The following is a 57,671-nucleotide window of genomic DNA, read 5'->3' as shown; positions in this document are numbered from 1 at the left end:
GTTTCCCTAACGGGCAGTTGGACATGATTTGTAAAGATGCCCCCACTGATGCCCCCTCCATGTTGAAGCCCTGGTTTGAACTCCCTCGCCAAGTTGACCCCGATTACACCGTTATTTTCGGTCACTGGGCTTCACTGGAAGGTAACGGCACACCTGAAGGTATTATTGCTCTAGATACCGGTTGTTGCTGGGGCGGGGAACTGACCATGTTACGTTGGGAAGATAAACAGTTTTTTACCCAACCGGCCAGCCAACGCGCAACGCTCGATGGTCAGAATTTACTCACCGACATTTAATTAAGCAACCGCAGGCCAAACGATGGTCGCAAACAATAGTCACAAGCATTAGCCACAAACATTAGCCACAAACAATGGCCAATAATGGTGCTCTGCGGTTGTCACCCAAGTGAGTCTCTTTTACTCAAGCTTGGTAAGCTGGATACCCCCCTACAGATAGGCAAGACCCACATTGGGTAATCAGGAAGGGGTTATCAGAAAGACTTAGCGACGTTCTAAAATCTCAAAACAATAACAGTGAGAATTCAGTTCATCTGCATCATGAAATTCACTGAACGAGCTTTCCCACTCATCGGGCTCGTAATCCGGAAAGTGGGCATCCCCCTCCACTTCAGCATCAATATGCGTCAAATATAACCGGTTAGCCCGTGGCAAAAACTGCTCATAAACCCGGCCACCACCAATCACCATGACCTCTTCCACATCCCCCGCGGCAGTCAATGCCTGCTCCAACGAGGTTACCCAAGTCACACTCTGGTCACTGCCTGGCTGGCTGGTTAAAACAATATTCTGGCGGCCTGGCAACGGACGACCTATCGACTCAAACGTCTTACGACCCATAATAATAGGTTTATTCAACGTGTTACGTTTGAACCACGCTAAATCTGCGGGTAAGTGCCATGGCATGGTATTTTCCATACCAATAACGCGGTCTGCTGCCAAAGCGGCAATCAGGCTGATAATCATTATATAACCCTGTATGTCTTCGTCATTTGAGCTGCAGCGGTGTTAGCTGCAACCTGAACAAACTTGGCGATAGAGTAGATGGCAAAATCGCCCACACTATACGTAAAGCGCTATTCGCCGTCGATAGGGTTTTGTCTCATTTACGCGATAAGACCTGAGGGTGTTAAGCCTACAGTAACAACCTTAAACCCCTGGTCGTTTGCGATATAACCATAAACCAGGCACGGATAAACCGATAGATAGTGCACCGACAATAAAACAGGCTTTAAGAAAATTGGAAATCATAACCGACATCAATGCTTCGCTATAGCCAAGATGGGAGATTTCTACCACACTAATCATCGCGGTATAAGCAGAAATCCCCGGGAACATCGGGATTACTGCGGCCACAGTAAATACCTTGGGGTGAGCCAGCAACCAACGTGACCAACTGATACCAATAATACCAATCAGAATGGCGGCCAAAAACGAAGCCCACTCGATATTCATCCCAAAATGCATCATCAGCATACGGGAACCATGGCCTAATGCGCCCAGTAAAGCGCAATAGCGCAAGGCACGGGCAGGCACATTAAATACCATGGCAAAACCCAAGGCAGGTACCGCAGCCAACAACATATCCTGCAGTAACATCCATAATAGGTTCATGCCCACCCCCGCAATTGCCATAACGACATGGCCATCACCACGCCGATACAGGTTGCCAGGGTCAATAAAGTGGCCATCGCCCAACGCGCCAACCCGGTATTCACATGGCCTTTAAACATATCAGCCACGGCATTAATCAATGGGAACCCGGGTACCAGCAGCAGAACACTGGCGGCCATCGCCACACTGGAGGTTTGGCTAAAAACAGGTAAACGCAGCAGTAAACCAGAAACCGAGGTGGCAACAAACGCCGTCAAACAGAAATTGATCAACGGATTCAAATGGCGGGCAGTCAATAGTTGGCGCACAAACATGGCCAGACCACTGGCCAGAAAAGTGACCACAAAGGCATCAGGGCCGCCACCATTGAGCATGCTGAAGCAGCCACAGGACAACCCCACCATCAACACCACCAGCCAGCGTGGATAACGCAGTGGAACGATCTTGTTAAAGCGCCGGGCAACCGTCTGGGCATCCGCCAAACGGTGTTCAGCCAAGATCACAATATGCTGCACCTCAGTAACAATTTGCATATTAATGCCGCGATCAACATTCTTACGTGTTGTCGTCAGGCAGGCATCATTGCTGATCGTGGTCAGCACCACCGCATTGGCCGAAATGGAGCTTTCCACACTGTCCATCCCCAGTGCCAAACCCAGGCGAGTAGAGAGCTGCTCCACCACCATGCTTTCCGCACCATGTTGTAACAGTAGCAACGCGCACTGAATACACAGGCGCGTGATCTCACGTTGCTGCTGATTGACACTGGGTAGATCCACCGTCAATTCCCGTTTCATATTGCTCATTGTACTCCCTGAATGAACGTCCACCGCAGCTAAACACCTCACCCTGCAAGATGCAGGTAGATATCCCCTACCTGCAACTTAGAACGTTCAGTTATTTACTGATTCGGGCATGTAATTCCTGTACCGAAGTCACCTGTTCAGTAGGGTCGGCCTTTAATGCCATCACGGTAGCAAAACCACCATTAAGTGTGGTGTCATAGTGTACTTTATACTGCAACGCACTACGACGGATCAGTTTGGAGTCCTCAATAGCCTGACGGCCCGCGGTGGTGTTAACAATATAGGTGTACTCGCCATTTTTGATGCGGTCCTGAATATGAGGCCGCCCTTCATGCACCTTATTGACCAAACGGGGATTAATCCCTGCCTCACCCAGTACGATGGCGGTGCCATGAGTCGCATCCAGTTCAAACCCCTGTTTGAGCAGGCTGGCTGCCAGGTCCACCACGCGGGCTTTGTCAGCCCCACGTACTGATAACAACGCACGCCCCTGTTTTTTCATACCGGAGTTACTGCCCAGCATCGCCTTGGAGAAAGCTTCAGCAAAGGTTGCCCCAACCCCCATCACTTCCCCTGTCGAACGCATTTCTGGCCCCAGAATCGGGTCAACACCCGGGAACTTATTAAATGGCAGGACCACTTCTTTCACCGAGTAATACGGTGGGATAACCTCTTCGGTTACCTGCTGCTCAGCCAGCGATTTACCGATCATCACTCGTGCGGCAACCTTCGCCAAAGGGACCCCAGTGGCTTTGGAAACAAAGGGAACGGTACGGGCAGCACGCGGATTAACCTCAATCAGGTACACTTCGTTGTTTTTCACCGCAAACTGGACGTTCATCAAACCACGGACCTGCAGCTCAAACGCCAACTTTTCCACCTGCTGGCGCATCACATTCTGGATATCCTTGCTCAACGTATAGGCTGGCAGGGAACAAGCCGAGTCACCAGAGTGTACGCCAGCCTGTTCGATATGCTCCATGATGCCACCGATCAACACGCGCTCACCATCGCAGATGGCATCGACATCCACTTCTACGGCGTCGTCCAGGAAACGATCCAACAATACCGGAGCATCATGGGAAACACTCACCGCATTCTGGAAGTAACGACGGAGATCAACTTCATCGTAAACGATCTCCATGGCGCGGCCACCCAGCACGTAAGAGGGGCGCACCACCAGCGGATAACCAATCCCTGCGGCTTTTTCTACCGCCTGCTCAATAGTGGCCACGGTGGCATTGGCGGGTTGCTTCAGCCCCAAGCGGTGGACAGCCTGTTGGAAGCGCTCACGATCTTCCGCACGATCAATCGCGTCCGGGCTGGTACCAATAATCGGCACACCAGCGGCTTCCAGCTCACGCGCCAGTTTCAGCGGAGTTTGCCCACCATACTGCACGATAACACCTGTTGGCTGCTCGATACGTACAATTTCCAGCACATCTTCTAACGTCACTGGCTCAAAGTAGAGACGATCCGAAGTATCGTAGTCGGTGGAGACAGTTTCCGGGTTGCAGTTGACCATAATGGTCTCGTAACCATCTTCACGCAATGCCAGCGCGGCGTGCACACAGCAGTAATCGAATTCGATTCCCTGGCCAATACGGTTTGGGCCGCCCCCCAAGATCATCACTTTCGGACGGTCATGGGATGGATTGGCTTCACACTCCTCTTCATAAGTGGAGTACATATAGGCGGTATCGGTAGCAAACTCCGCAGCACAGGTATCGACCCGCTTATAAACCGGGTGCAGATTGAAACCATGGCGCAACTTGCGGATTTCATTTTCTGAAACCCCGACCAATTTGGCCAAACGCGCATCAGCAAAACCTTTACGCTTCAGCAAGCGCATAAAACCGGCGTTTAAACCGTTGATGCCCAACTCAGCCACCTGCTCTTCAAGGCGCACCAACTCTTCAATCTGCACCAGAAACCAGCGATCGATATTAGTCAGGTTGAACACACCATCCACCGACAAACCGGCACGAAAAGCATCAGCGATATACCAGATACGATCACAACCGGCATCTTTAAGTTCGCGACGTATTTTGGTCAGCGCCTCAGGGTCATCAAGGCTCACTTTAGGATCAAAACCGGTGGCACCCACTTCCAGACCACGCAGTGCTTTCTGCAATGATTCCTGCTGGGTACGGCCAATCGCCATCACTTCACCCACAGACTTCATCTGGGTGGTCAGGCGATCATTGGCACCGGCAAATTTTTCGAAATTAAAACGCGGGATTTTGGTGACTACATAGTCAATGGAAGGCTCAAAGGAAGCTGGCGTGCGGCCACCGGTGATATCGTTCATCAACTCATCGAGGGTATAACCTACTGCCAACTTGGCGGCGATCTTGGCGATCGGGAACCCCGTGGCTTTCGATGCCAACGCTGATGAGCGGGAGACGCGAGGGTTCATTTCGATCACGATCAAGCGGCCGGTTTTCGGGTTGACGGCAAACTGGACGTTAGAACCGCCGGTTTCAACGCCGATCTCGCGCAACACCGCCATCGAGGCGTTACGCATAATTTGATACTCTTTGTCGGTCAGGGTCTGCGCGGGTGCCACGGTGATAGAGTCACCGGTATGGATGCCCATCGCATCGATATTTTCGATAGAGCAGACGATGATGCAGTTATCATGCTTATCGCGCACCACCTCCATTTCATACTCTTTCCAGCCAATCAGCGATTCATCAATCAATAGCTCGTTGGTAGGAGAGAGATCCAGACCACGCTGACAGATCTCTTCAAATTCTTCACGGTTATAGGCGATACCCCCACCGGTTCCTCCCATAGTGAATGATGGGCGAATAATGCAAGGGAACCCCACATCAGCCGCAACCGCCAACGCCTCATCTATATTATGCGCGATGCCAGAACGAGCGGTATCCAGGCCGATCTTCTTCATGGCAATATCGAAACGGCGGCGATCTTCTGCTTTATCGATAGCATCGGCAGTAGCACCGATCATGGTGACACCGAATTCAGCCAGCACCCCTTGGCGCTCCAGCTCCAGAGCACAGTTGAGTGCTGTTTGCCCACCCATGGTTGGCAAGACCGCATCTGGGCGCTCTTTTTCGATGATTTTACGCACCACTTCCCAGTGAATTGGCTCAATATAGGTGGCATCCGCCATTTCTGGGTCAGTCATGATGGTCGCGGGGTTGGAGTTAACCAGAATAACGCGGTAACCCTCTTCACGTAGTGCTTTACAGGCTTGTGCACCGGAATAATCAAATTCACACGCCTGGCCAATCACAATCGGACCGGCACCGAGGATCAGGATGCTTTTTATATCTGTACGTTTTGGCATGTTGTATGGCTCCTGATTATTTGGCGTTGGAACGATAAGATTCAATCAGTTCAATAAAGTGGTCAAACAGCGGTGCCGCATCATGGGGGCCAGGGCTGGCTTCTGGATGCCCTTGGAAACCAAATGCTGCTTTATCGATGCGATGAATTCCCTGCACCGTATGGTCAAACAGCGATTTGTGAGTGACCCGCAGAGTCGATGGCAAATTATTTTCATCTACAGCAAAACCGTGGTTCTGCGCGGTGATCATCACCCGTTGATTATCCAGATCCTGCACCGGGTGGTTACCACCATGATGACCCAACTTCATCTTGGTGGTTTTCGCCCCGCTAGCTAACGCCAGTAGTTGATGTCCAAGACAGATACCGAAGAGTGGAATGTCGGTTTCCAACAACTGTTTGATAGCGTTAATGGCGTAATCACAAGGTTCTGGATCACCCGGGCCGTTGGACAGGAACACGCCGTCTGGCTTCATTTTTAACACATCTGCAGCCGGAGTCTGAGCAGGAACCACCGTAAGACGACAGCCACGATCCACCAACATACGTAGAATATTGCGTTTTACACCGTAATCGTAAGCCACCACATGGTAAGGCAGTTCATCTACTGATTTGGCAGCTGGCAGATCCCCAGCCAGGGTCCAACTGCCTTGCAACCAAGGGTATGCATCCTTGGTGGTGACCTCTTTCGCCAGATCCATCCCCTTCAAACCGGGGAAAGCCTTGGCTTTTTGCAGTGCCAGCTCAGCATCAGCAGCATCGCCAGTCATGATGCAGCCATTTTGTGCCCCTTTTTCCCTCAGCAGACGCGTCAGTTTGCGCGTATCAATATCGGCAATGGCGACAATATTGTGCTGCTTAAGGTAGGCCGACAGTCCTTCTTCGTTACGGTAATTGCTGGCAATGAGAGGAAGGTCGCGGATAACCAGGCCTTGAGCATGAACAGAGGAGGATTCTTGGTCAGCATGATTGGTGCCAACATTGCCGATATGGGGATAAGTAAGAGTAACGATTTGGCGGGAGTAGGAGGGGTCAGTGAGGATTTCTTGATAACCGGTCATCGACGTATTGAAGACCACTTCCCCCACTGCCGAACCTTCCGCCCCAATGGCCCGACCATGGAATTGGGTTCCGTCTTCCAGAACCAATAGCGCTGATTTGATCAAAACACCCTCCAAGGAATAATAAATCACATTATTTGCATATTAATTCATATGTCACACTCTAAATCAATGCCAAAAACGCCATCACAGCTGATTTTTGGCAAATTGCGCGCATTCTAATGATGAGTGCTGGTCTTGTCTACAAAAAGCCCCCTTTTTTACATTAATTTTGTCCACCTTACGATTTATTTTAACCCACAGCCTCGAAAACACACAAAAACTCGGGCTGGAAAACGGTTGCAATAAGAAATAGCAGAAAAATTGGCTTTAAAAGGTAGTTGTCTAGATAAGATGAGATGAAATGGTCTAAAAATGAACAAATAAGCAAGATAAACATTAAAAATGGACATTAGAGTAAAAATTAAAGCCATAAAGCCTATTTTTACATAAAAAAATAGGGCAATTGGATTATTGCCCTATTTTCATGTAATTAGAAAAAAAACCTTAAAAAAAAGGAATTTAAAATATTATAACTGCTCTAATCCGAGCACATCACGCATATCAAATAACCCATTTTGCCGCGCAGAAACCCAAATAGCCGCACGGACGGCACCATTGGCGAAAGTCATACGGCTTGAAGCTTTATGCGTAATTTCCACCCGCTCGCCGATATCGGCAAACATCGCAGTATGTTCACCCACAATATCGCCAGCCCGGATAGTGGCAAACCCGATGCTCTTCGGATCTCGTTCGCCAGTATGACCAACACGCTGGTAAACCGCACACTCTTTAAGGTCACGGCCTAATGCCCCGGCAATCGCCTCGCCCATCGCTAGCGCAGTGCCGGAAGGCGCATCAACCTTATGGCGATGATGTGCCTCCACTATTTCGATATCCGTATAATCACCCATCACCTTGGCGGCCTTCTCCAACAGTTTCAACATCACATTGACCCCGACACTGAAGTTAGCGGCAAAGACAATGCCAATCTGTTGAGTAGCGACTTGGATGGCGGCTTTACCCGCATCATCAAAACCGGTGGTGCCAATCACCATACCTTTATGATGAGCCACACAGAATGCCAAATGAGTCAACGTGCCTTCTGGGCGAGTAAAGTCGATCAAAATATCAAAATCATTGACCACCTTTGCCAGGTCATCAGTGACAGTCACACCTAGCACCCCTACCCCGGCCAACTCACCGGCATCTGAGCCCACCAGACTTGACCCTGAGCGCTCCATAGCAGCACCTAACACCACGCCTGGTGCCAGCTGCACCGCTTGAATCAATTGACGCCCCATACGGCCACCAGCACCAACGACGGCAATGCGGATCTGTGAATTAGTCATACTCTGCTCTCTTTTTGATCAGTAGCCATTCTTCAGCACTCAGTCGACCTGCTTAATGTCCAGCCGCAGTTCTCTGGGTACTTCAAACACGATGTTCTCTTCACGACCACTAAGCTCATGAACCTCTTTGCCACCCAATATCTTCAAACGACTGATCACTTCCTGAACCAACACGTCTGGCGCAGAAGCCCCCGCGGTAACCCCAATGTTGCCCCCCCCTTGCAACCAGGCTTCTTGAATATCAGCGGCAGAATCGATCAGATAGGCCGGTTTACCTACACGTTGAGCCAATTCAGCCAAGCGGTTGGAGTTCGACGAGTTTTTCGACCCCACCACCAGGACGAGGTCCGCCTGTGCCGCCAGATTACGTACAGCTTCCTGACGATTAGTGGTGGCATAACAAATATCATCTTTCCGCGGACCGATAATATTCGGGAAACGTTCACGCAATACATCAATCACGTCCGAAGTGTCATCCACAGAGAGTGTCGTCTGGGTCATAAAACAGAGGTTATACTCATTCTTTACCTGCAGTTTCCAGACATCCTCGGGTGACTCAACCAGATACATTCCCCCCTGCGGGTTACTGTATTGCCCCATCGTGCCTTCCACTTCCGGGTGCCCAGCATGACCAATCAGGATCGCCTCAGTCCCCTTGCGGCTGGCTCGTGCCACTTCCATATGCACCTTGGTCACCAACGGACAAGTGGCATCAAACAACATCGTCAGTTGACGGGTTTTGGCTTCAGCGCGTACCGCCTGTGAAACACCGTGGGCAGAAAAGATCAGGATCGAACCATCAGGCACCTCGGCGATCTCTTCAATGAATATCGCCCCGCGTTCACGCAGGCTATCGACGACATAGCGGTTATGTACCACTTCATGGCGCACATAAATCGGTGCGCCATAAATCTCCAACGCACGTTCCACAATGCTAATCGCGCGATCAACCCCGGCACAAAAACCGCGCGGATTAGCCAGCAATATTTGCATCTGTTTTCTCCTGCTGTGGATCAATCTCCAATACTTCAATATCAAAGAGGACTGGGTGACCCGCCAACGGATGGTTGAAATCGACGGTGACAGAGTCTTCAGCCACTTCATGCACCACACCAGGCATTTCACTGCCATCAATGGCGGTAAACAGCATGATGGTACCCACCTCCGGCACCCCGGTATCGATGAAATCACGGTGCGAGAAGAACTGAATCAAGTCTGGATTCTTTGCCCCAAATGCCGCTTCCGGTTGCAGGGTAAAAGCACATTTATCACCCACCCGCAGACCAATAAGTTGCTGCTCCAAGGGGGCGGACAAGCTGCCATCCCCCAGGCGAAACAGCGCAGGTTTACCGTTGCCTCGGGTAGACTCCGCCGTTGAGCCATCGTCCAATTTCAGCGTGAAATGCACCAACACCGCACTACTACTGTTAACCTGAGCTGTCATGTTACTTCCCTTCACTGCTGGCACGTTTCTTCGCTGGCAGGAACCCTTCCAGTACGATCATCACAGCCCCTATACAGATAAAGGAGTCCGCCAGGTTAAAGGTCGGGTAATGCCAATTACCGATATAGAAGTCGATAAAATCGACGACAAAACCATGCCATAGACGATCAAACAGGTTACCGAGCGCACCACCAATAATAAACGCATAGGCGATATTGTTGAGCTTCTGCTGGGCACTGCTGCGATACATCATCACCAGCAGGACCACCACGATAGCAATGGCGACACCCGCAAAGAACCAGCGCTGCCAACCACCATGGTCCGCAAGGAAACTGAATGCGGCACCGTAATTACGCGCATAATACAAGTTGAATGACGGGAACAATGGCTGGAGTTGGCCCAGCTCAAAATTATTCAAAATCCACAGCTTACTGGCTAAATCCAACGCCAGTACCACCACCACCAACCATAGCCAGCGCAAGCCGGTCGAACTTATCGGTCTACTCATTAGGTCATTGCTCTCAGCCATATACCCTTCATCCTTCAAGCTGCTTGGGTGTTGGCGGCGATTACTCGTCTCATCCATGAGACTCGCCCCTCACGGGGTTGCCGCCTACAAGCAACTAGAATTATTCTGGGTATCGTTAGTTCTCAGGCATAGTGCCGTTTTTCGCCATCACCAGCGACGTTAGTCACACAGCGGCCACAAATATCCGCGTGTTCTGCGGCCTGGCCAATATCCGTGGTGTAATGCCAGCAACGTGGGCATTTCTCACCCACTGCGGTACTGAAAGCGATTTTTAACCCTTTAAGCAATTCGCTCTGCTGTGCATCCGCCGGAGCTGACGCTAAAGGTGCCACATTGGCGGATGAGGTCAGCAACACAAAGCGTAGCTCATCCTGCAGGCTGTTTAGGCAAGCAGCCAAGTCATTGTCTGCATACAGCGTCACCGCCGCCTCCAGTGAGCCACCAATGCGTTTGTCTGCACGCGCCTGTTCCAGCACTTTGTTCACTTCACCGCGTACCTTCAGCAGTTCAGCCCAAAATGCATCATTCATGCTCTCCCCTTCAGCCAAACCAAACAGGCCACTGTACCACTCTTCAGTGAAGACATACGGCGCACGTTTGCCTGGCAGGAAGCCCCAGATTTCATCTGCGGTAAACGACATGATCGGTGCCATCCAACGCACCAGCGCTTCAGCAATATGGAACAGGGCGGTCTGGCAACTGCGACGAGCCACACTGTTGCTCTTCGCGGTATATTGACGGTCTTTGATGATATCCAGATAAAAAGAGCCCATCTCCACCGAGCAGAACTGCATCAGCCGCTGTACCACTTCATGGAAATCGTAGTTGGCATAGGCCTGCTCGATATCCTGCTGCGCCGCTAATGCGCGACCCACTGCCCAACGATCCAAGACCACCATTTCATCGGCGGCAACACAATCGGTCGCAGGATCAAAGCCGTTAAGGTTTGCCAGCAAGAAACGCGCTGTATTGCGAATACGGCGGTAAGAGTCCGCTGCACGTTTGAGGATTTCGTCAGAAACTGCGATCTCGCCAGTGTAATCCGTCGATGCCACCCACAAACGTAAAATATCCCCCCCCAGTTTGTTCATCACATCCTGCGGGCTAATGGTGTTACCGATAGACTTGGACATTTTGCGGCCCTGACCATCGACAGTAAAACCATGGGTCAACACTTCTTTATAAGGTGCCTTGCCTTTCATGGCGGTGGAAATCATCAGCGATGACATAAACCAACCGCGATGCTGATCCGACCCTTCTAAATACATATCAGCGCCATGGCCGTTGAACTCAGGGCGAACATCCACCACTGAAGCATGGGTTGAACCAGAGTCAAACCATACGTCCAAAGTATCCGGCACTTTGACATAATCTGCGGCTTCCGCACCGAGGATCTCGGCAGCATCCAGATCCCACCAGGCCTGAATTCCCTCTTGCTCAACACGCTTGGCAACCTGTTCCATCAGCTCAACACTACGTGGGTGAAGCTGCTCCGTCTCTTTATGGACAAACAGAGACATTGGCACACCCCAGGTGCGCTGACGCGAGATACACCAATCGGGACGATTAGCCACCATCATTTCGATACGTGCCTGGCCCCAATCGGGGATCCACTGCACGCCTTTGATCTCTTCCAGTGACTGTTTACGCAATCCATGCTGATCCATGCTGATAAACCATTGTGGCGTGGCACGGAAAATAACCGGCGTTTTGTGGCGCCAGCAGCAGGGATAGCTGTGCTGCAGTTTTTCAACATGCAACAGCGCACCTTTTTCGCGTAACAGCTCCACCACCAGATCATTGGCCTTAAACACAAATTTGCCATCCAGTGAGGGGTAAGTCCCCGTCAGATAGCAACCATTCGGCCCAACCGGATTAGCCACTTCCAAGCCATATTTCTGGCCAATCACAAAGTCATCCGGGCCATGGCCAGGTGCGGTATGGACTGCACCGGTACCCGCATCCAGCGTGACGTGATCCCCCAGAACCGCCGGCACATCAAAGCCCATAAACGGATGGGTGAAACGCATTAACTCTAGCTCACTACCTTGGCAAGCGCCAAGCACCGCCCACTGGGTAATGCCCGCACGCCGCATCACACTTTCCACCAGATCCGCCGCCAGGATCAGGCATTGACCATCAACTTGTACCAATTGATAGGCAAATTCCGGGTTCAGCGAAATCGCACGGTTGGCAGGCAAGGTCCATGGTGTGGTGGTCCAGATCACCAAAGAAACTGGGCCATCAACCTGTGTTACGCCAAACTTGGCGGCAACCGCAGCGGCATCAACCGCCTGGAAAGTGACATCAATAGAAGGTGAAGTTTTGTCGTAATATTCAACTTCTGCCTCTGCCAGGGAAGAACCACAATCGGTACACCAGTGAACCGGTTTGGCCCCCTTGAGCAAATGACCATTGCTGATGATTTTAGCCAGGGCACGGATAATGTTGGCTTCGGTTTTAAAGTCCATGGTCAGGTAAGGATGATCCCAGTCACCCAATACCCCCAAGCGAATAAAATCTTGCTTCTGCCCCTCAACCTGTTCGGCTGCATACTCGCGGCATTTCTGACGGAACTCCGCAGGGGTCAGTTTCTCACCGGGTTTGCCATAAAGTTGTTCAACTTTCAATTCAATGGGCAGACCGTGGCAGTCCCAACCGGGAATATAAGGCGAATCAAAGCCCGCCATCCCTTTGGATTTAATAATAATATCTTTGAGGATTTTATTTACCGAGTGACCAATATGAATACTGCCATTCGCATACGGTGGGCCGTCATGCAGAATAAAGGTCTTTTTCCCCTTTTTAGCAGCACGAATAATCCCGTACAGATCCTGTTCATACCAACGGTTAAGCATGCCAGGCTCGCGCTTGGCGAGATCGCCGCGCATCGGGAACCCTGTTTCCGGCAAGTTCAGGGTATTCTTGTAGTCACTCATTAGATTCTCGGTTCCGTTTTCGATTGGTAAGATTAAGCCGGTGTCTGTAGCCCAAAAAACTTCCGGGCAGTCACCACATCATTGGCGATTTGCTGCTTAAGTTCATCAAGCGAAGCAAAACGCTGTTCATTGCGCAATTTTGCGCGCAGCACCACATCCAGATGGCGGCCATACAGATCCATAGTCACATCCAGTAAATGCACTTCCAGTTGCTGACGGACGCCAGCAACGGTAGGCCGAGTGCCGATATTGGCCACCCCGGGCAAAGGTTGTAGTGCCAGGCCATAAACATCGACCGCATAGACCCCTTTGACCGGTGCAACCAGGCGTTTAAGTGGCAGGTTGGCCGTTGGGAAACCAATGGTTCTCCCCAATTGGTCACCATGTACTACACGCCCTGAAATACGATAAGGGTGCCCCAGCAGGGTCTCCGCCAGCAGCAAATCATCATCACGCAGGGCATTGCGAATCGCCGTACTGCTGATACGCTGATCCCCTTCACGAAAAGTGGACGCACTCACCACTTCAAAGCCATATTTCTCCCCCGCTTGCTGCAACAGTTGATAATCCCCTTGGCGACCCGCCCCAAAGCGGAAATCATCGCCCACCATCAGGAATTTCACTCCCAACTTTTCCACCAGCAGTTCAGTCACAAACGCCTTTGAAGGGTGAGCGGCAAAACGGGGATCAAACTTGACGCACAACAAGAAATCCACCCCGGCCTCAGCCAAATATTTGGCCTTGTCACGCAAGCGCGTCAGGCGGGCCGGTGCTTTATCTGCAGCAAACAATTCCAACGGTTGCGGTTCAAAAATCATTACCACCACCGGTAGCCCGAGGCGGTGTCCTACCTGTTTCAGCTGTGCCAACAACGCCTTGTGACCGCGATGTACGCCGTCAAAGTTGCCGATGGTGAGCACACAACCATGATGGTGTGCCCGGATATTATGGATGCCACGAATTAGCTGCATAGCTGGCTCAAAACAGTGGAAATCGGCGGATTATACCTTGTACAACGGTTAAGGTTAACCGGCGATTGTTCCCTTTGATGTATATAGTCATACCATACCGAAGGAAAAGCGCCTTCACCACCGTTTCAATTCCTCAAATTACCGCCAGATGACGGTTTTATCCCGATGTTCCTTCAAATTATCGTCAAAAAATAGCTCAATCAGACGCTATTGTTGGTATGATACCCAGTCGCTTCTCCACCAGGCGGAGCAGGATACAAATCATATGGCGATTTTTATCGCGAAACACTGTATTCCCATAGCCGAAACTGGTAAGATCCTGCGCCATCACAACGTAGCAAGTGCCGCCCGTACAAACGGCGCTTATTTGCACAAATCCATTGACAAACGAAGGCTAAAAGGGCATATTCCTCGGCCTTTGAATTGTCCTCAATAGCATATATTTGGGAGTTGGACCTTGGCTAATATCAAATCAGCTAAGAAACGCGCCGTACAGTCTGAGAAACGCCGCAAGCATAACGCTAGCCGTCGCTCAATGGTGCGTACCTTCATTAAGAAGGTGTACGCCGCTATCGCAACTGGCGACAAAGCAGCAGCACAAAACGCATTTAATGAAATGCAACCTATTGTGGATCGCCAGGCAGGTAAAGGCCTGATCCACAAAAATAAAGCAGCACGTCATAAGTCGAGCTTGATTGCACAGATTAACGCAATGCAGTAAGTCTTACGTTTTCTGCTTGATAAAAAAACCGGCTTTGGCCGGTTTTTTTACATTTGAGATCCAGCCAGTATCGGCTTAAAAGGTAAACAGGGCTGAAAAATCCTTGTTACATACCCGTCGTACTGCCGGATGTTGGATCATCCGCTCAGCAAAAATAATGTAATACTCTTCTTGCACGCTATCGATGCGCCCAATCTCCATCACATTATCATCCTTGTAGGTGTCCAATGCATACAGTGTCGGAGCAACGAAAATCGCATTGTGATACAACCCGAAAGCCTTCATCAACGCAGCATCATCAAACTCCCCCAGAATCTGAACCTGAATCCCCTGAGTATTAAACCAATTAAGCAGTTTGCGCCCCAGCATCGAACGCTTTCCCGGGATCAGTAATCGTCGCTGCTCCAGGCAGGCTGGGAACGGTAAATCAGGCACCGGTGGACGACAGAAGAAGCTGATGCCACACTCACCCAATTTCAGCGAGAACAACCCTTCCTGTTGACTGGAGTCGACAGGACAATCCGACAGAATCATATCCAATTTGTGCTGGCTCAACTGTTCCAGCAGCATCTCATGGGTTGATTCGAAACAGCGCAGATGGATCTGCTCATTATCAACCACCGCGGCTTCCAATACCTGGCTGACCAGCCTCTTGGAGAGCGCATCCGCCACACCAACGTCAAACAACAGGTTGGATTCCTTGCGGTAATTAACGATATCCAGCATTTCCTGGCTCAGCATAAACATCTTATCCGCATAGCGGAAGACCAGTTGGCCGAGTTCAGAGGGCACCACGCCACGCCCTTGGCGCTTGAACAGTTTTCCATCAAGGCGCTCTTCCAAGGCTTTGATCTGACCAGTAATGGTTTGCGGCGTAAGGAACAGCGCCTGTGCCGCACCCACCACTGATCCCTCCTTGCAAACCTGCCAGAAGTAATAGAGATGGTTAAAGTTGATATGTGACATTTTCACTCGCTGTTCTCCTTAAATTCCCTATCAGCACAAAGCTCCACCTTGATGAGCGACAAACTCCATTGCTTTCTTCCCTATTCATGCTTATTGCAGGCGGGCATATCACCCACCTGCAATAAGATTATACCCTTCATCCTTCACGTTGCTTGGGTCCTGGCTGTCGTTACTCGCCTCATCCGTGAGGCTCGCCCCTATCGGGGCCGCTGCAAGCAAATCGAATGTTTTTGGGTATCACTTATTGGCGCTTCGGTAATGTCTGACGCAAAAGGACATAACCAATCACCGCCGCACTGGTTGAACCTAATAATATGCCCAGTTTGGAATAGGTAATCAGTTCCGGCGCCGCCTCAGCAAAGGCCAATGAGGCAATGAAGATCGACATGGTAAATCCGATACCACAAAGCATGGCGACAGCAAATACCTGTTTAAAATTAATGTCTTCTGGCAATTTGGCAATGCCGAGTTTCACCGCCAGCCAACTGAGGGTAAAAATCCCCAGTGGTTTACCAATCAATAACCCTGCGGCAATCCCCATTGGCAACAGTGACGTCAAACCACTCAGCGAAACCCCTTGTAATGGTACCCCCGCATTGGCGAACGCAAACAAAGGCAAAATAAGGAAAGCTACCCAAGGATGCAACTCATGCTCCAGGGTTTCCGAAGGAGAAGGCTCATGCTTGGCTTGCAGCGGTATCATAAAGCCGACGATGACCCCTGCCAGCGTCGCATGTACACCGGATTTAAGAATAGCCACCCACAGCACCAGGCCAACTATCATATACATCGAGGTTTTGCCTACCCCACGCCAGTTCATAATCGCCAGCACGGCTATCGCAGCAGCAGCGACTGCCAATGCCATCAGCGACACCTTATAGGTATAGAACAGGGCAATAATGATGATGACACCCAAATCATCAATAATCGCCAAGGCCAACAAGAATACCTTCAAACTGGTGGGTACCCGCTTCCCCAGCAGGGCCATCACCCCTAGCGCAAACGCGATATCAGTCGCCGCAGGGATTGCCCATCCTTGACGGGTGACTTCATCTGCACCATTAAAAAATAGATAGATCAATGCCGGAGCCAGCATACCGCCCAAGGCAGCAATTGCTGGAAAAACAGCTTGGTCACGACCGGCTAACGAGCCTTGCATTAATTCGCGTTTAACTTCCAAACCGACCACGAGGAAAAAGATGGCCATTAACCCATCGTTGATCCATAGCAGTAATGGCTTGGCAATCTCCAACGAAGCGATTTTGACCATTACTGGCAAGCTGAGGAAACTTTGATAAAGCCCTTGTAAGGAGGTATTTGCCATAATCAACGCCACTACGGCAGCGATGATCAGAATAATTCCCCCTGCTGCCTCTTGGCGCAAGAATTGACGGATAATATTGGTCACTGTGAGTCACTCCAGATAATCACCAGGCGCTATCGTCCTGCGTGTCAGACAATGCATAGAGTATAGGCGAGGAATAACTTCGAAAAAATCAGTTTATAAGCACAATATAATTCGTAAAAACCGAGCATTCAGTGATGTATGCCACAGTTTTATTCTGGGAATTAACAAAGATAGTAATAAAAAGCCCCAGTATTTTAACCGGGGCTCTATTCAATAGTGATTAACGCGTCAGATCGTCAAAAAACTTTTTCACACCATCGAAAAAGCTTTTCGAGCGAGGGCTGTTTTTATCGCCAGCCGGACCACCCAAGCTCTCTTCCAGCTCTTTTAACAACTGTTTCTGCTTGTCGTTCAAGTGGACTGGTGTTTCCACCACTACGCGGCATAGCAGGTCTCCCTGGCTACCACCCCGTACCGATTTCACGCCTTTGCCACGCATACGGAACAGTTTACCAGTTTGAGTTTCCCCCGGTACTTTCAACTTAACACGGCCATCCAAGGTAGGGACTTCAATCTCACCACCCAACGCGGCCATGGCAAAGTTAATCGGTACTTCACAATACAGGTTATTACCTTCACGCTCGAAAATCGGGTGCGCTTTCACCTGAACCTGAACATACAAGTCACCCGCTGGTGCACCATGTTCACCGGCTTCGCCCTCGCCTGCCAGACGGATACGATCACCCGTATCAACGCCAGCCGGGATCTTCACCGACAAGGTCTTGGATTTTTCTACGCGACCATGGCCGTGACACTTGTTGCACGGATCTTTGATGATCTGACCGCGCCCATGACAATGGGGACAAGCCTGCTGCACGCTGAAAAAACCTTGGCGCATCTGTACCTGGCCTTGACCATGGCAGGTCGGGCAGGTAATGGGTGAACTGCCTGGCTTAGCACCGCTACCGTGGCAGACATCACACTCTTCCAACGTAGGAATGCGGATCTCTTTGGTCACACCACGCACCGCTTCTTCGAGAGTCAGATCCATGTTGTAGCGTAAATCGGAACCACGGCTGGCACGCTGGCGGCGTCCGCCACCAAAAATATCACCAAATACATCACCAAAAATATCGCTGAAATCAGCCCCGCCGCCAAAACCGCCGCCGCCCATGCCACCTTGCTCAAAAGCGGCATGACCGTATTGATCATAGGCTGCACGCTTTTGATCATCGATCAGGATCTCGTAGGCTTCTTTGACTTCTTTAAATCTGACTTCAGCATCAGCATCCTGATTACGGTCAGGGTGATACTTCATCGCCAGACGCTTATACGCCTTTTTGATTTCACGCTCATCTGCCGTTTTGGTGACGCCGAGCACCTCGTAATAATCTTTCTTTGCCATTGGTTGTCTAACCCTTAACATGCGTGCACGGGCGCAGAGTTACCTCGACGCCCGTGCTGGTTTCCGGTTATGGTCGATGACCTCACCGTGCCCGCTTAAGGGCAATTACTTTTTGTCTTTAACTTCTTCAAACTCAGCGTCAACAACATCGTCTTCTTTCTTTGCCGCGTTGTCTGCACCGGCATCAGCACCCTGTGCTTGTGCCTGCGCCTGTGCCATTTCCAACAGTTTGCCGGAAACCTGCACCAAAGCCTGAGTTTTCGCTTCAATTTCAGGTTTATCTTCGCTCTTCACAGCCGCTTCCAGATCTTTCAGCGCTGCTTCAATCGCTGTTTTATCTTCTGCTGGCAGTTTATCGCCTGCTTCTTCAATTTGCTTACGGGTACCGTGGATCAAGTGATCCGCCTGGTTACGCGTTTGTACCAGCTCTTCGAACTTACGGTCAGCTTCGGCGTTCACTTCTGCATCACGCACCATTTTCTGGATTTCTTCTTCATTCAGACCAGAAGAAGCCTTAATGGTGATCTTCTGCTCACGACCGGTGTTCTTGTCTTTAGCAGAAACATGCAGAATACCATCCGCATCAATGTCGAAAGTCACTTCGATCTGGGCCATACCACGCGGTGCAGCCTGGATACCATCCAGATTAAACTGGCCCAGTGATTTGTTATCGCTGGCACGCTTACGTTCCCCTTGCAGGACATGGATAGTCACCGCAGCCTGATTATCTTCAGCTGTTGAGAACACCTGACTATGCTTGGTCGGGATAGTGGTGTTTTTGGTGATCAGCGGGGTCATCACACTGCCCATGGTCTCGATACCCAGTGATAGCGGAGTCACGTCCAACAACAGAACGTCTTTCACATCACCTGCCAACACACCACCCTGTACTGCGGCACCCACAGCAACCGCTTCGTCCGGGTTAACATCTTTACGTGGTTCTTTACCGAAGAAGTCAGAGACGGTCTTCTGGACCAGAGGCATACGGGTCTGCCCACCCACCAGGATCACGTCATTGATATCAGAAACTGACAATCCTGCATCTTTCAGCGCCACTTTCAACGGCTCGATAGAACGTGCAACCAAGTCTTCTACCAATGACTCGAGTTTGGCACGAGTCACTTTGATGTTCATGTGTTTTGGACCGCTGGCATCTGCAGTAATATATGGCAGGTTCACATCGGTCTGCTGAGCGGAAGAGAGCTCAATCTTCGCTTTTTCTGCTGCTTCTTTCAGACGTTGCATCGCCAGCGGATCATTACGCAAATCCATACCTTGGTCTTTCTTGAACTCTTCAACCAGATAGTTGATCAAGCGGCTATCGAAATCTTCACCACCCAAGTGAGTATCACCGTTGGTTGCCAGCACTTCGAAGGTTTTTTCACCGTCAACTTCATCGATCTCGATAATTGAGATATCGAAAGTACCACCACCCAAGTCATAAACCGCAATGGTGCGGTTACCGACTTCTTTATCCAAACCATAAGCCAATGCTGCGGCAGTCGGCTCGTTAATAATACGTTTCACTTCCAGACCAGCAATACGCCCGGCATCTTTGGTTGCCTGACGCTGAGCATCGTTAAAGTAAGCAGGAACCGTAATTACCGCTTCAGTCACTGGCTCACCCAAATAATCTTCTGCTGTTTTCTTCATTTTTTTCAGTACTTCTGCAGAGATTTGTGGTGGAGCCATTTTCTGGCCTTTAACTTCCAACCAAGCATCGCCATTGTCTGCGGCGACAATGCTGTAAGGCATGATAGCTTTATCACGCTGTGCTTCGTCATCCTGGAAGCGACGGCCAATCAGGCGTTTGATCGCAAACAGGGTGTTTTGTGGGTTAGTCACAGCCTGACGCTTAGCAGGCTGGCCAACCAGAATTTCACCATCCTGGGTATAGGCGATAATTGACGGTGTGGTGCGGTCGCCTTCGGCGTTCTCTAGTACACGCGCCTTGCCACCATCCATAATTGCTACACAAGAGTTGGTTGTACCCAGGTCAATACCAATGATTTTACCCATCTAAACATCTCCACTAATAAATTCATAATTGGTCAGGTTGCTAACCTATATGCGGGCAATCTTTTACTTTTCAACTGTCCGATCTCGCCATTTACCCGCGGTCAGCAATTGCGGTTGTCAATAAGATGGGGCCGACCACTTCAGCATCAAGGGCCAACGTAAAAAAAATTTCGTTTTTATCCCTTTCCGATCATTGTTTCCTGTTGCCAGGATCACTATGATCCCGCGCGGTCTGATAAAGTCAGCTGTGCTTATTGACTCTTCAGAACAATGATTAATTTATCTATCACCTGTTATCACAGAGAACATATGCAAACCAATACGTTGGCAAATCCTGGTCCTTTGGGGCTGATGGGCTTCGGAATGACGACTGTCTTACTGAACCTGCACAATGCGGGCTTTTTTCCGCTAACTTCCGTCATTATCAGTATGGGAATTTTCTTCGGTGGCATGGCTCAGATTTTTGCTGGCATTCTTGAGTTCAAGAAAGGCAATACCTTCGGTTTAACCGCTTTCACCTCTTACGGCTGCTTCTGGCTGAGCCTGGTGGGTATTCTGTTATTGCCACGAATGAATCTTGCCGATCCCACTGATGCCAGCGTGCTGGGCACCTATCTGGCACTGTGGGGCATATTCACACTGTTTATGTTCTTCGCTACGCTCAACACCAACCGCGCTTTACAGTTCGTGTTTGCCAGCCTGACCTTGTTGTTTGCACTGCTGGCTATCGGTAACATCACCGGTAACCAAGGGCTGCTCACCTTCGCCGGTTATGAGGGGATCATCTGCGGTGCCAGTGCCATTTATCTGGCAATGGCAGAAGTCATCAATGAGCGCCTGGGCCGTACTGTATTACCCATTGGCGCAATAAAAGCTTAATCGTTATCAAAGATAAAAAAGCCCAGCAACCTAATGACTGGGCTTTTCTTTTTCTAGCATCAAATCAATCTAACAACGGCTTTTCACCATTGAGATCTCGGTGCAAATAAACCCCGAGCAGCAGACCAATGGCTGCTAACACCAGCACATAATAAGCTGGTGCTAATGGCGTTAACTGCATGATCAAGGTGACGAATATCGGGGTCAAACCGCCAAAGATGGCGTATGCCACATTGTATGAGAATGAAATCCCACTAAATCGCACTTCTGCCGGGAAGGACCGCACCATGATGTAAGGCACCACACCGACAGCGCCCACGCTAAACCCGGCCAACGCATAAGTGGCAAACAACCATTCCGGGTGTGTTGCTACTGACTGGTAAAAGAACCAAGTGGATCCCGCCAATAACAGGCTCCAGACGATCAGCGTCTTGCTGGCGCCAAAACGGTCTGCCGCACAACCGCTGAGGATACAACCGATAAACAACATGACAATCGCCACGCTGTTGGCTTGCAGTGACAATGCCGGTGCAATGCTGAACTGTTTCTGTAGATAAGTAGGGGTCATCAGGATCACCACCACAATACCGGCAGAGAGCAACCAGGTAAGCAGCATCGAAACCACGATGGCTTTTTTGTGATTAACCACCACAGACTTGAGTGGTAACTCTTCTGCCAACGCCTTGCGCGCCTGCATCTCAAGAAAGATAGGGGTTTCCTGCAACCAACGGCGCAAATACATGGCAAACAGACCGAAGAATCCGCCGAGGAAGAATGGAATACGCCAGCCGCCATCATGAATGGCTTGCTGGCTAAGAGTGGTATTGATGACGGTAGCCACCAGCGAACCCAGTAAAATACCGGCGGTCAGTCCTGCGGTCAGTGTGCCACAGGCAAAACCTACGCGATTACGCGGCACGTGTTCCGCGACAAATACCCAAGCACCCGGGACTTCTCCACCAATGGCGGCACCTTGCAAGACACGCATTAACAGCAACAGCAACGGGGCAGCAATACCAATACTGGCATAGGTCGGTAAAAAACCCATCGCCAGCGTGGGTAAGGCCATCAGTAATATACTGAGGGTGAACATTTTTTTTCGCCCGACCAGGTCACCAAAGTGCGCCATGACGATTCCGCCCAGCGGCCGAGCCAGATAGCCTGCGGCGAAGATGCCAAAGGTTTGAACTTGACGCAACCACTCCGGTATATCGGCAGGGAAGAATAAGTCCCCCATGACTGCGGCGAAGAAAACAAAGATGATAAAATCATAAAACTCCAACGCGCCCCCTAAGGCCGCTAAGGTCAGAGTCTTATAATCTTGCCGGTTTAATCGGCGATTATTATCGTGATGCATAAAATACCGTCAGATAGAGTAGGAAAAAACCTGGTGATTTGCTGTAAAAAGATCCTTACTATAACGGAAATTTATTTCCACATCACACCACCCAACATATCGTATTAAATATAGGTAAAATTTAGTTATTTATATTGATAATTGCACTTTTAGGGCGGAATGACGCTACGACAGTCTGATGAGTTTCGACATAAGGGCCATCAAGTAGTTGAATACAGTAAGGTACACTGGCAAATATACCGTGCACCTGTACTTTTCCTTGCTCATCTTTCACCCCTTCCAGGGTTTCTTTGATCGATTTAGGTTGCCCTGGCAAATTAATGATCAATGCTTGCTTGCGGATCACACCAACCTGACGTGAAAGAATCGCCGTTGGCACGTAGTGCAAGCTAATCTGGCGCATTTGCTCACCAAAGCCAGGCATCACACGGTCAGCTATCGCCAATGTGGCGTCAGGGGTAACATCACGCCGGGCTGGCCCCGTACCACCGGTGGTCAGCACCAAATGACAGCCAGCGTCATCCACTAACTCGCACAAAGTGCGCTCAATCACCCCTTGCTCATCCGGGATCACTCTGGTTTCCAAAGTGAACGGGGTGATTAACGCGCTACTCAGCCAAGCTTCCAAGGCTGGGATCCCTTGGTCTTGATAAACCCCTGCAGAAGCCCGATCAGAAATAGAAACCAAGCCAATATGTAATGTGTTCATGTGCACCTCTTTTTTTGCTGATTGACTTCGGCGGATTGACGCCCCACTCAACCTTCACTTGACGAGAAAAACCAATCAAGTCAATGGCTGGCAGAAGTATAGGGTGTTTGCCTCTCGAATAGATAGCAGGAATAAAAAAGGCGACCTAAGCCACCTTTTTATTTTTATATCAACAGATTACAGCAAATCGGCAATCATTTTTTCCAACTTGCCTTGGTCTACGGCAAACTTACGGATGCCATCAGTCAGTTTATCAACCGCCATCGGATCCAGGTTATGTTGCCAGTAAAACTCAGGTTCAGTCATTGGCGCTGGGCGCGCTTTGACTTCCCCCGTAAAGGCGAGCTTACGCTCCAGCGCCCCTTCACTCTCGGCCAGTTCTTTGAGCAACGCAGGCGCAATGGTCAAACGATCACACCCTGCCAATTCGATGATTTCACCCACGTTACGGAAGCTCGCCCCCATAACCACGGTTTTGTAACCGTGCTGCTTGTAATATTGATAGATTTCGCTGACGGAAATCACACCCGGGTCTTCATGAGGTAAAAACTCTTTTTTATCGCCATTGGCTTTGTACCAGTCAAGGATACGGCCAACGAAAGGCGAGATCAGATAGACTCCGGCCTCCGCACAGGCACGGGCCTGGGCGAAAGAAAATAGTAACGTCAAGTTGCAGTTGATGCCTTCTTTTTCAAGACGTTCGGCAGCACGAATACCCTGCCAGGTAGAAGCCAGTTTGATCAGAATGCGTTCATTGCCAACACCCGCTTCATTATAAAGTTTGATCAGCCGCTTGGCCTTGGCAACACTGGCTTCCGTATCATAAGAGAGACGTGCATCCACTTCCGTGGAGATACGCCCAGGGATCAGCTTGAGAATCTCCAGGCCAATGTTGACCGCCAGTTTGTCAGCAGCATCGGCAATTTGTTGCTGATGGTCACCGCTCTGCTCACGCGCCCAGGCAATGGCATTGTCAATCAATGGGCGATATTCAGGAATTTGAGCCGCGTTGAGGATCAGCGAGGGGTTAGTGGTGGCATCTTGCGGTTGATATAGCTTCATTGCCGCAATATCACCGGTATCCGCAACCACAGTAGTCAATTGGCGTAGGGAGGTTAATTTATCGGTCATGTTAGTATTATCTCATCGTTTGTGCATAAACTTTTAGCATTGTTCAGCCATGCTTTGCCCCGATGATAACATGCGGCATCTTCGGTGCAAGGAGGGAATATGATGGCGACGGGTCCACGGTTTTATACCCAGGTTTAAGCAAGATACCGTGAGGGTCAGCGCGCCGAATCGGTCCGGTCCCTGTTACCGATAAGCAACATAAGAGGCATCAATGATGACTTTTTGCTTAATCTAAGTTGAAACAATCTGTAATATAGCCACTATAGTTCACGTTTCAGGGAGATTCGCTGCGACTTACATAAAATTTAGTATAAGACGCTATACCCCAGTTCGTTCAAATATCAGGACAAAATGCATCGCGTTTTGAACAGCGCCTGCGCTGGCTCCGAAGGAAATAGGCCCAAATGGGCAGAGTCACGCGGCAAGCCTGCAGTTTGAATGGAGACGGGTCTATAAGTCTTCATGAGGAGAAGTCGGTGATAGATCTGATTAACTTTATCAACAATGTTCTATGGCGTTCAGTACTCATCTATTTACTACTGGGCACCGGTATCTATTTTACTTTACGTACCCGTTTCATTCAGATCCGTCACTTCCGCCACATGTTTTCATTGCTGAAAAACAGCACGAAAAGTGACAGTGCAGGGATCTCATCCTTCCAGGCGTTATGCACCTCACTCGCTGCCCGCGTCGGTAGCGGTAATCTCACCGGTGTCGCGATAGCACTCACAGCTGGTGGCCCCGGCGCTATCTTCTGGATGTGGGTGGTGGCACTCATCGGTATGGCGACCTCTTTTATTGAAAGTACCCTGGCTCAGCTCTACAAAACCAAAGATGATCAGGGCAACTATCGTGGCGGCCCCGCTTACTATATGGAAAAAGGGTTGGGGATGCGCTGGATGGGGGTCCTGTTCTCTATTTTCCTGCTTATCGCGTTCGGGTTGGTATTTAACGCCTTACAGGCCAATTCCATCGCCATGGCCAGCGCCGTCGCCTTTAACTTCGATCCGTTATATGTGGTCATCGCTTTAACGCTATTGAGCGGCCTGGTGATTTTTGGTGGTATACGCTCTATCGCCCGTGTTGCAGAAAAAGTCGTGCCATTAATGGCGACCATTTATCTCCTGCTGGCATTTTGGATCATCGGTCATAATATTACCCAAATGCCCGCTATCTTGGCATTGATCGTCAAAAGTGCTTTCGGCCTACAGGAAGCTGCGGCAGGTGCCATGGGTTATGGGATCGCCCAGGCGATGACGCAAGGGATACAGCGCGGGCTGTTTTCGAACGAAGCCGGTATGGGGTCGGCGCCAAATGTGGCGGCATCCGCGACACCTTATCCCCCTCATCCTGCTTCACAGGGCTATATGCAGATGTTTGGTGTATTTATCGACACCATTGTTATTTGCAGTGCAACCGCCGCGATTATTCTCGCCTCTGGCGCGCTCGAACAGTCCGCCGGCAATATCAGTGGTATCGACCTGACTCAGCGGGCCATGGCCTATGCTCTGGGTAGCTGGGGGCCGGCGTTTATCGCCGTGGCGATTTTCTTTTTTGCGTTCACCTCCATTATTGCCAATTATGCTTACGCAGAAAATAATCTGATCTTTCTTGAGCGCAATCATCCTACCGGATTGATGCTTTTCCGTTGTGTGGCTTTATCAATGGTGATGTATGGTTCATTGGCTGATTTGCCCGTGGTGTGGAAAATGGCCGACATCGCCATGGCGCTGATGGCCATTACCAACCTGACAGCAATCTTACTGTTGTCCGGTGTCGCCCTTAAAGTCGCTAAAGATTATAACTACCAGCGAACCCTGGGTAAGATCCCCAGTTTTGATGCCAGCCGCTTCCCGGAATTAGCACCTCAACTTGAACCCGGGATCTGGGAAAACAACAAACCGCATTAACCATCTCGGGGCGCACATCCGCTGTGCGTCCCGGTCTTCAACGGTGGCATACGCTGACACGTGTGAATAACTCGCCACTATTCCTCCTGCTCTGACACACTTTTTGCTACATTAGCTGCAAGTTGATCAACAGGACATCACCATGCTTATTATCATTTCACCGGCCAAAACCCTGGATTATGACAGCCCGCTCGCTACCCAGCGTTTTACGCAACCAGAGTTGCTGACCCAATCGCAGCAACTGATCAACATTTGTCGTCAACTGACCCCAGCACAAATCGCCACGCTGATGAGCATCAGCGATAAACTGGCTGGTCTGAATGCTGCGCGTTTTGGTGAATGGCAAGATAAATTCACACCCGATAATGCCCGTCAGGCCTTGCTGGCATTCAAAGGTGATGTTTATACCGGGTTACAGGCTCAGGACTTTAGCGAAGAGGATTTCGACTTCGCACAACAACATCTGCGCATGCTATCAGGGTTGTACGGGGTGTTGCGTCCACTGGATTTGATGATGCCCTATCGGCTGGAAATGGGAATCAAACTGGAAAACCACCAAGGCAAAGATCTCTATAGTTTCTGGGGGGACCTGATCACTCAGCATCTCAACCAAGCCCTTGCACAACAGGGTGATGATGTGGTGGTGAACCTGGCTTCGGATGAATACTTCAAAGCGGTGAAACCCGCCAAACTGCAGGGTTCACTGATCAAACCGGTATTCCTTGATGAGAAGAATGGTCAATACAAAGTAATCAGTTTCTATGCCAAGAAAGCACGGGGGCTGATGAGTCGTTTCATCATCAAAAACCGACTGACTCAGTCCGAACAGCTGATGGATTTCAATCTGGAGGGTTACTGTTTTGATGAAGCCGCATCAAAGGGGAATGAATTAATATTCAAACGTGCGCAGCAATAAAGTCACGCGCTGCAAAACAGAGAACGGCACCAGCATGGCACCGTTCTCCGGTCAAATGGCATGTTGAATCAAGCTGGCAACGTCATCAGGAATTGACGCATTTTGGCAAAATCTGCTGGCATGTTATGCGACAACAGGGGTAACTGGGCACGCTCTGCCAGTGCCTCAGGTAATGGCAACTCCTGGCCCAGAATCGCCTCCACACTCTCTTTAAATTTGGCTGGGTGCGCAGTCCCCAAGAACAGGCCAAACTCCCCTTCTTGCAATTGATCACGCAGTACCCGATAGGCGATTGCCGCATGGGGTTCAGAAAGATAGCCCAACGCTGCCAGTTCTCTCATGGCCGCCTTGGTGGTTTCATCACTGACTGCACCATAGCCCAACGCTTGCAACGGCCAGTCTTTGCGGCGGAACAACTCCTCCACTCGCGGCCAGTTGTTTGGCTGGCTAACATCCATCGCATTGGACAATGTCGCCACCGTGGCATGGGGTTGCCATAGGTCAGAGGCCAAGAAGCGCGGTACGGTATCGTTGGCATTAGTGGCAGCGATAAAGCGTTTTACCGGTAGCCCTAAAGATTTAGCCAGCAGCCCCGCCGTCAAATCACCAAAATTGCCGCTTGGCACGGAAATGACTAATTGATTACGTACGCTCTGTGGCAATTGTGCTACCGCTTCAAAGTAGTAACAAATTTGCGCCAGTAAGCGGCTGATATTGATCGAGTTGGCAGAGTTCAGATGGATGGCTTCTTTCAATGCCTGGTCATCAAACGCCTGTTTGACCAGCGCCTGGCAGGCATCAAAATCGCCATCAATCGCGATGGTGTGGATATTCCCCCCCAGAGTACAAAACAGTTTTTCCTGTAATGTACTGATCTTGCCCTGCGGATAAAGGATAACCACTCGCACATTTTTCAAGCCATAGAAGGCATGAGCCACTGCGGCACCGGTATCCCCCGAGGTCGCCGTCAAGATGGTTACTGGCTGATCACCCGCCACCTCAGCCAGCATTTGCGCCATAAAGCGGCCACCGAAATCTTTAAATGCCAGGGTTGGGCCATGGAACAGTTCCAGGCAAGCAACATCACTCGTCACTTCCGCCACCGGAGCCGGGAAGGCAAACGCCGCGTTTACCCGCTGGTATAACGCCTCTTCACTTATCTCGTCGCCAATAAAAGCCGACAGGATCTTGCTACTGCGCGTGACGAAATCCATCGCCAACAGTTGATCGATCTCGGTCAAGCCAAATTCTGGCAATTCCAGCGGGAAAAACAGCCCTTGCTGTTTACCCAGGCCCTGTTTGATCGCCTGGGCGAAATTAACCTGTTCGTTATGGTCTTTAAGGTTATACAGTTTCATGCGTTATCCCAATCTCCGAGCGCCTGCGGTATCCAGACGGCAAATATGAACAAAACCTTCGTCGTTTTGCAGGTAGTGGTTAGTCAGCCAGTCGGCCATACGTTGTGCCGTCGTCGTATCATCACAAACGGCAAACAGGGTCGGGCCGGAACCCGAAATCCCACAAGCCAGTGCCCCAATATCCTGCGAAGCCTGACGTGCCTGGGCAAAACCAGGCAATAAACGGGTACGATAGGGCTCGGCTATCACATCCTGCATCAGCTTGGCCGCCAAATGGGGTTGCTGAGTATGGCAAGCATGAATAAAGCCCGCCAGATAGCGACCATGGCTGATGCAGTCTTGCCGACGATACTGTGCCGGCAGAATGGCACGGGCCTCTGCCGTGGAAACCTTGATCCCCGGATAGGCCATTACCCACAACCACTGATTAAAACCGGGGACTTCCTGGCTGATAATCCCTTCTTCTTCCAACATCAACTGCAAGCCACCCAGATAGCAAGGGGCAACATTGTCATAATGTACGCTACCGGAAATCCGCCCTTCCAACTCCCCCATCAGGGCCAGCAGTTGCATTTTGTCGAGTGGCTGATGACAAAACTCGTTCATGGCCATCAACCCCGCCACCACCGAACAGGCACTGGAGCCCAGCCCCGAGCCAATCGGCATATTCTTCTCTAAACGCATCGCCACCGGCACTTCGCGACCAATCTCTTGGCAAAAACGTTGCCAACACTGGTAGACGATATTATCTTGCGGATCTGGCGGCAATTTGCTGACAAAGCGGCCGGTATTTTCCAGACTGAAACTACTGGCAGCCTCTACGCTGACGCAATCCCCCAGCAGCGTACCATCAACAGGGGACACTGCTGCCCCCAGAACATCAAACCCAACACTGACGTTACCAATTGAAGCCGGTGCATAGACCTTAACCATATTAAACTCCCAACTTCCACGATAGTGTGCGCAGCAAGTCGGCAAATACCCCGGCCGCGGTCACATCATTACCCGCACCATACCCACGCAGCACTAACGGCAATGGCTGGTAGTAACGGCTGTAGAAAGCCAGTGCGTTCTCACCATTTTTAACTTTATACAGCGGGTCGTTGCCATCTACCGCATCAATACGCACCTGACAACGGCCATCTTCAATAACACCGACGTAACGCAATACCTTACCTTCTTCAGCGGCGGCAGCGACGCGACGACTGTATTCGGCATCCAACGCCGGTAAGCGGGCCATAAATGTCGCCACATCGCCACTGGCATCAAACGACGCAGGCAACACTGATTCAACCTCAATATCACCCAACTCCAGCGTATAACCCGCTTCGCGTGCCAGAATAAGCAGCTTGCGCGCCACATCCATTCCGGAGAGGTCATCACGAGGGTCAGGCTCAGTATAACCATTGGTTTTAGCCTGCAAGGTCGCGGCTGACAGCGACATTCCCTCATCCAGTTTGCCGAAGATAAAAGAGAGTGAACCCGACAATATGCCTGAAAAACGCAAGAGTTCATCACCGGCATTGAGCAGGTTTTGCAGGTTTTCGATTACCGGTAACCCCGCCCCTACGTTGGTATCATAGAGGAATTTCCGCCGTGAATTAGCAGCAGCAATACGCAATTGCTGATAATAACTCATCGATGAGGTGTTCGCTTTCTTGTTCGGGGTCACCACATGGAAGCCATCAGCCAGGAAATCAGCATACTGGTCAGCCACAGCCTGGCTGGAAGTACAATCGACAATCACCGGGTTAAGCAGATGGCACTCTTTCACCAAACGAATCAAGCGACCAAGATTAAACGGTTCTTTGGCTTCCTCCAGTGACTCTTGCCAGCTTTCAAGCGGAATACCATGCACATTGGTCAGCATGGCGCGTGAATTGGCAATACCACAAACCCGCAGGTCGATATTCTTCTGTTTCAGCCAAGATTGCTGGCGGTTAATTTGCTCAAGCAATGCTCCGCCAACACCACCGACACCGATGACAAATACTTCAATCACCTGTTCGGTATTGAATAGCATTTGGTGGCTAACACGCACCCCGGTAGTCGCCGAATCATTATCTACCACCACTGAGATAGAGCGCTCTGAAGAACCTTGAGCAATCGCCACAATGTTAATATTAGCGCGCGCCAATGCGGAGAAGAAACGAGCCGAGATACCACGTAACGTGCGCATCCCATCCCCCACTACCGAAATGACCGCCAAATGCTCCATCACATCCAGAGGCTCCAGAACGCCATCTTTCAGCTCCAGGTAGAATTCCTCTTCCAGAGCACGGCGAGCACGTTGTAACTGGCTCTGCGGTACGCAAAAACTGATGCTGTATTCAGAAGAGGATTGGGTGATCAACACCACGGAAATCCCGGCGCGCGACATCACGGCAAACACCCGGGCCGCCATCCCCACCATACCTTTCATCCCCGGCCCTGAAACGTTGATCATCGCCATATTGTTCAGGTTGGTGATACCTTTCACCGGAGTATCATGATCCACACTTGCACCACCAATCAAAGTACCTGGCGCTTGTGGGTTGGCGGTATTCTTAATCAGGCAAGGGATATGGAATTGGGCAATCGGTGCAATAGTACGCGGATGAAGCACTTTAGCGCCAAAATAGGAAAGCTCCATCGCCTCCTGGTAGGACATTGATTTCAACAATCGGGCATCTGGCACTATACGCGGATCACAAGTATACACCCCGTCGACATCGGTCCAGATCTCACAACAATCCGCACGCAGGCAAGCCGCCAACACCGCTGCCGAATAGTCAGAACCATTGCGCCCCAGAACCACCAACTCGCCCTTATCGTTACCGGCGGTAAAACCCGCCATCAGCACAATATGATCATGCGGAATGGCCATGGCCGCAATACGTGCAGAAGATTCGGCTATGTCCACGGTCGATTCGAGGTAGTGCCCTTGCGCCAGCAATTTTTCAACAGGATTGATCACCGTAACCGGATAGCCCTTGGCTTTGAATACTGCCGCCATAATGGCAATTGACAGTTTTTCACCCCGGCAAATAATGGCCGCATTAACACTGTCCGGGCACTGGCCCAACAGCGCCACACCGTGCAATACCTGCTTTAACTGAGCAAATTCCTGATCAACCAAGGCTTTCAGGCGGTCATATTCAAATCCTGGCAGCGCCTGAGCCAATCCACTGAGTAGTTCAGCGAAAATACGCTGGGCATCACTCATATTGGGGAGAATATCTTGTCCTGCGGCAGTTTTTTCGATCATCGCCACCAGATGATTGGTGATCTTAGCGGGCGCTGACAATATCGTAGCCACCTGTCCCTGATGCGCATTGTTTTCAACGATATCGGCAACACGCAGAAAACGTTCTGCGTTTGCTACTGAGGTTCCACCAAATTTCAACACTCGCATTTCTGTTTATCTCCTGAATTCATATCCTAGTTGTTGCGCGCTACCGCTTGAATGACGAGAAGCATAGATCAAAAAAAAACCCGCACTGGTTAGGTGCGGGCTTTTTTTCTATTTTCGGTGTGCGTCAGCCCGCCCCGTTACCTGTGGTATCGGTGGTGGTAATAATTGTGGTGTTCAGGCTGATGCTTCGCATTCTGTTTGTCTGTCTCAATAAATATCTCTGTTACTTCTATTGGTTAAAGCAATCTCTTTACCAAGTCAAATTATTTTTTATTTTGTTCATTTTCCACCCATAGATTAATCTATGCAATAAAACGGAATAAATGTAAATTATCAGAACAAAACATAAGAATATGGTTTTAAAAATAGTGCATATCACTGGATTAATCAATGACTACACAACCATTACTTAATCAATTTTTTTTCGATATCGTGTAGCAACGTATGTAACATCACCATATCCCGTTGTTGCAAGATACCTAACCGTTGGTGGATCCAGTCACGCAATTTCTGATCTTCTGCTACGTCCAAAATGCTCAATAAATGTTCTAATCGTAAGCGTAACGCTTGTAATTGACCGGTATCCGCCGTGGGAACCGACGGCTCACTGACAGCCATCAACTCAGCCAATTGATAGCAATACACCATCACTGCCTGGCCCAGATTAAGGGACGGATAGTCAGCCACCATCGGCACACCCGTCAACAAATCCGCCAGTTCCAACTCTTCATTCGTCAGGCCGGAGTCTTCGCGGCCAAATACCAATGCCGCTTGCCCTACCCATTGTTGACGCTCCATCAACTGCTCAGCCAATTGCTGCGGGGTACAATAGTAATGAAAACGCGCGCGGCTGCGAGCCGTCGTCGCAATGGTAAAATCAATATCTGCCAGCGCCAGTTCCAGAGAAGGATAGGTTTGAACGGCATCTAAAACATCGCCAGCACCATGAGCGACCCAGCGCGCCGCAGGCTGCAAGTGAGCCTCACTGTCGACAATGCGTAAGGAAGTAAACCCCATGGTTTTCATCGCCCGCGCTGCCGCACCTACGTTTTCTGGCCGGGCTGGCGCAACCAACACGATATGAAACTGCATCACTACTCCAACAATATATACCCGTCGCCAATGACGCTGCAGCGGTGTTGCTACTCTCTCTCACCCTAGTCACATAGCTATCTATGCTCCTAGGGCTTCATTCGCTGCCGCCTACCTGCAACTTCATTGAACTTGAGTCTAGTAAAAGTGAGGTTATCCTCTCGCCATTCAATCTACAGGGCTTTGATGAGTTCGCCCATCACTGACTGTGACAAAGTTATTGGTATTTACCTCACGCTTTATGACTGAAACTTGATTAAATAGGGGGATAAATTCATTTGATCACAAAATACAAATCCTTAACATAAAAAATGTCATGCTAATAAAACATCGCTAAACACCTTTCTCAAACAGTAAATAATTGGAAACTTTCAGTTTTGCAAATAACGCCTTTATTTTATTAAAAAACAACAGTTTGTGATATTCTACAAAACAAAATCCTAGAGCATTTAGCCTCGTCTGTTTAACAATGCTGAATCGTTCACAGAATCAGTCATGCAGTCCCTTAACTTGGCATTTTCATAGGTGTTTTTCACAATACTGTTAACGTGCTACAATTAAATTTGATATATGTCAACAAAGCGTAGTTTTGTTGGGTGATGAATACGGCACACACTGTTATATTGCTGTTAATAGGGTTAACATGTGCGCCGTTTTGGCATCATTGGGGCTGTAGAAAATAGCATCCCCCGCAAGCTAGCGATCTTGTTGACATAGGTGGAAAGCGCATCAAGAACCGAGTTTACGTACTTTAGTCGTTGGTAAGAAGGGAACGTGAGCTGTATCTCTGTCCTTCATGAAGAAAATAACGACTCCTGTATTTTCTATTTTGTTAGCAATTTTAGGTAGCAAATATGCAGACCCCGCACATTCTGATTGTCGAAGACGAGTTAGTCACGCGAAACACCCTGAAGAGCATTTTCGAGGCGGAAGGCTACATCGTTCATGAAGCCAACGACGGTGCAGAAATGCACAACATTCTGTCTGAAAATGATATCAACCTGGTTATCATGGATATCAATCTGCCAGGAAAAAATGGCTTGCTGTTGGCTCGTGAACTCCGTGAACAAGCCAGCGTTGCACTGATGTTCCTGACCGGCCGTGATAATGAAGTCGATAAAATCCTCGGCCTGGAAATCGGTGCCGATGACTACATCACTAAACCCTTCAACCCACGTGAGCTGACAATCCGCGCACGCAACTTGCTCTCACGCACCATGAATCTGGGCAGTACCAGCGAAGAGCGCAAACTGGTTGAAAGCTACCAGTTCAATGGTTGGGAACTCGATATCAACAGCCGTTCTCTCATTAGCCCAGCAGGGGAACAATACAAGCTGCCACGCAGTGAATTCCGCGCTATGCTGCATTTTTGCGAAAATCCAGGCAAAATCCAGTCCCGTGGTGAATTGTTGAAAAAAATGACGGGCCGCGAACTCAAACCCCATGACCGCACTGTTGATGTGACCATTCGTCGTATTCGTAAACACTTCGAATCCACGCCAGACACGCCAGAAATCATTGCCACTATTCATGGCGAAGGTTATCGCTTCTGTGGTGATCTGGAGGATTGATCCCTTCTGATTATTGCTGATAGCCATTCGATTCAAGCTGCAGGATAAAAACGCTGTCCGTTTTGTCCTGCAACTTGATAGTCCTTTATCTTATTTAACTTCACCCCACGGCATAATCGGCACAGCGCTTAACGCGTTCTTCGGCGAGCCATCAACCAAACGGTCGGAATAGCTCAAGTAAACCAACGCATTACGATTCGCATCATAAAACCGCACGACTTGCAGCTTCTTAAACACCAAAGAAGTGCGTTTCTGGAATACCACCGTACCTTCCGTCTTACCGCTTTTGATTTTGTCACTCAACACAATTGGCCCGACCTGCTGGCAGGAAATTGCGGCATCCGAGGTATCTTCCGCCAAACCAAGCCCCCCCTTGATACCACCTGTTTTGGCACGACTGATATAACAAGTGACATTTTTAACATCGGGATCATCGAATGCTTCAACCACAATCTTATGGTCTGGGCCGAGCAACTTAAATACCGTATCAACCGATCCAACCTGCTCTGCCTGTACAACATTGGCCGTTAAACCCACTAAACTGAAAAAGAGTATCCATCCTTTTTTCATTACCTTAACTCCAAAAAAGGTGCCCATTTAGCGATAGGGCAGAAATTAATAACAGCGATACCTTCGGGTCATAGAGGCGGGATCATTGTGACTCACATCTCTTTTTTTTGACATAGGGAGCAAAAAAATCTTTGGAAGTCGCGGAAGAAAAAAGTTGTTATGATGCCCTATCGTCATCGTTTTATGCTGGTTAACATCGCTTCTATCATCTATTTTGACATGATACCGATACACCCTAAATAGTGCGGGTTCCGACCCTCAAGTTTTACGAGGAAGATCTATGGATCAAGCCAATATCATTCGTGACCTACTTAACTGGCTGGAAAGCCATTTGGACCACCCCTTACTGTTGGATAACGTTGCGGCAAAAGCAGGTTACTCTAAATGGCATCTGCAACGGATGTTCAAAGAGGTCACGGGAAATGCCATTGGTGCTTATATCCGCGCCAGGAGATTATCCAAAGCCGCCGTCGCCTTACGCTTGACCAGCCGCCCTATTCTGGATATTGCCTTACAGTATCGTTTTGACTCACAACAAACCTTTACGCGCGCCTTCAAAAAGCAGTTTGCACAAACACCCGCCTTATATCGCCGCACTGAAAATTGGAGTGCATTAGGTATCTGTCCACCGATACGATTAGAGGCATTTACGCTGCCAAATCCAGAATTTATCATCATGCCGGAACTCCATCTGATTGGTCAGACACAGAGTTACTCCTGTACCTTGGAGCAGATTTCCAGCTTCCGTACCGAATTGCGCAGACAATACTGGCGCCAATACTTAGGGGCAACCGAAACCTTGCCACCGGTACTCTATGGTTTGCATCACTCCCGTGCCAGTCAGGAAAAAGAGGATGAGCAGGAGGTGTTATACACCACCGCGCTAGAACCACATCACGTGCCAAAAGAAGTTGCAGTGGGTCAGCCTTTCGTTCTGCAACAAGGGGAATATGCCCTTTTCCACTACCAAGGCCCCCCCGCTGGACTGCAAGACTTTATTCTCATGCTATACGGTTCCTGTTTACCGTCACTAAAACTGACCCGGCGCAAAGGGTGCGATATTGAACGCTTCTACCCGGAAGGTGAGCGCCGCATACCTCAGGCTATTTCCCAACTGAGTTGCGACTATCTGATCCCCGTCCGTCGTTAAGTTTTGCCGTTTGAGCCAATGGCCACTGAGACGACGGATGGCGAATTAAGCCATCAGCTAGCGTTGCAGTTCATCCAACGCAGGCATGTCCAGATGTGAGACATCCCCGGTTGTTTCCACAATCCAACCGGGAGCCAGCCATGGGCTCTGCTGATAGTCAAGGCGTGACAACGAACAATTGCGTAAACGCAAACGGCGTTCAGCATAGGGTGGTAACCCAAGCACGGTATTGATCAAGCATCCCAATGCAATGCCATGGCTGACAATCAGTGGTTTACTCCCTTGCGGCAGCATCAGGCAATTGTCCAGGGCTGCTCGCATACGTTTCCCTAACTCCCCCATAGATTCACCTTGAGGGATCCGTGCTTCGGCAGTACCATCAATCATCTGTTTACGCCACTGTTCTTCAGGTTGTGTCAGGCTATCGATCAAGCGCTCTTCTAGAATGCCCATATGCAACTCTCGCAGCCGAGCATCAAGAACCACGTCACAACCGCAAGCATCCGCGATAATTTGCGCGGTATGGCGAGCACGGCCCAGGTCACTGGTAATCACATGGGTAATACCTTCATGACTCATGCGTTTACCAACCCAATGCGCCTGCTGTTCGCCCTTGGCGGTTAATGGGCTATCAGACTGCCCTTGAATGCGGCGTACTGCATTCCATTCTGTTTCGCCATGGCGAACGAGGTATACCTGTAACATATTTCTTTCCGTTATATCGCGTGAAACTTGAGTTTATCGGCTGACCGTGTTTTGCTTCGCACTGATGGTCGCCTAGGGTCATCACCCAAACTGGCAAACATAGCCCCACATTAAGTAAAGGAAGCTAAATCTGTTATGTATCATGTTGTCGCTGCAACAACCAATCCGGCAAAGATTAAAGCCATCCAGTTGGCATTTGAAGATACTTTTGGCGCAGACCAGTGTCGCATTGAATCTGTTGACGTCGCAAGTGGGGTCTCACTGCAGCCCATTGGTAATGTTGAAACCCGCACCGGCTCACGCCAGCGCGTTATGGAGGCTCGTCAGGTCAGACCTGAAGCAGACTTTTGGGTCGGCGTAGAGGCCGGGATCGAGGACAATATGACCTTCGCCTGGATGACCATAGAAAACCCGATAACCCGTGGTGAATCACGCTCTGCCAGCCTGATGTTGCCAGAGTCGATTTTACAGGGAATTCGCGCCGGGAGCGAATTAGGCGATGAAATGGCGTTAATCACCGGGAATAGAGAAGTGAAACGCCAAGGGGGAGCTATTGGTCTGTTTACTGATGGTAGATTAAGCCGTACCAGCGTTTATCATCAGGCATTATTATTGGCACTGGTGCCGTTCCATAATCCGATTTATCGCCAACATCTCAACACCACCCACCATCAATAATCGATTAGGAGACACTGACCTAGTCGGTGTCTCCTAATAGCTGCTGCTCCAACCACTGTTTCAAGGCCGGACTTGCTGCCTTCAAGCTATTCGAACCACGGGTAATGGTGGCAATACCCGCCCCCAGTTCATTCTTCAACTCACGCTGGCTCATCTCACCACGCATCAGTTCCTGAATTATTCGCACGCGGGTACCCAACGCAGTCCGCTCATCCGGTGTCAGCAACAATTGCAGCAACGGTTGGTGCAAATCCTGTGAGAACGCATGATTCAACAGCGCAACAAAGAGCAGCCAATCCTCATTGCCTTGCTCTGAGAGCGCGGGATCATTAAGGGATAATTGCGTCATGACATTCACCATACTATTTAACTAGTACGGCAGCTTAGCATATCCGGGTTCTCTTTCAAGTTGGCTTAGAGCGGGTTGCCCTCCATGGGCTTCCCGGCATCTTATTTACTCAACTGCCCTATCAGTAACGCCTTGACCACTCAGCATCCGTCAACACTTTGGCGGGTCGATTCATGAAATGACGATAAAATGCATCATACGCCAGCACATTCTTGACATAAGAGCGGGTTTCATTAAATGGAATACTTTCTACAAAGGCCACTGCGTCAACACGCCCTTCGGTATTACCCAACCAGGTATTAACTCTCGATGGCCCGGCATTATAAGCCGCAGAAGAGAGAATACGGTTACGGCCAAACTGCTGATATACCGACTCAAGATAGTGGGTACCAATAGTGATATTGGTTTTTGGATCAAACAATTGACTTGGGCTGCTGTAACCTGGAATGCCATATAATTGCACGGTATGCTCCGCGGTACGCGGCATCACCTGCATCAAGCCTGCCGCCCCCACGGGGGATTGGGCTTTCGGGTTCCAGGCACTCTCCTGGCGGGCTATCGCCATGGCATAGCTGGGGGTGATACCTTTATCTTCAGTCGCACGATGGAATTCCGCTTCCCAGGCGATAGGGAAACGCTCTTCCAGATGATCCCAAAGTTTGCCGACAATGGTCGCCTGTACACTCAACTCAGCCCATTTCTGCTCAAAAGCATAACGCGCCAGCGCCTCCTGATCAGCACGGTTATGGCTAGCCACCAGCGAGCTCCATTCACTGCGCGCCTGATTATCCATATTCCAGTACATCAGCTCACGTACCCGGTCAATCTCGGGCCTACTGACTAAATCGGCTCTTGGCTTGGTCGCCACTTCCACCATCACCGGGTAAGGCACATTGAGTTTTTGCGCCGCAACCATCGGGTAGAAGCCGCGTTCACGCATCAAGCTGCGTAGGGTGGCTTCCCCTTCGCTACGCTGCCCCTCATCAATCATTTGAACCGCACGCCAGTAACGCCACTCGTCTTTATCACGCGACTCTTGCGGCAAACGGGCCAGCCAGGTTTTCAGCCCCTGACGATCCCCCATTCCTAACGCCATACGCGCTCGACGTTCAAGCAAAGCAGACGATTGACTACGCAAGATCACCTGATCGCGCCACTGAGTCTGAGCTAAGGTGGCATTGTTATCCATCAAACGCCAAGCTACCGCCTCCTCCAACTCGAGCTTCTCGCCGTCACTCATTTTCTGCAAACGGGCCAGCGTTGGGATCATCAGCCGTGCATTTTCCGCATCCTGACGCGCCAGGCGAGCAAATACGATCATGGTTGCAGCACGCGTCAAGTCTGTCGGGCCGGCACTGCGAGCAAAAGACTCCACCGTACCAGGGTCATTCTGTAACCGAACCAGTGCCTCCCCCATGGTCTGCTCATTAGCCGGGAGTTGGCGATACAACGCATTTACCAGGCCACTGTTACCCGCTTTTAGCGCCAGTTTCATCCGAGCCTGAATATCGGCAGGCGTTTGCTTGCCCGCCGACTGCCAGACGCTGAATAGTTTGTCACAAGAACTCGGCAACGATTCTCCACTCAGCCAAATATCCCCGGCACCACGCCAAGCAACTTGCTGCTCACCGGTTACCCACTTGGCATAATAGTAATTACAACGAGCGGCTGCGGCTTTCGGTTCCTGTGGGCTGAATGCCAGCAGAGTACGCCAATCTTCACGGCGGGCCAGTTCATTCACAAAACGCGATGAGAGCGACTGAGCGGGCGGCAGTGTTGGGTTGCGCTGCAAAAACTGACTGACTTGAGCCACATTGACGATGCTCAAATCTTGTGCCAATTGGCGGTATTCCAGATAAGGATACAGTGGGTAATCCTGCAACGTCGGCATCAGTTGCTGTACCGTCGCCATCTGATTGCTGTCCCAAGCCTGCTTGATTTGCAGGTAACGCTGACGTTGGGCATCCAAAGAGTCCGCGACAACTGCACTCGAGAAGACCGTAAGGCTCAGCCCTACCGCCCAAATCCGCCATTTATCCACCTTGGACATACTTACCTTTCCTCGCTGGGTTATCTTGCAACAAATCACGCTCATTACCGACTCAGTCAGCCGTCAATGGACTTGTAGTTTCTAGGGGTGCAGTGTCTCACGCCCGATAACGGGAAACCACTGCCTGGCTCCCTTAGGATACAACCTGAATAAACTTGGGTATGACAGGATTGATTATAAGAAAAATTTCACCACAGCAATAGATTCTCTGTTCTATAGTTCTCTATAGTAGATCGTTCGTTGTTATACAAATCAATTACATTGTAAAAACATTTATTTAGAAGCATTTTCATATTTAACAGCACAGGGAGTATTAATGTGCTTTTGTCCGCTGAGATCAATAAGACAAGTTTTTGATTATCGACTATCATGCAGCGGAATAATTGATAAAGAATTGATTGAAAACACACAACAATCATCTCTCTGTGCCACAAATAATGGAATAACATTTCGACTAAAGAGCAGACAGCACAGACTGAAATTTGAGTACGCTTGACTTTAGGAGAGGCCTTAAATGCCAAAGCACACCCCCAATGACTATCATGAGTCGCCCAAGGCGAGTAAGCCATGGTACCAGCATAATGTTGAAGACACACTTCAACAGCTCAATAGCCAGCAAAATGGCCTGAGCGCTCAAGAAGCCGCTGAACGGTTAAAAAAGTATGGTCCCAATGCTCTGCCAGAACAGGCGGGGAAAAGTGCGTTTATCCGTTTTATCGCCCACTTTAATGATGTCCTGATTTATATTTTGTTAGCGGCGGCCTTGCTTAAAGGCATCATGGGCCATTGGATCGATACTGTCGTGATTCTTGGTGTTGCCGTGATCAACGCCCTAATCGGTTTTGTGCAGGAAAACAGTGCCGAGAAATCACTGAAAGGCATTCGTAACATGCTGTCCAGCCAGGCGATCGCCATACGTGATGGTATTAACCAGACGGTGAACGCTGAAGACCTGGTGCCAGGGGATATTGTTTTGCTGCGCCCCGGCGATAAAATCCCAGCCGACCTGCGTTTGTTGGAATCCCATAATCTGCAGGTTGAAGAGGCTATTCTTACCGGTGAATCCACCGTGGTATCCAAGCAAACCGACCCCATTGCCGATGAAGTGATGATTGGCGATCGCACCAACCTGCTATTCTCGGGTACCACCATCAGCGCCGGCAACGCCAAAGGGGTGGTCATCGCTACCGGGGGCTTTACCGAACTAGGCCATATCAGCGAGATGATCTCAACCGTTGAGACTCAGCGTACCCCCCTGTTACAACAAATGGATCGCCTGGGTAAAAGCATCTTTATGCTGATCCTGGTGATGATGGTGTTGCTGTTCCTGTTTGCCTTCACAATGCGCGACATGCCGTTCAGTGAACTGCTGGTGGCACTGATTAGCCTGGCGGTTGCCTCGGTTCCTGAAGGTTTGCCAGCTATCATCTCGATTATTCTGTCATTGGGTGTGCAGGCCATGGCGCGTAACCGAGCCATCATCCGTAAACTGCCCACCGTGGAAACACTCGGCTCAATGACGGTGATCTGTTCGGACAAAACCGGCACCCTGACCATGAACGAAATGACGGTAAAAAACGTCATCATGGCCGACCGTTCATTCCGTGTTGAAGGTGAAAGCTACCAGCCTGTTGGGGCTATTTTCCCTAGCGATAGCAACCAGCCAGTGAAAGTGCAGGATATTCCCCCACTGGCGCAATTTATCACCGCCATCACGCTGTGTAATGACAGCCATGTCAAACAGGATGAGCATGGTCGTTGGGGGGTCACCGGTAGCCCAACCGAAGGTGCCCTGAAAGTGCTGGCCATGAAAGCGGAGCTGGATGTCGGTCAAACACAGCAAGTGGCTAAAATTCCATTCGATTCCAGCTACAAATATATGGCAGTACGTAGCCAGGTAGCAGGCAAGAATCAGATATTCCTTACCGGCGCACCTGATGTGTTGTTCGCTTTATGTGAATTTGAACTGACCGATGCGGGTGTTCAACCCTTCCGCCGCGACTATTGGGAAGCGGAGATGTCACGCTTTGCCGAGCAAGGTTTGCGTATGGTGGCGGCTGCCAGCAAAACCACCGCTGATGGCGAAACCGAACTGGATCACAACGATATTCGCCAACAGATGGTGTTTATCGGTATCGCCGGTGTGATGGACCCACCGCGGCCAGAAGCGGTTGCCGCTATCGCCGAGTGTCAGCAGGCTGGTATCCGCGTGAAAATGATCACCGGCGACCACCAGAAAACCGCGATGGCTATCGGTGCCATGTTAGGTATTGGCAACAGTCAGGACTCCATCACCGGTTCCCAACTGGAACATATGGATGATAAAGCGTTGGCAGAAGCCGCGGTACATTACGATATCTTCGCCCGTACCAGCCCGGAACATAAACTACGCCTGGTAAAAGCCTTGCAGGATAAGGGCGGCGTCGTCGGTATGACCGGTGATGGTGTCAATGATGCTCCCGCACTGAAGCAGGCTGACGTCGGCATCGCCATGGGGATTAAAGGTACCGAGGTGACCAAAGAGGCCGCCGATATGGTATTGACCGACGATAACTTCGCCACCATCGCCAGTGCAGTAAAAGAAGGTCGCCGTGTCTACGACAACCTGAAGAAAACCATTCTGTTTGTATTGCCAACCAACCTGGCGCAAGGGCTACTGATCATCATCGCCATTCTAATGGGTGCCATGCTGCCACTGACGCCTATCCAGATCTTATGGATGAACATGGCCACCTCGACCACCTTGTCCTTTGGTCTGGCTTATGAACCGGCAGAAAAAGACGTGATGCACCGTAAGCCACGGATCCCCGGTAGTAATGTACTGGATCTGCACGCTATCTGGCGTATCGCCTTCGTCGGGACCTTGATTGCCATCAGTGCCTTTATCCTGGAAGCCTGGATGGAGCCGCGCGGTTATAGCAGCGAACTCATCCGTACTGTACTGTTGCAAACATTAGTGACTGCACAGTGGGTTTACATGTTCAACTGCCGTACCAATGACCGTTTCCCACTCAACCGCCAGGTGTTCCTCAACAAAGGCCTATGGTTAGTGAGTGGTGTGCTGTTCTTGCTGCAACTGGCCATCATCTATCTACCGTTTATGAACTCACTGTTCGGTACTGCCCCACTACCCCTGTTCTATTGGGGCGTGACACTGATGATAGCGGTGGGGCTGTTCCTGATTGTAGAAGTGGAAAAATGGATTATTAACAGTTTCAAAGCGCGTCGTAAAACCACGGTATAATATGGTAGTCGTGGGTTAACCCCGCACTGAAACGCAAACGCCCGGCATCTCTGCCGGGCGTTTTCATTCTGAAACCGTTTTAACGTGCCACCGTTTACCGTTTACCGTTTACCGTTTACCGCACAAGGTTTTAAACTTATTCTTGAACCAAACCAAGGTATTATCACCCACGGCATAAATCGTATAAAACTTATTATCTTTTAGCGGTGTTGATGACGAACTGCAAACCGTTTGCAACATATCGCCATAGTTATCCCCCCACCCCAAATCGACATTATTGAGCCCCATAGAATAGAGGGTGCGCCTCGAGATCCAGCCATAAGATGGGGTATACATCAAATCAATAATCGCCTGATGGTTGACAATAGTTTGGGTGATAGGTGCAGTACCGGGGTAGTTATTGATAAAAATCTTTCCGTGGTTATTGGCATTGACTGCCATCAAGTCATAGATCAACCACGAAAAAATACGGTCCTCATAGATGTGCTGATTTTTTACCGCATTCGCATATTGGAAACTCACCGCAGTAAAATAAAATACCGGAACCAGACTTAACAACATCCATTTAGGTTTTAGCTTTCTCAAAACTACAACGAGAGAATAGCCATGCAGAAATAGTGTTGCAGAAACCCCAGATAACACCCGAACATCCGTCATCCCTTCCCTAAGCAAAAACAATGGCCCAAGAAAAGCAAGGAAGATCACTATCGGCGACAACACCATCAGCAGTAAAGATAACAGCGTACTCACACTCCATTGTTTATCTTGCAGAAAGTTATAAACATTCAGGAAAAACGCATAAACAACACACAAAGAAGTAACATAAAGAATGATTTTCAATTCACGGGTAATAGCAGACTTAATATAATGAATTAAAATCTTAGTATGTTTAATAAGATAATCAGCCAACTCTGGCAAGGGGACCATGGCATCACGACCACCACTCATCCCCAGCATTTTATTGATAATAACAAAATATAAAATATAAGCCGATAATAACACCACACCTGCCCATAGTGTCTCTTGTAATGGTGAACGGCTATTTTTATTAAAACCAATTAATAGGTTAACACCATATAAGCCAATAAAAATATTGGTACACGGCTGGTACAGCGTCAACGCTAAAAAAAGATAGGCCATGGGGATAAGATAACTTTTAACACCTCTATCTCGTGGATAAAAATAAGCCAGTATCGAGATGGCAAGTGCAGCAATCATCGGGAGACTGTCATACTTGTAGGAGATATTTTGTAAAAAGAATGGACTAATCAGCAACAAAATATAGGGGCAAAGAGAACCGATGGTTAAAATAGTTTCATTTCTCTTTGCTACCGTCCAGAGGACCCAAGAGATAAACAGAATCCCCAACAACAGAGTAAAAGGTGCGGTATCGGTAAGCTCAAAAATATTAAACGAAAATAACCGCATCAGCAGGTCAGCAGTGGGGCGCCCGAGCGTATACCACCCTGCGGCTGGGTTTAGCACCCTTTCAAAGTCATCACGATAATAGACATCTGCCAAAATAATCGGGAAAGCATAGAGCATGCAGCAAGTTAAAACAAAGACAAAGGCATTCCTTGCAGAAATTTGCTTATTCATTAGATGGCTCATTTTTTCCCCTTTAAGCTCTTGACGATAAAACGTGGTCTATGTTTGGTCTCAACATAGATGCGGCCAATATACTCCCCGAGAACCCCAATCCCGATAAGCTGGATCCCGCCCAAAAACAACACAATAGAGATCAAAGAGGGATAACCTGCCACCGGGTTATCATTAACAATTTTATCAATAACCATATAGAGAGCATAAAAAAACGACAACGAAGCGATGCTCATACCGATATAGGTCCAAAAACGCAAAGGGATGGTGCTAAACGAGGTGATTCCTTCTAAAGCGAGGTTCCATAGCTTCCAGAAACCAAACTTGCTAGTACCACTAACACGTTCAGCTCTGGCATAAGTGACCACTTCTGTTTTAAACCCGACCCAACTGAGCAAACCTTTCATAAAAAGATTGCGTTCATTGAGCATCATGACTGCATCAACCACCTGGCGGCTCATCAGGCGGAAATCCCCCACATTCTCCTCAATCTCCGGGTTGGAAACGATATTATGTATCCGGTAAAACCAGGCGGCGCTGAGCCGTTTCAATCGACTGTCTGATTGGCGGTCGGTCCGTTTTGCCAGCACCACATCTGCACCATTCTGCCAAGATTCGATTAATTTAGGGATAATATCGATAGGATCCTGCAAATCGACATCAATAGGGATAACGGCATCGCCAGTGGAGTACTTCAATCCGGCATACAAGGCTGGTTCTTTGCCAAAATTGCGTGAAAGATCGACCAGCAATACCAGCGGATCGGTCTTAATTAACTCATTAACGACGACTTCTGTCTTGTCTTGGCTACCGTCATTGACAAACACGATCTCAATATCAAACGGCGATAACTCCGGCTGATTACGTACAGCCTGATAGAAGATGGGAATTGCCTTTTCCTCATTAAAAACAGGCACTACAAGCGATATTATCATTGGGGTTTTGTCCTGAAAACGATATATTTCGAGTAAATGAAACCGAACACTAAACTTATTGCGGAGAAAATAGTCATCGTTAGTATCGGATTTATCTTCTGATTATCAGCTAAAGCGCCCACCAACCAACTCATGGCCCCCATAAAAGCCACATACAGTACATAGCGCTTCAACGACACGTAACTTTTAAACGTGAATCGTGCATTGACAAAAAATGAGAAAGTGACCGCAATAGCAAACGCCACCAAGTTACTAATAGCTTGTTTTTGCAGTAATTCATAGTAAAGATACAGGAAGACCATCCAATGTATCAACGTGTTTAAAATACCAACAACACCATATTTGGTGAATAACTTCCACATGCCTAAACTCATTATAATTTTGCTATGTGTTAATTATAATAGTGAACTCAGGGTGTGCCTTTATGTCCTCCGACCCACCGCCAAAAATGTGATCCAGATCACTGGATTTCTATTATTTTATGGTTGTTGATAAATGGAAATAAAAAATACTATTCAGATAATTGCTTGGCACCTTGTTGTGCCTCATTTTGTCGGCCACTATAGTGCGGAAAATTACCTTTACAGCCTCATTTTGGTGCAATACCCATCGACTCTGGTTTCTGCCCCCTCTCCCCCAAAGATTGCCTCCCTCACTGCCTTTAGCGATATTTCAAATGCCTCTCGCATTACAATTGACCGGTAAATCAAATTATTTGGTATAGCGTGCATCTGAAATAACCGTACTTTGACTTGCAATTGTCACAATAGTGCCCAAAGAAGCATGATTCCTGTTATGACAATACTTATTTTTGAAGATCAGACTATTTTAGTGTGACAATATCTGCAAATTTTCTTAGGATAGGAGCAGAGAATAGGTCATAGCAGGTATGCCGGAATGCCGAATAGCGCCAAGCACAAAATTAATCGATTTTGTCCTCATGATCGGTTAATTCCCGTTGTCTATAAGCTATCTACTTTGTGCCTGCTGACGACTCTCGCACTTCCTATGGCACATGCAGCGGGCAAGACCAGTGAAAAACCGCTCGTCAACGTGTTTACTACCCCCTGGTCACGCCTGTTCTCAGGCAGTGAAGCTTCATTTTCTACTGCACTCACCTACAGTGTTCCCTTAGAAAGATCAGACATCACGCTTCCTACCGGCAGAGAAACTTCTGAAACCCGGGAGATGCTGAATCATCGCGCTCTGTTCAGCATGCAATATTCACCCTTAAGTAACTTTTTTGCTAACACCACGGTGAATGTCCCATTGCAGGAAGTGAATAAATACGCTACCCGTTTTTCTTACAGTTTTGGCTATGATGACTGGCGTCCTAATACCTTTAGCTTTATATACAGCAACTATGCGGAAGATAACCATTTTTTCCCACAAAAAGGCTCGCAAATTACTGAGTTTGAGACTGGGTCATTTACTTCTGCCTATAAATTCGAGCTACCTGAAGGCATTGAAAAACATCTGTTGATTAATAAAGATGACAACATAGGGTGTCAGGTTGGTTATACCTACTCCTATCGCTATTATGACAGCGTCAGTGATGCCACCAAGCGCCATAAAAACGTTTTATTGGCAAGTTGCGGTTATACCCTTAAAGGTCACTATTTTTTGCGGCTTTCTAGTTTCTATTACCCGGATAAAAACCAACAACAGCCTTGGAACTCTGACTACACCTATAGCTTTGGTTATAATTCCGGTTATAAACCTGGTGCTATCTCGATACGTTATGATAACTACAGTGGTACACGTTACCCTTGGAAAAGTAATCCAACCGCCAATTTCAGATCGGGAACAGTGAGTATTAGCTGGACACTTCCCTGGTAAGCAACTTGAATAACCCGGCAACCTACCCCGTCGTCATTCAAGTTGCTGGGAAAACGATCACTTCACCTTTGCTGATTGCGCCTTGATATTACTGAAAGAGAATTGGTTTTTCCCCAACACGTTCCCTGCTTTATCACGTAATTCTGCCTCAACCACCATGGTTTGCTGATCCCGAGGGCGCACCTTCAGCTCAATCACTTTCTGGCCACTATCTGCCGCCAGATCAACCCGCTCTGCCCCTTGACTAATAACATGACCTGCCTGCTGTACACGCCAATGCAGCGTCGCATCAGGATAAGTTTGCCAACGATCATTAATCGCCCACAAACCAATCTGCCCCCATTTCCCTACTATCCAGTTCTGCGTTATCGGTTGAATGGAAGGTAGCACTGGCTGATAGGCACGTTGCAGTGCGTAATATCCCCGCTTGGGTTGCCGCAGATAATCGACGACAGCCCAGTTTATCGAGGGCCAGGTTTCAGAAAACATGAACTGAAACAGCATGTTCACTGGCTGATAACGTTGCCTGCGGTAACTCTCTGCCGCCAGTTGGATCAGGTCTGCCTGATATTTTTGTGTATTGGCAATCAGCTCTTCAATATCTTTGCCCATTGGCACTTTAGCCATGGCAAATGTATTTTTGGGCTGGAAATTATGGTAACGCCAGATATCCCAGCCAGGCGCCTTATCATTGGTGGTACCAGGCCATAACTTATCTGCTGGAATAATGGTACGTAGCGTCTCTATATTAGGCAGGGCTTGCGCGCCAAACTCAGTCACATATCGACTACGAGTTGGCTTGAGATAATCCTGCATCTTACCGGAGTACCACCCTAACCATGGGTGCTCATTAACCGAAGACCAAGCATGCGCGATCCGCCCATCGTCTTGGCTCAAGACCTGGGCAACCTGATCAGTCAGCGTTTTATTCAGTGTGGGTGTCCACCCCTTACGTGATTTCATCCATGGAGAATCGAACGGCGGCTCATTCTGCCCAGACCAGACGATGATGGAAGGGTGGTTACCCCATTGCCGTAACAGGTCGTTAGCTTGACGCTTCGCCTCATCAACAATGGACGGACTGTCGTCATAAGCCCACTGTAGCGGGAAATCCTGCCACAATAGTATGCCCATACGATCCGCCTGCTCATACAACGCCTGACCCGCAATATGTGCATGTATACGTACCGTATTGATATTCGCCTCACGCATCAGTTGCAGGTCACGATGGTATTTTTCACCATCCATGCTCCCCAGCCAGACAGAACCAATGTAGTTAGTACCACGAACAAACATCCGCTTATCATTGATTAACAAACTGTTATTCAGGTTATCCTGGCTGATTTTACGTAACCCGGTCTTAATGGTTTGCTGGTCAAGCAAGCCATCACTATCTTTTAGTGAGACTCGGAGTTGATAACGATTCTGCTCACCATAACCCGCAGGCCACCAAAGCGTTGGGTTTGGCACCCTCTGGCTGAATGACAGTTGTTGTGTCTTGTCAGGGGAACGTTTAAGGGCAACCGGATAGCTAAAGCGATAAGAACGCCCAGTAAAATTATCAGGGGTCAGTTCAATAACGAGCTCCGCATGACGCGCAGCATTGGCCCGGTAATCAATCTCAACCTTGACTTGGGGCTGGGTAAGCCCGTCCTGCCAATCCACAGAGGTCAGCAAATTGTCGATGGCAGCCCCACGACTGACATGTACCATTACGGATTGCCATATCCCCCCAGAATTAGCTTCTTGTCCACGCTCCGACCAAGCCCCTCCGGGGCGAGTATCATGGTGAGCAAGTACCCCCTTGATCAGCGTTTTGTGCATATACCAATGGGGACCAGGCTTTTCAATTGGGCTGTCAACTTTAACCAATAGCTGGTTATCAGCCCCAACAGTTGGCGTGATATCGAAGGCAAATCGCTGGAAATAACCTTTATGTTGCCCAAGCGGTTGTTGATTGAGCGTGATATCAGCAGAATAATCAACGCCATTGAATATCAGCGTTGCCATTTGATCCGAGGTGAGCGTTGGCAACAAAAAGTTCGTCTGGTACCAGACGACACCGTGGCGATCAACGCCCTGTGTGAACCAATTTGCCGGTACCTGCATCGGTTGACATATTTTGTCGTTGAACAACGGCAGTGCATCTGCGCTAGCAGGCGGCGGCAATTTGATACACCAAGTACCATTTAGTGAGATATCGGCCAAGGGTGGCACACTTGAAGGTGCCTGTTGGACACACCCGGCAATCAACAGTAACGGGAACAGCAAGTTAAGACGGTTCATTTCTATACCTCAACAAATATCCCGGCTGGTGATAATCACGGTGTTGAATGCTATCCCCAGCAATGTCATCACATCGTACCCGGCGGTTCGAATGGCAAGCAGGTTTTTGGGCGATTAAAGACTTCCTGACGCATGCGTTCAAAGGCACCAGCAGGGTTGTCACGTACCAACACTCCATAAGCGCTTTTGTACCATAAGGACTCCAATACCAGCGCGTTGGTTGACAACGTCAACGCCTTATTTAATTTACCCGACCGCTCGGAACGCCCCTCAAACCAGCCCCGTTGCGGATCATTATGCCATTGCCCCAGACGCATCAATTGGTCGGTATAGGGGGTATTCCACAATGCCCACATACCGAACAGTGCTTTTGTTGAAAGCTGAGCATACTCAGGCCGGAAATTCCCTTTACTATCCAGCGTATTCCAGGGAAAACCACTGGCAAAAACGGTATCGCTAATGGTCCAAGGGGCTGCATTCAGTGAGAAGTCGGCACGTGCAGTCAATATTCCCTCTTTTTCGGCACGTAATTGCTGCACATTAAGCATGTTTAGTGCCTGGCGGCGCAACGCCTCGCTCTGCGTCTCATTCCCCGGTATCTGCCATTGAAACTCCATCCCAGCCAGGATATAGGGAGTTGAAGTCAGTGCATCACTCACCCCAGTAGTCCGCGGGTCACGCTCATCTATCGCTAAGGGGATGCCATATATCTGAATGTTTTTGTACGGTAAGGCGAGGTTATTGGCGGCAGAAAAACCCCATAATTGGAATCCCAGGGCGGTATATTCACTGTAACCCAAGCGCAAATCATCTTGGGTAGACAGTTTGCCGTTCTGGCGCCTGCCACTCAGCAAGGTACCCTGCGAATCAAACAGTGGGCAAAAGTTCCAGTTCACGACGGTTTTATCGACATAATAAGCATAATCAGGCGATAAATTACGAACCAGGCGCAAAGCAACCAGCAAGCGACCAATATCCTGCGCTGACCACCCTGTTGCCGCAGGTTTTACCGTTGAATCTACCATGGCGGCATCGGTAGTGCGGTAATGGCGGTTGACGATGCCATCCTTCAATGGCAACGCTTGTAGTGTGGCAAGCAAGGTGGTTATCCGCCGGTCATACTCTGCCGGCTCAATTACCCCCAGTTGTTTGGCAGCAAGCACCGCCATCATGCTGTCGCCAATCTGACCTACCGTCGTCAGCGGGTAATTGTCACTCCCATTTACCAGCCCAGTTGTGGGTTGAGTATTGTTCTCTATATAACGCCAGGCGATAGTTGCCCATTGACGCTCTTCCGCCGTCAGCGGCCCTAGCCGCCCCTGCGACTGCCAACCGCCTTGATAAAGATACTGCCATCCTTGCTGGATGCGCACTGGAAACAGTACCAGCGCAACCACCAATACAAACAGCAGCCAAAGGAGTATTTTGCCTGTTATTTTTTGGTACATGATGAAAGCGCCGGTGGAAGTTTAACGGGCAAATCCTCGCTACACTGCGCACACTGGCATGCCGTGCAAGTTGGTGCCTCACGCAATGCCACCCCGGTCCGTTCACACCAACTGCGCGTACCTTTATCCGGTGAAATAAAGGGCCGATTCAAACGTTTATTATCTTCTTCAAAAACGTTCAATAGCCTTTGGTTCCAAATTGACGGCACAAAATCTTTCGCTTGCGAATCTTGTACTCTCAATTTCAGGATGTTGCCTTGTGTTTTGAATAACAGCGCTTCCAACATAATGCCGTTATTATTCGCGGTGAAGGTTTTAATTGGTCCACTTCCGTTTTCGTAAAGTCCTTCATAAAATCCTTTACCTTTCTCACTGGCATTTTCAATCATATTAAACAAATGGTCAGTATAAGAAGACTGCCATAACGCCCACATCCCCAAAGCTGCCTTCAATGAGACCGCAGAGAACTCAGGCACAAACTTGCCTTTATCCGTGATGGTGTTCCAGTCGAAACCATCTGAAAAGATAGTGTCATAAACAAAGTAAGGGGCACGGTCTAGTTGGTGTTCTGTACGGGCGGTCACCATCCCGGTGATCAAATAACGATTTTCCTGCGCTTGGTAAACTCGATCGCCAAAGTCATGTACCCATTCAGGAAGAATGGCAGCCTTTTCCTGCACATCGGTTCTCTTTTCACCCCAACCAAACTCCATGCCTTGCAGGAAAAAAGGTTCCATCACCACATAGTTATGTTGCTCATGTTCACGAGGATCACGCGAATCATAAGGCACCATCACACAATAAATATCTTTCAGCTGATAGGGTTCCGGGCGTGAAGCTTGACAGGTGTTAAACCCCCAAAGTTGGAAACCCCGCGCCGAATACTCCTCATAACCAAGCCGCCCTTCTTGCACATAAATAGTCTTCTTATCACCACCAACGATGGCGCCATACATGGTCCCACAGCCATCTATCGCATTGGTGAAATCCCATCTGAGCACCACATTATCAACACCGTTGGCATATTCAGGATAACGCTCTTTAATGATCCGTAGCCAGATCAGCAGGCGGCCAGCATCCAACGGTGAAAAACCGATCTCGCCTGGCTTATTCATATAGTTCACTTTTTCTGCAGAAATAGTGTTATAGGCTTTATTCGGCATCTCGTTTTGAAATAGCGAGATACTATTGAGCGTCCCCAGCAACTTGATCATCCGTTTGTCGAATTCAGCTTTATCTATAATGCCTAACTCTCGAGCTGCAACCACAGCGGCAATGTAAGAGGCTGTATCCCACATCGTCGTAGAAGGGTAACCGTCCACCGCATTCACCAACCCAGTGGTAGGTTGATAGTTAGTGACGAAATACTCCCAGGCGCGGTTAGCCATGGCTCTTTCACGCTCAGTCAATTCACCTTGACGCACAGGATAATCTTTAGCAGGAAGCTGCTGTTCTGCCAGTGCGCAGAACGAACTCCCCACTAATAAGGTGGTCACTGCCAACATACTCACCACTAAACGACTGAAAAACCTCAGCGGTGACAAATAAAAGGGTAGCAAACGCATGAGTGCTCCTTAATGAGATCCTGAAGATTGTTCCGCAGAGGCGGTTTCTGTATTCTGACAGGCAAAGCAGACCATCTTTCCTTGAGCCGTATACATCAGACTTTCCAGAATGACTGCATTGGTTGTCGCCGTAATTAACTTGCTGGGTTGTTGGCTCTGTGCCTCCACCCCCTCAATCCAACCTCTGCCCGGTACAAACAGCGTTGCTGCTTGCTGCCTGACCTGTTGGGTCCAGGTAGTACTGAATAAGGCATTCCAGCCAAAGGCGGCTTGCGTTGAAAGAGAAAGCGCAACCTTATTACGAGGTAACGCACTATCTTGGGCTGATGGTAACGCCCCGCTATTAGGTTGTTTTTTTCCGACAACAGAAAGAATGTTCGTTAGCCCCATATTAACGTAACTGTGCCTGTCACTACTCTGGTTAATCATCTTCTGAACCTGAATAATGCGCCATGAAATCTCGGCTGACTCGGTATTAAAACCATTTTCCAGGCCACTGAGAATATAAGGTAAGCTATTGATAACAGGATACGGCTTACCCCTTATTGTCGCCTTACCATCATCAGGGATGTCTATGCCATTGACGGTAATAAAATCAAATTGTTGCCGGCTATTCGTCAATACGATCCCAGCCCAAGTATTAATTAATGACAAACCGTTAATGGCATACAGCGAATAACCGTAACCGCTGCGATAATTATTAGGCTTAAAATGGGCTTGCTTATGACGGCTTTTCAGTGAGGCATTATCTTTCACCATATCGAATAAAGCGGCCAGATCCCAATGTTTCACCGTTTGCTGAACTAAGGCATTGTATTGCGGATAACGCCAGATAATCACCTTGAACGCGACCAACAACCGCCCGAGATCCACCAACGAATAGTCAACATCATAAGCGGTCGAAAGCGGTTTTAGGTCTGTTGTGCTGTAGTAGAGATAAGGCACATTACCCTGATGCAAGGGTAATGAACTCAAGGCCATTAATGCCTTCTGCATACGCGCATCAAGTTCTTTATCATCGATAACATTGAGTTGATGAGCAGAGATCAGGGCTAATAGATAGCTCCCACAATCCCACAGGCTGGTATAAGGCAAACCGTCAGCAGAATTAACCAAACCACTCTCTTGAGTATTATTGACAAAGTATTGCCAGGCCACTCTTGCCCAGACCGCTTCCTGATAATCCAACCCGCGCGTTGTGGGTAGCGTGGGGAAGTTCTCACTTAACTGTAGTTGCGGCAATTTCATATTCGCCGGATTGGTATGCTTTTCAACATAAAAAACAATACTAAAGGCCAACATAAAACCAATAATCACCGTAAGATAGCTTCTCGCTTTCAGCAGATCCTGCTTAATTGACATTGGATATCTCCTCCGGCACCGCCATCTCCTCTTCGGATGGCTCTGGTTGCCAAAGTGCCGCACGGATCATCGGGATCATCGCAGCGATATTCAGCGAGCACCAAAAGATATTAATTAAAAAACCAGAGGGATCTTCAATTCTCCCCCAGTAAAGTTGCAATCCCCCCGCTATCAAGGCCAATAAGGTGACGCCAACAATCGCCAGTTGCGGCTTGACCAAACCAAGAAAATTACCTTGTTGCCGCTCTTTCGGTGTCACATGAAACTTGATTTTCTCCCCGCGCAATACGGTATCGATGGCACGCAAGTTCATGGAAAACAGCCCCAGATAAGAGGCTTTACCATCCCAGGCTGAAATTCCCCAGGTGCCAAACATAAAAGCCACCTCCGACAACAGAAAGAAAGGGATAAAATGGAGGTAAAAAGGCGTCGAATAGACCGACAAAGGAGGAATGCCGGTAAAAAGATAGATCATCGGGGCAATCAGGAAAATCGTATTCCAGATACAGGCCATATAAGAGATAAACGTCGAACCATACATCAGTTTCTGCGGCACACTAAGGTTAAGATTGCCACGTTTGAACAGTCGGTCATGGAACAGGATATCCACTGAACCGGCCGCATATTTAAAGCGCTGAATCATCCAGGAAAGCAGGTCTTGTGGTGATAACATCTTCGATTCAACCTCGGGATGCATCACTGAACGCCAACGACGTTCATGATCACCATGCAACATCAACGAGGTATAAATATCTTCGGAAACATGAAACTTATACGGCATCAATTCTGTTTCATTAGCCACCTGTCTCAGCATCGCCCCGCGCAATGAGGTTTTAAATTCTTCATGTTCGATATCGTCAGTGTACTTATCAATTTCAGCTTCAATATCATGATGATATCTTCGCAGCGCTGTCTGCATCACCGCTTCACGACGGTGTATCGATGCCGCACCACAACAAAACGCCGCATTGGCCCAATTACGCCGTCTTAAAATAATGTCGTAGAACATCTGAGGATCATTGGCAAAAGGATCATGCCCAATGGTAATAGGCCCAATACAGGATTCCACCGCCTTACCTAAATAATATCCTCCTTTACCAAACCGCTGTTGTAACTTCTTCGGTAAGGGTTTGCCTGCTGGAATATCGTAGAACCATTGAGGCGTCTGGACCCAAGCCACATCTGGGTCGCGAAAATAACCCAATGTATCGCAGAGAATCGAAGGAAAAACGCGCGTATCCGCATCACAGATAATAATAAAATCACCATCGGTGAGTTCCATGCCATTACGCAAGTTACCAGCTTTAAAGCCGGTGTTTTGGTCTCGCGTAATATAATTGACCCCTTCCTCCTCTGCCACCTGGCGCATTTCTGCTCGCCGCCCATCATCAAGTACATAAATTTTATAGCTAATCGCGTTGGGTACAGTCACCTTATTGGCATCGATGATGGATAATCGGACCAGTTCAACATCCTCGGAATAAGTGGCAATAAACAGATCCACACTAATTGGTCGGTCATCACCATGTTGAGCCGAGGGCTCCAGACACTGATTTATGGTGGCAGGGGGTTGTTGGCGTTTGTAGTCCTGTAACTTCCACAGGTTGATGGTAAAAAAAATGGTGCCAACATAGGCACAGGTTTCAGCAAGTAGCAAAGGAACCGAATACCAGAGGGCGTCATAGTTTAACGACTCCATCCAGCGCCAGCGGATATAATTTGCACCACACACCAGCGCGGTGACCGACAGGATTTGCCAAACACACTCAATCCCCTTGCGGTGACGCAAAGGTGCAGGAGGGGTCCGTTTCTCAAACGCTGAAAAGTAAAATCCCATATAAGCCAATGTCCTATCCCGGGTACGCTCTATCCCCTTCATCTTTCAAGCTACAGCGGTGTTGGCTGCAACTTGAATGAACTTGGGCCCCCGTTGTCACATAAATTTTTCGCATGAACAAAAGGAGTTAGCGCCCCGTTTATTTCAAATAATGAGTATTCACTTGCCCACCGCTCACTGGCGATGTCAAATACTTCAATCACTTAAAAAGTGCTAATCAACGATTAAATATAGTTGAGCCACCTGTGGTTGGCAAACCAGGAAAAAAAATATAAAATCATTTTTAATCAAACAATTAACCTATAATTGATTGAAAAAAAAGCAAAAATCAGCATGTAGTAAACATGCACAATGTGAGCTGCGTCCGGTCATCTAACGGTATGGTTACTCGTTGTGAGCTGCGCCTTTTGGATATCAAACTCAAATAACGCCAACAATGCTCGTGCCCCCTAGGCCCCAGCCAATGTTTAAAGATTCTTTTTAAATAAGTGATAATACTCGTTATACTCTATCTGGCTGGTTTGAATGACATGGCAAAAACATAATGCGTTTGTGAACAACACATCATGCGAGTCTCAATCCTTAATTGGCGAGTTGCCAGAACAAGTGTGAGAATTGCCAAGAGCATCAATAAACCATGTGATGAGTACGGCAGATCTGCCTAAACAGATCTGGATACGGTGATCTCGTTCACGTAATGGACCTAATACTCAGGCGCAGCCCCTGGCGCTTGAATAACGACGAGTATGAACATTTTCTTTAGGAGATGTATGTCATTGTCAGCAGGGTTATCGATTAAAGGGATGTCACTCGCCTATCACGCCTCTCCCCAAGCAGCGGGTAAACGTGATCTGCGGATTGACTTCCTGCGTGGTATTGCCCTGATTATGATGGTCGCTGCACATATCGAGATCACCTCTGTGGTTAACATTTTCACCTGGGAGCGTTTTGGGTTAACCACAGGGGCGGAAGGTTTCGTCATCTTGTCAGGTTTTGTCCTGGGTTTTCTCAAAAAGCAACAGCTGGAAAGAGATCATTTTCTTACGGTTGCCTACTCGATTTTACGTAGAGCAGTCACACTTTATTTTATTAACATCACGATTATTCTCTCGATCCTGGTACTGACCAAAATAGGGGTCAACACCTATGAGACTACCCATTTTGTGGAAAGATTTTCTGGTACAGCATACT

The 57,671-nt window shown here is 49.0% G+C and carries 46 protein-coding genes and 1 other annotated feature (2 of these 47 cut by a window edge); of the genes, 11 read left to right on the top strand and 35 right to left on the bottom strand.

Translation table 11 applies throughout. The annotated features are described in order from the left end of the window. Positions 1 to 296: the end of a bis(5'-nucleosyl)-tetraphosphatase (symmetrical) ApaH gene (gene apaH / locus IO95_RS17865; RefSeq protein WP_023492456.1), read on the top strand. 556 nt of this gene lie to the left of the window's left edge; 296 of the gene's 852 nt are visible here — the last part of the coding sequence; its start codon lies beyond the left edge, outside the window; it ends in the stop codon at positions 294 to 296. Between the two features lie 204 nt (positions 297 to 500). Here apaH and folA read toward each other — a convergent pair whose 3' ends face one another. The 11 genes from folA to ribF all read right to left on the bottom strand — a co-directional run bounded on the left by folA (position 501) and on the right by ribF (position 14,087). Beyond that, on the bottom strand, positions 501 to 983 hold the full coding sequence (gene folA, locus IO95_RS17860) for a type 3 dihydrofolate reductase (RefSeq protein WP_023492458.1): 483 nt from the start codon (positions 981 to 983) through the stop codon (positions 501 to 503). A gap of 183 nt (positions 984 to 1,166) precedes the next feature. Next, positions 1,167 to 1,631, bottom strand: a complete 465-nt coding sequence (locus IO95_RS17855; protein WP_037386403.1) for a threonine/serine exporter — start codon at positions 1,629 to 1,631, stop codon at positions 1,167 to 1,169. Continuing rightward, on the bottom strand, positions 1,628 to 2,428 hold the full coding sequence (locus IO95_RS17850; protein WP_037386437.1) for a threonine/serine exporter ThrE family protein: 801 nt from the start codon (positions 2,426 to 2,428) through the stop codon (positions 1,628 to 1,630). The genes IO95_RS17855 and IO95_RS17850 overlap by 4 nt, the downstream gene beginning before the upstream one ends. A gap of 100 nt (positions 2,429 to 2,528) precedes the next feature. Next, the gene (carB, locus tag IO95_RS17845; RefSeq protein WP_023489407.1) at positions 2,529 to 5,753 is read right to left on the bottom strand and encodes a carbamoyl-phosphate synthase large subunit; all 3,225 of its coding nucleotides are present in this window, start codon (positions 5,751 to 5,753) and stop codon (positions 2,529 to 2,531) included. 16 nt (positions 5,754 to 5,769) lie between these two features. Then, entirely contained in the window at positions 5,770 to 6,918 is a 1,149-nt protein-coding gene (gene carA / locus IO95_RS17840; protein ID WP_023489408.1) for a glutamine-hydrolyzing carbamoyl-phosphate synthase small subunit, read from the bottom strand. A gap of 464 nt (positions 6,919 to 7,382) precedes the next feature. Next, positions 7,383 to 8,204 carry a 4-hydroxy-tetrahydrodipicolinate reductase gene (gene dapB, locus IO95_RS17835; protein WP_023489409.1) on the bottom strand — a complete coding sequence of 274 codons (822 nt, stop codon included), beginning with the start codon at positions 8,202 to 8,204 and terminating at the stop codon, positions 7,383 to 7,385. Positions 8,205 to 8,243: 39 nt separating this feature from the next. Continuing rightward, positions 8,244 to 9,197 carry a 4-hydroxy-3-methylbut-2-enyl diphosphate reductase gene (gene ispH, locus IO95_RS17830; protein WP_023489410.1) on the bottom strand — a complete coding sequence of 318 codons (954 nt, stop codon included), beginning with the start codon at positions 9,195 to 9,197 and terminating at the stop codon, positions 8,244 to 8,246. Beyond that, positions 9,178 to 9,648 (bottom strand): FKBP-type peptidyl-prolyl cis-trans isomerase, encoded by a 471-nt coding sequence (gene fkpB, locus IO95_RS17825; RefSeq protein WP_023489411.1) that lies wholly within the window; start codon positions 9,646 to 9,648, stop codon positions 9,178 to 9,180. Before fkpB ends, ispH begins: the two co-directional genes overlap by 20 nt. Position 9,649: 1 nt before the next feature. Continuing rightward, positions 9,650 to 10,156, bottom strand: a complete 507-nt coding sequence (gene lspA, locus IO95_RS17820; RefSeq protein WP_037386435.1) for a signal peptidase II — start codon at positions 10,154 to 10,156, stop codon at positions 9,650 to 9,652. Between the two features lie 143 nt (positions 10,157 to 10,299). After that, on the bottom strand, positions 10,300 to 13,116 hold the full coding sequence (gene ileS / locus IO95_RS17815; RefSeq protein WP_023489413.1) for an isoleucine--tRNA ligase: 2,817 nt from the start codon (positions 13,114 to 13,116) through the stop codon (positions 10,300 to 10,302). Positions 13,117 to 13,148: 32 nt separating this feature from the next. Next, a complete protein-coding gene (gene ribF / locus IO95_RS17810; RefSeq protein ID WP_023489414.1) occupies positions 13,149 to 14,087 on the bottom strand; it encodes a bifunctional riboflavin kinase/FAD synthetase in 939 nt (312 codons plus the stop codon). Between the two features lie 457 nt (positions 14,088 to 14,544). Between ribF and rpsT the strand changes: the two genes are divergently transcribed. Next, positions 14,545 to 14,808, top strand: a complete 264-nt coding sequence (gene rpsT, locus IO95_RS17805; RefSeq protein WP_023489415.1) for a 30S ribosomal protein S20 — start codon at positions 14,545 to 14,547, stop codon at positions 14,806 to 14,808. A gap of 75 nt (positions 14,809 to 14,883) precedes the next feature. Here rpsT and nhaR read toward each other — a convergent pair whose 3' ends face one another. The 4 genes from nhaR to dnaK form a co-directional block, all read right to left on the bottom strand. Continuing rightward, positions 14,884 to 15,780 (bottom strand): transcriptional activator NhaR, encoded by an 897-nt coding sequence (gene nhaR / locus IO95_RS17800; protein WP_037386400.1) that lies wholly within the window; start codon positions 15,778 to 15,780, stop codon positions 14,884 to 14,886. Between the two features lie 235 nt (positions 15,781 to 16,015). Continuing rightward, positions 16,016 to 17,182, bottom strand: a complete 1,167-nt coding sequence (nhaA, locus tag IO95_RS17795) for a Na+/H+ antiporter NhaA (RefSeq protein ID WP_023492391.1) — start codon at positions 17,180 to 17,182, stop codon at positions 16,016 to 16,018. A 220-nt stretch (positions 17,183 to 17,402) separates the two neighbouring features. Then, on the bottom strand, positions 17,403 to 18,527 hold the full coding sequence (dnaJ, locus tag IO95_RS17790; RefSeq protein WP_023489758.1) for a molecular chaperone DnaJ: 1,125 nt from the start codon (positions 18,525 to 18,527) through the stop codon (positions 17,403 to 17,405). A gap of 105 nt (positions 18,528 to 18,632) precedes the next feature. Next, positions 18,633 to 20,546, bottom strand: coding sequence for a molecular chaperone DnaK (gene dnaK / locus IO95_RS17785; protein ID WP_023489759.1), 1,914 nt, complete (start codon positions 20,544 to 20,546; stop codon positions 18,633 to 18,635). Positions 20,547 to 20,855: 309 nt separating this feature from the next. Here dnaK and satP point away from each other — a divergent pair, with 309 nt between their 5' ends. Then, positions 20,856 to 21,425 (top strand): acetate uptake transporter, encoded by a 570-nt coding sequence (gene satP, locus IO95_RS17780; RefSeq protein WP_023489760.1) that lies wholly within the window; start codon positions 20,856 to 20,858, stop codon positions 21,423 to 21,425. A gap of 64 nt (positions 21,426 to 21,489) precedes the next feature. On the opposite strand, the gene IO95_RS17775 is transcribed toward satP, so the two are convergent. From IO95_RS17775 to tal, 3 genes are all read right to left on the bottom strand, one after another. Further along, positions 21,490 to 22,782, bottom strand: a complete 1,293-nt coding sequence (locus tag IO95_RS17775) for an MFS transporter (RefSeq protein ID WP_023489761.1) — start codon at positions 22,780 to 22,782, stop codon at positions 21,490 to 21,492. Positions 22,783 to 22,903: 121 nt separating this feature from the next. After that, on the bottom strand, positions 22,904 to 23,491 hold the full coding sequence (gene mog, locus IO95_RS17770; RefSeq protein ID WP_023489762.1) for a molybdopterin adenylyltransferase: 588 nt from the start codon (positions 23,489 to 23,491) through the stop codon (positions 22,904 to 22,906). A 177-nt stretch (positions 23,492 to 23,668) separates the two neighbouring features. Then, positions 23,669 to 24,622: a transaldolase gene (tal, locus tag IO95_RS17765; RefSeq protein ID WP_023489763.1), complete on the bottom strand. Its 954-nt coding sequence runs from the start codon at positions 24,620 to 24,622 to the stop codon at positions 23,669 to 23,671. Positions 24,623 to 25,098: 476 nt separating this feature from the next. On the opposite strand from tal, the gene IO95_RS17760 reads away from it, so the two are divergent. Together IO95_RS17760 and yaaA are read left to right on the top strand one after the other, a co-directional pair. Continuing rightward, on the top strand, positions 25,099 to 26,532 hold the full coding sequence (locus IO95_RS17760) for a sodium:alanine symporter family protein (protein ID WP_023489764.1): 1,434 nt from the start codon (positions 25,099 to 25,101) through the stop codon (positions 26,530 to 26,532). 142 nt (positions 26,533 to 26,674) lie between these two features. Next, entirely contained in the window at positions 26,675 to 27,448 is a 774-nt protein-coding gene (gene yaaA, locus IO95_RS17755; RefSeq protein ID WP_023489765.1) for a peroxide stress protein YaaA, read from the top strand. A 68-nt stretch (positions 27,449 to 27,516) separates the two neighbouring features. Here yaaA and thrC read toward each other — a convergent pair whose 3' ends face one another. The 5 genes from thrC to IO95_RS17735 form a co-directional block, all read right to left on the bottom strand. Then, complete coding sequence (gene thrC, locus IO95_RS17750; RefSeq protein ID WP_023489766.1) at positions 27,517 to 28,806, bottom strand: threonine synthase; 1,290 nt, start codon at positions 28,804 to 28,806, stop codon at positions 27,517 to 27,519. A 3-nt stretch (positions 28,807 to 28,809) separates the two neighbouring features. Next, positions 28,810 to 29,739 carry a homoserine kinase gene (gene thrB, locus IO95_RS17745; protein ID WP_023489767.1) on the bottom strand — a complete coding sequence of 310 codons (930 nt, stop codon included), beginning with the start codon at positions 29,737 to 29,739 and terminating at the stop codon, positions 28,810 to 28,812. A gap of 1 nt (position 29,740) precedes the next feature. Beyond that, positions 29,741 to 32,200: a bifunctional aspartate kinase/homoserine dehydrogenase I gene (gene thrA, locus IO95_RS17740; RefSeq protein ID WP_023489768.1), complete on the bottom strand. Its 2,460-nt coding sequence runs from the start codon at positions 32,198 to 32,200 to the stop codon at positions 29,741 to 29,743. A gap of 69 nt (positions 32,201 to 32,269) precedes the next feature. Further along, positions 32,270 to 32,386 (bottom strand) — a sequence feature (Thr leader region). Further along, a complete protein-coding gene (gene thrL, locus IO95_RS24310; RefSeq protein ID WP_152554967.1) occupies positions 32,325 to 32,393 on the bottom strand; it encodes a thr operon leader peptide in 69 nt (22 codons plus the stop codon). Its footprint overlaps the feature before it by 62 nt. 212 nt (positions 32,394 to 32,605) lie before the next feature. Then, the gene (locus IO95_RS17735) at positions 32,606 to 33,292 is read right to left on the bottom strand and encodes a tRNA/rRNA methyltransferase (RefSeq protein ID WP_037386395.1); all 687 of its coding nucleotides are present in this window, start codon (positions 33,290 to 33,292) and stop codon (positions 32,606 to 32,608) included. Positions 33,293 to 34,146: 854 nt separating this feature from the next. Between IO95_RS17735 and arcA the strand changes: the two genes are divergently transcribed. After that, positions 34,147 to 34,863 (top strand): two-component system response regulator ArcA, encoded by a 717-nt coding sequence (arcA, locus tag IO95_RS17730; RefSeq protein WP_023492762.1) that lies wholly within the window; start codon positions 34,147 to 34,149, stop codon positions 34,861 to 34,863. Positions 34,864 to 34,953: 90 nt separating this feature from the next. On the opposite strand, the gene creA is transcribed toward arcA, so the two are convergent. Continuing rightward, the gene (gene creA, locus IO95_RS17725) at positions 34,954 to 35,433 is read right to left on the bottom strand and encodes a protein CreA (protein ID WP_023492763.1); all 480 of its coding nucleotides are present in this window, start codon (positions 35,431 to 35,433) and stop codon (positions 34,954 to 34,956) included. 280 nt (positions 35,434 to 35,713) lie between these two features. Between creA and robA the strand changes: the two genes are divergently transcribed. Beyond that, on the top strand, positions 35,714 to 36,583 hold the full coding sequence (robA, locus tag IO95_RS17720) for an MDR efflux pump AcrAB transcriptional activator RobA (RefSeq protein WP_023489665.1): 870 nt from the start codon (positions 35,714 to 35,716) through the stop codon (positions 36,581 to 36,583). A 57-nt stretch (positions 36,584 to 36,640) separates the two neighbouring features. On the opposite strand, the gene gpmB is transcribed toward robA, so the two are convergent. Further along, positions 36,641 to 37,288: a 2,3-diphosphoglycerate-dependent phosphoglycerate mutase GpmB gene (gene gpmB, locus IO95_RS17715; protein WP_023489664.1), complete on the bottom strand. Its 648-nt coding sequence runs from the start codon at positions 37,286 to 37,288 to the stop codon at positions 36,641 to 36,643. A gap of 135 nt (positions 37,289 to 37,423) precedes the next feature. On the opposite strand from gpmB, the gene yjjX reads away from it, so the two are divergent. After that, positions 37,424 to 37,966, top strand: a complete 543-nt coding sequence (gene yjjX / locus IO95_RS17710; RefSeq protein WP_023489663.1) for an inosine/xanthosine triphosphatase — start codon at positions 37,424 to 37,426, stop codon at positions 37,964 to 37,966. Between the two features lie 19 nt (positions 37,967 to 37,985). Here yjjX and trpR read toward each other — a convergent pair whose 3' ends face one another. Both trpR and sltY read right to left on the bottom strand, forming a co-directional pair. Then, entirely contained in the window at positions 37,986 to 38,315 is a 330-nt protein-coding gene (trpR, locus tag IO95_RS17705) for a trp operon repressor (RefSeq protein ID WP_023489662.1), read from the bottom strand. 121 nt (positions 38,316 to 38,436) lie between these two features. Continuing rightward, entirely contained in the window at positions 38,437 to 40,356 is a 1,920-nt protein-coding gene (gene sltY, locus IO95_RS17700; RefSeq protein WP_369794376.1) for a murein transglycosylase, read from the bottom strand. Between the two features lie 523 nt (positions 40,357 to 40,879). Between sltY and IO95_RS17695 the strand changes: the two genes are divergently transcribed. After that, on the top strand, positions 40,880 to 43,609 hold the full coding sequence (locus IO95_RS17695; RefSeq protein ID WP_023492768.1) for a cation-transporting P-type ATPase: 2,730 nt from the start codon (positions 40,880 to 40,882) through the stop codon (positions 43,607 to 43,609). Positions 43,610 to 43,717: 108 nt separating this feature from the next. Here the strand turns inward: IO95_RS17695 and IO95_RS17690 are convergent, their stop codons facing one another. Genes IO95_RS17690 through IO95_RS17680 form a run of 3 tightly spaced genes read right to left on the bottom strand, consistent with a single transcriptional unit; the run spans position 43,718 to position 46,505 of the window. Next, positions 43,718 to 45,208: a glucosyltransferase domain-containing protein gene (locus tag IO95_RS17690; protein WP_235186788.1), complete on the bottom strand. Its 1,491-nt coding sequence runs from the start codon at positions 45,206 to 45,208 to the stop codon at positions 43,718 to 43,720. 8 nt (positions 45,209 to 45,216) lie between these two features. Then, a complete protein-coding gene (locus IO95_RS17685; protein ID WP_037386388.1) occupies positions 45,217 to 46,143 on the bottom strand; it encodes a glycosyltransferase family 2 protein in 927 nt (308 codons plus the stop codon). After that, on the bottom strand, positions 46,140 to 46,505 hold the full coding sequence (locus IO95_RS17680) for a GtrA family protein (RefSeq protein WP_037386384.1): 366 nt from the start codon (positions 46,503 to 46,505) through the stop codon (positions 46,140 to 46,142). The genes IO95_RS17685 and IO95_RS17680 overlap by 4 nt, the downstream gene beginning before the upstream one ends. Positions 46,506 to 47,151: 646 nt before the next feature. Here IO95_RS17680 and IO95_RS17675 point away from each other — a divergent pair. Further along, the gene (locus IO95_RS17675; RefSeq protein ID WP_037386381.1) at positions 47,152 to 47,982 is read left to right on the top strand and encodes a hypothetical protein; all 831 of its coding nucleotides are present in this window, start codon (positions 47,152 to 47,154) and stop codon (positions 47,980 to 47,982) included. A gap of 57 nt (positions 47,983 to 48,039) precedes the next feature. On the opposite strand, the gene IO95_RS17670 is transcribed toward IO95_RS17675, so the two are convergent. The 5 genes from IO95_RS17670 to IO95_RS17650 form a co-directional block, all read right to left on the bottom strand. Further along, positions 48,040 to 50,268 (bottom strand): glycoside hydrolase family 2, encoded by a 2,229-nt coding sequence (locus IO95_RS17670; protein ID WP_023489701.1) that lies wholly within the window; start codon positions 50,266 to 50,268, stop codon positions 48,040 to 48,042. 68 nt (positions 50,269 to 50,336) lie between these two features. Next, a complete protein-coding gene (locus IO95_RS17665; RefSeq protein ID WP_023489700.1) occupies positions 50,337 to 51,716 on the bottom strand; it encodes a DUF3131 domain-containing protein in 1,380 nt (459 codons plus the stop codon). After that, positions 51,701 to 53,281: a DUF3131 domain-containing protein gene (locus tag IO95_RS17660; RefSeq protein WP_081878580.1), complete on the bottom strand. Its 1,581-nt coding sequence runs from the start codon at positions 53,279 to 53,281 to the stop codon at positions 51,701 to 51,703. The genes IO95_RS17665 and IO95_RS17660 overlap by 16 nt, the downstream gene beginning before the upstream one ends. 9 nt (positions 53,282 to 53,290) lie before the next feature. Beyond that, positions 53,291 to 54,643: a DUF3131 domain-containing protein gene (locus IO95_RS17655; protein WP_023492752.1), complete on the bottom strand. Its 1,353-nt coding sequence runs from the start codon at positions 54,641 to 54,643 to the stop codon at positions 53,291 to 53,293. After that, positions 54,633 to 56,480 (bottom strand): glycosyltransferase, encoded by a 1,848-nt coding sequence (locus IO95_RS17650; RefSeq protein WP_023492753.1) that lies wholly within the window; start codon positions 56,478 to 56,480, stop codon positions 54,633 to 54,635. The genes IO95_RS17655 and IO95_RS17650 overlap by 11 nt, the downstream gene beginning before the upstream one ends. 770 nt (positions 56,481 to 57,250) lie before the next feature. Between IO95_RS17650 and opgC the strand changes: the two genes are divergently transcribed. Continuing rightward, positions 57,251 to 57,671, top strand: partial view of an OpgC domain-containing protein gene (gene opgC, locus IO95_RS17645; protein WP_037386378.1) — the beginning only. Its footprint extends 791 nt past the window's final position; the window shows 421 of its 1,212 coding nt (coding positions 1–421); the start codon lies at positions 57,251 to 57,253; the stop codon falls past the right edge of the window.

It is taken from the genome of Serratia sp. DD3 (genome assembly GCF_000496755.2).
The sequence above is the reverse complement of the archived record's forward strand: the minus strand, read 5'-3'. Positions and strand labels throughout refer to the sequence as shown.

Excerpts from the sequence above, each read along its gene's own strand:
- IO95_RS17660 (WP_081878580.1), bottom strand. The coding sequence starts at position 53,281 with ATGCGTTTGCTACCCTTTTATTTGTCACCGCTGAGGTTTTTCAGTCGT.
- gpmB (WP_023489664.1), bottom strand. The coding sequence starts at position 37,288 with ATGTTACAGGTATACCTCGTTCGCCATGGCGAAACAGAATGGAATGCA.
- IO95_RS17775 (WP_023489761.1), bottom strand. The coding sequence starts at position 22,782 with ATGCATCACGATAATAATCGCCGATTAAACCGGCAAGATTATAAGACT.
- trpR (WP_023489662.1), bottom strand. The coding sequence starts at position 38,315 with ATGACGCAATTATCCCTTAATGATCCCGCGCTCTCAGAGCAAGGCAAT.
- satP (WP_023489760.1), top strand. The coding sequence starts at position 20,856 with ATGCAAACCAATACGTTGGCAAATCCTGGTCCTTTGGGGCTGATGGGC.
- IO95_RS17850 (WP_037386437.1), bottom strand. The coding sequence starts at position 2,428 with ATGAAACGGGAATTGACGGTGGATCTACCCAGTGTCAATCAGCAGCAA.
- thrB (WP_023489767.1), bottom strand. The coding sequence starts at position 29,739 with ATGGTTAAGGTCTATGCACCGGCTTCAATTGGTAACGTCAGTGTTGGG.
- robA (WP_023489665.1), top strand. The coding sequence starts at position 35,714 with ATGGATCAAGCCAATATCATTCGTGACCTACTTAACTGGCTGGAAAGC.
- IO95_RS17680 (WP_037386384.1), bottom strand. The coding sequence starts at position 46,505 with ATGTGGAAGTTATTCACCAAATATGGTGTTGTTGGTATTTTAAACACG.
- creA (WP_023492763.1), bottom strand. The coding sequence starts at position 35,433 with ATGAAAAAAGGATGGATACTCTTTTTCAGTTTAGTGGGTTTAACGGCC.
- dnaK (WP_023489759.1), bottom strand. The coding sequence starts at position 20,546 with ATGGGTAAAATCATTGGTATTGACCTGGGTACAACCAACTCTTGTGTA.
- thrA (WP_023489768.1), bottom strand. The coding sequence starts at position 32,200 with ATGCGAGTGTTGAAATTTGGTGGAACCTCAGTAGCAAACGCAGAACGT.
- IO95_RS17735 (WP_037386395.1), bottom strand. The coding sequence starts at position 33,292 with ATGCAGTTTCATATCGTGTTGGTTGCGCCAGCCCGGCCAGAAAACGTA.
- yaaA (WP_023489765.1), top strand. The coding sequence starts at position 26,675 with ATGCTTATTATCATTTCACCGGCCAAAACCCTGGATTATGACAGCCCG.
- tal (WP_023489763.1), bottom strand. The coding sequence starts at position 24,622 with ATGACCGATAAATTAACCTCCCTACGCCAATTGACTACTGTGGTTGCG.
- IO95_RS17650 (WP_023492753.1), bottom strand. The coding sequence starts at position 56,480 with ATGGGATTTTACTTTTCAGCGTTTGAGAAACGGACCCCTCCTGCACCT.
- lspA (WP_037386435.1), bottom strand. The coding sequence starts at position 10,156 with ATGAGTAGACCGATAAGTTCGACCGGCTTGCGCTGGCTATGGTTGGTG.
- IO95_RS17685 (WP_037386388.1), bottom strand. The coding sequence starts at position 46,143 with ATGATAATATCGCTTGTAGTGCCTGTTTTTAATGAGGAAAAGGCAATT.
- fkpB (WP_023489411.1), bottom strand. The coding sequence starts at position 9,648 with ATGACAGCTCAGGTTAACAGTAGTAGTGCGGTGTTGGTGCATTTCACG.
- IO95_RS17695 (WP_023492768.1), top strand. The coding sequence starts at position 40,880 with ATGCCAAAGCACACCCCCAATGACTATCATGAGTCGCCCAAGGCGAGT.
- IO95_RS17670 (WP_023489701.1), bottom strand. The coding sequence starts at position 50,268 with ATGAACCGTCTTAACTTGCTGTTCCCGTTACTGTTGATTGCCGGGTGT.
- arcA (WP_023492762.1), top strand. The coding sequence starts at position 34,147 with ATGCAGACCCCGCACATTCTGATTGTCGAAGACGAGTTAGTCACGCGA.
- ileS (WP_023489413.1), bottom strand. The coding sequence starts at position 13,116 with ATGAGTGACTACAAGAATACCCTGAACTTGCCGGAAACAGGGTTCCCG.
- dapB (WP_023489409.1), bottom strand. The coding sequence starts at position 8,204 with ATGACTAATTCACAGATCCGCATTGCCGTCGTTGGTGCTGGTGGCCGT.
- ispH (WP_023489410.1), bottom strand. The coding sequence starts at position 9,197 with ATGCAAATATTGCTGGCTAATCCGCGCGGTTTTTGTGCCGGGGTTGAT.
- IO95_RS17855 (WP_037386403.1), bottom strand. The coding sequence starts at position 1,631 with ATGAACCTATTATGGATGTTACTGCAGGATATGTTGTTGGCTGCGGTA.
- IO95_RS17675 (WP_037386381.1), top strand. The coding sequence starts at position 47,152 with ATGGCACATGCAGCGGGCAAGACCAGTGAAAAACCGCTCGTCAACGTG.
- folA (WP_023492458.1), bottom strand. The coding sequence starts at position 983 with ATGATTATCAGCCTGATTGCCGCTTTGGCAGCAGACCGCGTTATTGGT.
- IO95_RS17690 (WP_235186788.1), bottom strand. The coding sequence starts at position 45,208 with ATGAATAAGCAAATTTCTGCAAGGAATGCCTTTGTCTTTGTTTTAACT.
- IO95_RS17665 (WP_023489700.1), bottom strand. The coding sequence starts at position 51,716 with ATGTACCAAAAAATAACAGGCAAAATACTCCTTTGGCTGCTGTTTGTA.
- mog (WP_023489762.1), bottom strand. The coding sequence starts at position 23,491 with ATGAACACATTACATATTGGCTTGGTTTCTATTTCTGATCGGGCTTCT.
- ribF (WP_023489414.1), bottom strand. The coding sequence starts at position 14,087 with ATGCAGCTAATTCGTGGCATCCATAATATCCGGGCACACCATCATGGT.
- thrC (WP_023489766.1), bottom strand. The coding sequence starts at position 28,806 with ATGAAACTGTATAACCTTAAAGACCATAACGAACAGGTTAATTTCGCC.
- dnaJ (WP_023489758.1), bottom strand. The coding sequence starts at position 18,527 with ATGGCAAAGAAAGATTATTACGAGGTGCTCGGCGTCACCAAAACGGCA.
- yjjX (WP_023489663.1), top strand. The coding sequence starts at position 37,424 with ATGTATCATGTTGTCGCTGCAACAACCAATCCGGCAAAGATTAAAGCC.
- IO95_RS17655 (WP_023492752.1), bottom strand. The coding sequence starts at position 54,643 with ATGTCAATTAAGCAGGATCTGCTGAAAGCGAGAAGCTATCTTACGGTG.
- carB (WP_023489407.1), bottom strand. The coding sequence starts at position 5,753 with ATGCCAAAACGTACAGATATAAAAAGCATCCTGATCCTCGGTGCCGGT.